Genomic DNA, 56,299 nt, shown 5'->3' with positions numbered 1-56,299 from the left:
CTCGACCTTCAAGCCGATCACCGTCGCCACCGCGATCGACACCGGCACGGTGACGCTCAACCGCAAGTTCGACGCGACGCACCCGCTCAAGGTCGGCGGCTTCACCATCCATGACGAGCGCGGCGATCCGCAGCGCTGGCTGTCGATGCCCGAAACGCTGATCTATTCGTCCAACATCGCCACCGCACGCATCGCCGACGAGATCGGGCCGCAGAAGATGCAGGCGATGTTCCGCAAACTGGGCTTCGACACCAAGCCCGACATCGAGCTGCGCGAAAAGGGGCGGCCGCTGATGCCGACCTATTGGGCGCGCACCACGACGATGACCACCGCCTACGGCCATGGCATCGCGGTGACGCCGCTGCATCTCGCCAGCGCCTATGCCGCACTGGTCAACGGCGGCATCTGGCGGCCGGCGACGCTGATGAAGGTCGCGCCGGGGCAGGCGCCGGTCGGCCGTCGCGTCATCAGCGAACAGACCAGCGCGCGGATGCGGCAGATGCTGCGGCTGATCGTGCTGCGCGGCACCGGCCGCAAGGGCGAGGCGCCGGGCTATCGCGTCGGCGGCAAGACCGGCACCGCCGAGGCGGCGGTGGCGGGCGGCTACGACCATTCGCGCAACGTCGCGACGTTCGCGGCGGCTTTCCCGATGGACGCACCGCGCTATGTGGTGCTTGCCATGCTCGATTCGCCCAAGGGTACGAAGGAAACCGGCGGCTGGAAGACCGCCGCGTGGAACGCCGCGCCCGTCGTCGGGCGGACGATCTCGCGCGTCGGCGCGATGCTCGGCGTCGTTCCCGACGAGCGGCAGGACATCGACGTGTCGGACCTGATGCCGTTGATCTGGCAGGACCCGACGCGCAAGCTGGCCAGCGGCAACTAAAGGGGGTGTAATGAGACTGGGCGCACTCACCGGCGGCGGCGAAGAGGCGATCGTCACCGGCTTCGCGATCGATCATCGCAAGGTCGCCCCCGGCACCGTCTTCGGCGCCTTTCAGGGCGCGCGCGTCAACGGCGAGGAGTATATCGCCGATGCCGTCCGCTCGGGCGCGATCGCGGTGGTGACGCGGCCCGGCGTGCCGGTCGAGGGCGCGGTGGCAATCGTCGACGACAATCCGCGCGAGCGGTTCGCGCGCGCCGCCGCGACCTTCTTCGCGCCCTTCCCGGAGGTCGCAATCGCGGTCACCGGCACCAACGGCAAGACCTCGACCGTCGAGATGACGCGGCAGCTCTGGCGGATGGCAGGCGCGCATGCCGCCTCGATCGGCACGCTCGGCGTCACCACCGCCGACGAGCGCGTGACGACCGGGTTGACCACGCCCGACGTTGTCACCTTCCTGTCCAACGTCGCCGGCCTCGCGCGCGAGGGGATCACGCACGTCGCCTTCGAGGCGTCGAGCCACGGCCTCGTCCAGTATCGCACCGAGGGGCTGAGCGTCGCCGCGGCGGCCTTCACCAATCTCAGCCGCGACCATCTCGATTATCACGGCGACATGGGCGCCTATCTGACCGCCAAGCTGCGCCTGTTTTCCGAAGTGCTGAGCCCCGAAGGCACCGCGGTGGTCTGGGCCGACGACGTGCATGCGGCGCGGGTGATCGACCTCGCGCAGGCGCGCGGCAACCGGCTGGTGACGGTTGGCGAGCGCGGATCGACGCTGCGGCTGGTCGGACGTGACCCGACCTTGCTGGGGCAGGGGCTGACGATCGAGGCGGAGGGGGAGACGCATCGCGTCACGCTGCCGCTGATCGGCGGCTATCAGGCGGCGAACGCGCTGGTCGCGGCGGGCCTCGTCATCGCGACCGGCGGCGACGTGGCGCGGACGATCGCCGATCTTGCGCGGCTGCAACCGGTACGCGGCCGGCTGGAGCGGGCGGCGATCGCGCGCAGCGGCGCGCCGGTCTATGTCGATTACGCGCATACCCCCGATGCGCTCGAAGCGGCGATCGCCGCGCTCAAGCCGCATGCCGGCGGCCGGCTGATCGTCGTGTTCGGCGCCGGCGGCGACCGCGATCCCGGCAAGCGCGAGACGATGGGGCAGGTCGCGCAGATGCAGGCCGACCTCGCCATCGTCACCGACGACAATCCGCGCACCGAGGATCCCGCGACAATCCGCGCCGCGATCCTCAAGGGTGCGACCAACGCGCGCGAGATCGGCGACCGCCGCGCGGCGATCGCCGCGGCGATCGCCGAGGCGGGGCCGCAGGATATCGTGCTGATCGCCGGCAAGGGCCACGAACAGGGCCAGATCGTCGGCGACATGGAATTGCCGTTCGACGATGTCAGCGTCGCGCGGGAGTATGCCGCGTGAGGCGGAACATCCGCCCAACCCACCCGTCACCCCGGACGTGTTCGAGGCCTCTACGAATAGCCGCATCGCGGGTAGATCAGCGTAGTGCTCCTGCGAAAGCAGGAGCCCAGAGCCAAGCAAAACAACGTCTTATGGCGTTAGCGACCCTGGGCTCCTGCTTTCGCAGGAGCACAGAAGGGCTTCTTGCAGAGGTCTTGACCTGTTCCGGGGTCCACCCGTCCGCGCGGACAGCACTCGGACAAACAACCGTTCTCCTCGCCGCAGAGTGGACCCCGGAACAAGTCCGGGGTGACGGGGCAGTGCAGCCATGACGGCGCCCCTCTGGACCGCAGCGGAAATCGCCGCCGCCACCGCAGGCACCGCCTCGACCGATTTCGCCGCCACCGGCGTCGCCTTCGACAGCCGCGAGGTCGGCCCCGGCGACCTGTTCGTCGCGCTGACCGGCGAGAGCACCGACGGCCACCGCTTCCTGCCGCAGGCGTTCGTTCAGGGCGCGGCGGGCGCGATCGTCTCGGACGCGACCGATCATCCGCACGTCCGCGTCGCCGACACCTTCGCCGCGCTCAACGACCTCGGCCGTGCCGCCCGCGCGCGCATGGCGGGAACGGTGATCGGCGTCACCGGCTCGGTCGGCAAGACCAGCGCCAAGGAGGCGCTGTTCGCCGCGCTCGACCGGTCGCTGCCCGGCGCGGTCCACCGCTCCGTGAAGAGCTACAACAATCATACCGGCGTGCCCCTGAGCCTCGCCCGCATGCCGCGCGACACGAGGATCGGCGTGTTCGAGATGGGCATGAACCATGCCGGCGAGCTCGCCGAACTGACCAAATTGGTGCGGCCGCATATCGCGATCGTCACCGCGATCGCACCGGCGCACACCGCCTTCTTTCCCGATGAAAGCGCGATCGCCGATGCCAAGGGCGAGATCTTCCGCGGGCTCGAACCCGGCGGCGTCGCGATCGTCCCCTATGACAGCCCGCATCGCGACCGCCTGATGGCCGCGGCGGCGCCTTATGCCGCGCGCACCGTCACGTTCGGCCTGACCAAGGGCGCCGACGTCCGCGCGATCGAGGCGATGCGCCTGCCGACCGGCGGCTCGTTCGTCACCGCCAAGATCGGCGAACGCGAACTGTCGTTCACTTTGTCGCAGCCGGGGATGCACTGGGTGTCGAACGCGCTTGCGGTGCTCGCCGCGGTCGATGCCGCCGGTGCCGATGTCGCCCGCGCCGGCCTCGCGCTTGCCGAGATGGGCGGCCTTGCCGGTCGTGGCGCGCGCTTCGTCGCGCCGGGCGACGTGCTGGTGATCGACGAAAGCTACAACGCCAATCCCGCCTCGATGCGCGCGACGCTCGCGGTGCTCGCCGAAGAGCCGGGCCGCCACCTCGCCGTGCTCGGCGAGATGCGCGAACTCGGCGACGCCTCCGACGCCTATCACGCCGATCTCGCCGGACCGGTGCTCGCCGCGCGGGTCGAAGCGGCCGTGCTGGTCGGCGAAGCGATGGCGCCGCTCGCCAAGGCCCTTGAGGGACGCACCCAAGTCATGCATGTGGCCGACGCCGCCGCCGCGCTCGGCCGGGTGAAGGCCCTGGCCCGCGCCGGGGATGCGGTGCTCGTCAAAGGGTCTAACGGTGTCGGGTTGTCGCGCGTGGTCGCGGGCCTGGGGGGCGGAAGGTAATGCTATATTGGATCGCCGAGCATCTGGGCTTCACCGGATTGCTGAACCTCATCCGCTACCAGTCTTTCCGGACCGGTGCGGCGGTCGCGACGGCGCTCTTCATCGGTCTCATCATCGGGCCGCGCTTCATTGGCTGGCTGCGCGTCCGCCAGGGCAAGGGGCAGCCGATCCGCGCTGACGGGCCGCAGACCCACCTCGCCAAGCGCGGGACGCCGACGATGGGCGGGCTGATGATCCTCACCGCGATGAGCCTCGCCATCCTGATCTGGATGGACCTCAGCAATCCCTATGTCTGGTCGTGCCTGTTCGTGACGCTCGGCTTCGGCGCGATCGGGTTCATGGACGATTACGACAAGGTCCGTAAGGCGAGCACCGCGGGCGTCTCGGGCCGCACGCGCCTCCTGCTCGAATTCGCCATCGCCGGCATCGCCTCGTGGATCATCATGGGGCAGAACGGCCCGCACCTCTATTTGCCGTTCACCGACCGGCTGTATCTCGACCTCGGCTATGCCTTTCCGCTCTTCGCCGCCTTCACCATCGTCGCCTTCGGCAATGCGGTGAACCTCACCGACGGGCTCGACGGGCTGGCGACGATGCCGGTCATCATCGCCAGCGTCGCCTTCATGCTGATCGTCTATCTCGCCGGCAACGTGAAGTTCGCCACCTATCTCGGCATCCCGCACGTGCCGGGGGCGGGCGAACTGGCGATCTTCTGCGGCGCGGTGATCGGCGCAGGGCTCGCCTTCCTGTGGTTCAACGCGCCCCCCGCGGCGGTGTTCATGGGCGATACCGGCAGCCTCGCACTCGGCGGCGCGCTCGGCACGATCGCCGTGGTCGCGCATCACGAGATCGTGCTCGGCATCGTCGGCGGCCTGTTCGTCGTCGAGGCGATGTCGGTGATCATCCAGGTGTTCTTCTACAAGCGCACCGGCAAGCGCGTCTTCCGCATGGCCCCGATTCACCATCATTTCGAACAGCTTGGCTGGAGCGAACCGACCGTCGTCATCCGCTTCTGGATCATCAGCCTCGTGCTGGCGCTCGCCGGCCTGTCGACGTTGAAGCTGCGGTGATTACCGCCAAGGCCTTTGCCGGGAAACGCTATGCGGTGCTCGGCCTCGCCCGCTCGGGCCTCGCGACGGTGCAGGCGCTCGCCGCCAGCGGCGGCTATGTCGTCGCCTGGGACATGAACGCCGCGGCGCGCGAACGGGTGACGCGGATCGACGGCGTCATCGTCCACGATCCGTTGCAGCTGGCGCTCGACGGCGCGGCGGGGCTGATCGTGTCGCCGGGGGTGCCGCTGAATGCGCATCCATTGGTCGATCATGCCCGCGCCGCGCAGGTGCCGGTGATCGGCGACATCGAATTGTTCGCACAGGCGCGCGGCGAGCTGCCGCCCCATCGCGTCGTCGGCATCACCGGCACCAACGGCAAATCGACCACCACCGCGCTGATCCACCATATCCTCAAGACCGCGGGCGTGCCGACGCTGATGGGCGGCAACATCGGCCTGCCGATCCTCGAACAGCAGCCGCTGCCGGCAGGCGGCGTCTATGTGCTCGAACTGTCGAGCTACCAGCTCGACCTGACGCAGAGCCTCGATTGCGACGTCGCGGTGCTGCTCAACATCACCCCCGATCATCTCGACCGTTACGACGGCTTCGAGGCCTATGCCGCCTCCAAGGCGCGGCTGTTCGCGATGCAGTCGCCGCAGCATGACGCGATCGTCGGCATCGGCGACGCCCCTTCGGCGCAGATCGCGCGCGGCCTGTCGGCGCGGGGCGAGCATCTGACCAAGATCGCGCCGGGCGTCTGTATGGACCAGTCGCGCTGGCCGGCGCTGCAAGGCCCGCACAACGCCCAGAACGCGCTCGCCGCGATCGCCGCGGTCAAGACGCTCGGCGTGTCGGAAGCGGATATCGATCGCGGCCTCGCCAGCTTCACCGGCCTGCCGCACCGGATGGAGACGGTGGCGGTCCGCGACGGCGTCACCTTCGTCGACGACAGCAAGGCGACCAATCCGGAAAGCGCCGCCCCCGCGCTCGGCGCGTTCGGCCGCATCCACTGGATCGTCGGCGGCAAGCGCAAGGGTGACGACCTCGACGCCTGCGCGCCCTATTTCGATCGCGTCGCCGCCGCCTATACCATCGGTGAGGCCGGCCCCTTGTTCGCTGACCTGCTCGCGGACCGCATCCCGTCGGTGACGCAAAGCGGCGACCTCGCCACGGCGGTCGCGCAGGCCGCCGTCGTGGCACGGCCCGGAGACACCGTGCTCTTGTCGCCGGCCTGTGCTAGCTTCGATCAGTTCCGCGATTACGAGGAGCGCGGTGCCGCGTTCCGCGCGGCGGTGGAGGCCCTCGCATGACCAGTGCCGGTATGACCGACGCCGACCGCGACACGCTGATCGCCAAGGTCAAGCGGCGCGGCGGGCGCGGCGATCGCTCGCCGCTCGGCACCTGGTTCTGGGACATCGACCGGATGCTGCTGCTGCTGACGCTGTTCCTGATCGCGATCGGCCTGATCGCGGTCGCGGCGGCGAGTCCGGCGACGGCGGTGCGCTATTCGGGCGAGCATCACAAATTCACGCCGCTCTATTATTTCTGGCGGCAGCTCATCTGGGTCGGCATCTCGCTGCCGGTGCTGTTCGGCGTGTCGATGCTGCCGGTGCCGCTCGCGCGGCGGCTGGCGCTCGGCGGCGCGGCGGTGCTCGTCGTCTGTCTCGCGCTGACCCCGTTCGTCGGCAACAGCATCAACGGCGCGCGGCGCTGGATCGGCTATGGCTTCGCGCAATTCCAGCCGTCCGAATTCCTGAAACCTTTGTTCATCGTGACGGTGGCGTGGCTGCTGTCGCTCAAGGCCAAGGACCCCGAGCTGCCGACCGTGCTCATCACCGGCGCGATGACTGGGCTGATCGCGGTGCTGCTGATGCTCCAGCCCGATTTCGGGCAGACGGTGATCTTTTGCACCGTCTGGATGGCGCTGCTGATGATCGCCGGTACGCCGATGCGCATCCTCGGCGGGATCATCGCGATGGTGCCGGTCGGGCTGGTCGCGGCGTACATGTTCTACGGCACCGCGCGCAATCGCATCGACGCCTTCCTGTTCCCGAGCGTCGAGGGCGAGGGGGCGAGCGACCATTTCCAGACCAACGCCGCACACGCCACGATCACCAGCGGCGGCTGGACCGGCACCGGTCCCGGCGGCGGCACGGTCAAGTTCGGCCTGCCCGAGGCGCACACCGATTATATCTATTCGGTGATCGGCGAGGAATTCGGCCTGATCGCCTGCGCGATCATCGCGATCGTCTTCCTCGCGATCGTCGTGCGCGTCTTCGTCAAGCTGCTCGACGAGCAGGACGAGTTCAAATTGCTTGCCGCTTCGGGGCTTGCGGTGCAATTCGGCGCACAGGCTCTGGTGTCGATGGCGGTCAACACCGGCCTCGCACCGTCGAAGGGGATGACGCTGCCGTTCATCAGCTATGGCGGTTCGTCGATGATCGCGCTGTCGATCGGCATGGGGCTGCTGCTCGCGTTCACGCGGCGCAACCCGTTCCTGACGCGCAGCCCGTATGTGGTGAGATGGGGATCGAATTGAGCAAGCATTACGTCCTCGCCGCCGGTGGTACGGGGGGGCATATGGTCCCCGCCGCGGCGCTGGCCGAGGAACTGACCCGGCGCGGCCATCGCGTCGCCCTCATCAGCGACCAGCGCGGCGTCCGCTTTCCCGGCCTCTTCGACGGCATCCAGACGCACGTCCTGCCCGCCGGCCGCTTCCAGGCGAAACGCCCGCAGGGCTGGCCCTCGGCGGTGCGCGAGATGCTGCGCGGCCGGGCGATGGCGCGCGAATTGTACCGCACGTTCAAGCCCGCCGCGGTGATCGGCTTCGGCGGCTATCCGGCGATGCCGGCGCTGCTCGCCGCCTTCGCCGACAAGATCCCGACCGCGGTGCACGAACAGAATGCGGTGCTCGGCCGCGTCAACCGGCTCGTCGCCGGTCGCGTCGATGCGATCGCCACCTCCTATGCGACGACCGAGCGGCTGGCGGTGAAGCATGAGGGCAAGGTCCATCTCGTCGGCAATCCGGTGCGCGACGCGGTATTGGCGCTGCGTACGCGGCCCTATCCGTTGCTCGAGGAGGACGGCATCTTCCGCGTCCTCGTCACCGGCGGCAGCCAGGGCGCGAGCATCCTCAGCCAGGTGGTGCCCGACGGGCTTGCCATGCTGCCGATCACCTTCCGCCGCCGGCTGCAGGTGACGCATCAGGCGCGGATCGAGGATATCGACGCGGTGCGCGCGCAATATGCCGAACATCAGATCCCGGCCGAACTTGCCACCTATCTGCCCGACATGCCCGAACAGCTCGCCTGGGCGCATCTGGTCATCGCCCGCGCCGGCGCCTCGACGATCGCCGAGCTCACCGCGGCGGGCCGCCCGGCGATCCTCGTGCCGCTGCCCGGCGCGACCGACGACCATCAGACCGCCAATGCCCGCGAGATCACCAGGGCCGGCGGTGCGCGCACCATCCCGCAGCCCGAATTCACCGCGGTGGAGCTGGCCAAGCAGATGCAGAAGCTCGGCCTCGATCCGGTCGCGCTCGAAAATGCCGCGACCCGCGCCCAGAGCGTCGGCCGCCCGCATGCGGTGCGCGACCTCGCCGATCTGGTCGAAAGCCTCGATTCCCCCGTCTCGCGCCTGCCGGTCGGCAAGGCCGCCCCGCACAAGGAGGCGTTCGCATGATCCGTGGCGTCGCGACCGATATCGGCCCGATCCATTTCGTCGGCATCGGCGGCATCGGCATGTCGGGCATCGCCGAGGTGATGAAGAACCTCGGCTATACCGTGCAGGGCTCCGACGTCGCCGAGGGCTATGTCGTGCAGGGGCTGCGCGACAAGGGCATCGCGGTGACGATCGGCCATGCCGCCGCCAACGTCGCCGACGCGGCGGTGGTGGTCACCTCGACCGCGATCACCCGCACCAATCCGGAGGTCGAGGCGGCGCTGGAACGGCGCATCCCCGTCGTCCGGCGCGCCGAGATGCTCGCCGAGCTGATGCGCCTCAAATCGACCGTCGCGGTCGCCGGCACGCACGGCAAGACGACGACGACCTCGATGGTCGCCGCGCTGCTCGACGCGGGCGGGATCGACCCGACCGTCATCAACGGCGGCATCATCAACAGCTACGGCTCGAACGCGCGTCTCGGCGCGAGCGACTGGATGGTGGTCGAGGCGGACGAGAGCGACGGCAGCTTCCTGCGCCTCGACGGCACGATCGCGGTGGTCACCAACATCGATCCCGAGCATCTCGACCATTACGGCTCGTTCGACGCGGTCAAGGACGCCTTCGTCGAGTTCGTCGAAAACGTGCCCTTCTACGGCGCGGCGCTGCTCTGCCTCGATCATCCCGAGGTGCAGAACGTGCTGCCGCGCGTCCGCGACCGCCGCGTCGTCACCTATGGCTTCTCGGCGCAGGCGGATATCCGCGGCGTCGACGTCACGCCGGTGCCGGGTGGCAACCGCTTCGACTGTGTCGTGCGCGAGCGCGACGGCACCACCCGCTCGATCGAGGGGATCGAGCTGCCGATGCCCGGTCGCCACAACGTCCAGAACGCGCTCGCCGCGATCGGCGTCGCGCTCGAACTCGGCATCCCCGATGCGACGATCCAGCAGGGGTTCTCCGCCTTCGGCGGCGTCAAGCGGCGCTTCACCAAGGTCGGCGAGGTCGCGGTCGACGGCGGCTTCGTCACGATCATCGACGATTACGGCCATCATCCGGTCGAGATCCGTGCCGTGCTCGCCGCCGCACGTGAGGGCGCGCGCGGCCGGGTGATCGCGGTCGTCCAGCCGCACCGCTATTCGCGGCTCGGCAATCTGATGGAGGATTTCCAGACCGCGTTCAACGACGCCGATCGCGTGCTCGTCACCCCGGTCTACGCCGCGGGCGAGGCGCCGGTCGAGGGCGTCGACGCGCAGGCGCTGGTCGACGGACTCAAGCGTCGCGGCCATCGCTCGGCGACGACGATCGTCGATGCCGATGCGCTGGCGGACGAACTGGTGGCGACGATCCAGCCGGACGACATGATCGTCTGCCTCGGCGCGGGCGACATCACCAAATGGGCGGCGGGGCTGGCCACGGCGATCGGAGAACGGCGATGAACGACTGGTTCGATGCGGGACTGAAGCTGCAGAAGCAGATGCTCGATGCGCAGCGCAAGTCGCTCGAGGCGGGCGGCCATGCCGTCGGTGCCGGCGAGGCGATGGTCCAGGCGCAGGAGGCGACGCGCAAGGCCGCCGAGGCCAATCTCGCCGCAATCCAGGCGTGGACGCGACTATGGGGTGTCGGCCCTTGGTGACTGCGGGGGGCATCGATCTGCCGGCCGTGCGCGGGCGCCTGACCCAGGGCGCGCCGCTGGCGCCGCTCGTCTGGTTCAAGTCGGGCGGCACCGCGCAATGGCTGTTCGAGCCCAAGGACGCCGACGATCTCGCGGATTTCCTCCGCGATCTCGACCTGGCGGTGCCGGTGATGGCGCTCGGCCTCGGCTCGAACATGATCGTCCGCGACGGCGGTGTACCCGGCGTGGTCGTGCGTCTCGGCAAGGCGTTCGCGCAGGTCGAGCGGATCGATGCGACGACCTTGCGCTGCGGCGGCGGGGCGAGCGGCATCCTCGTCTCCTCGACCGCGCGCGATGCGGGGATCGGCGGCGTCGAATTCCTCCGCTCGATTCCCGGCACGGTCGGCGGTTTCGTGCGGATGAACGGCGGCGCCTATGGCCGCGAGGTCAAGGACGTGCTGGTCGATTGCGACGTCGTGCTGCGCTCGGGCGAGCGCCGGACGCTCGCCGTCGCGGACCTCGGCTATACCTATCGCCACAGCGCGCTGCCCGCGGGCGCGGTGGTGATCGCCGCGACCTTCCGCGGCCATGCCGCCGAGCCCGCCGCGATCGGCGCGGAGATGGACCGGATCGCCGCCGAGCGCGAGGCGTCGCAGCCGCTGCGTTCGAAGACCGGCGGCTCGACCTTCAAGAATCCCGCCGGCCACAAGGCATGGGCGCTGATCGACGCCGCCGGCTGCCGCGGCCTGACCCGAGGCGATGCGCAGGTGTCGGAGAAACATTGTAATTTCCTGCTCAACCTCGGGTCGGCCACCTCGGCGGAGATCGAGGCGCTGGGCGAAGAGGTACGCGACAAGGTGAAGGCGCAGTCTGGCGTGACATTGGAATGGGAAATCCAGCGGGTCGGGGTGGCGAAGTGATGGCGTTGGTTCATGGGGCTCGGTCGGTTCCCTCGAAAGGTTCGTCACCCCGGACTCGTTCCGGGGTCCACCGGGCCACAAGCGAATGGTCTCGCCTCAAGCCCCGCTCCTCGCCGCGGAGTGGACCCCGGAACGAGTCCGGGGTGACGGTGCGTGCGGGGAAGGGCATTGCCCCATGCAAATGGTCATCGCGGGTGGCGAAGTGATGCACATCGCGGTTCTCATGGGCGGCTGGTCCGCCGAACGCCCCGTGTCGCTGCAATCCGGCAACGGCTGCGCCGACGCGCTCGAATCGCTCGGTCATCGCGTCACCCGGATCGACATGGATCACGACGTCGCCGCGCGCCTCGCGGAGGCCAGGCCCGATCTCGTCTTCAACGCGCTGCACGGCTCGCCGGGCGAGGATGGCAGCGTGCAGGGCATGCTCGACCTGATGGGCATCCCCTATACGCATTCGGGCCTCGCCACCTCGGTCATAGCGATCGACAAGGTGCTGACCAAACAGGTGCTCGTCCCCGCCGGCGTGCCGATGCCCGGCGGCCGCATCGTCAAATCCGCCGAGATCCACGAGCGCGACCCGCTCCAGCGCCCCTATGTGCTCAAGCCGATCAACGAGGGCTCGTCGGTCGGCGTCGCGATCGTCACCGACGACGGCAATTATGGCAATCCGATCGGCCGCGACGTCGAGGGACCGTGGCAGAGGTTCGAGGAACTGCTCGCCGAGCCCTATGTCCGCGGCCGCGAGCTGACCACCGCGGTGCTCGGTGAGCGCGCGCTCGGCGTCACCGAGCTGAAGCCCAAGAACGGCTGGTACGACTTCGACGCCAAATATACCGACGGGCTCACCGAACACGTCTGCCCGGCGGACATCCCCGACCAGATCGCCGACGCCTGCAAGAGCCTCGCGCTCGAGGCGCATCGCCTGCTCGGCTGCAAGGGCGCATCGCGCTCCGACTTCCGCTGGGACGACGAGCGCGGCGTCGACGGCCTGTTCCTGCTCGAGGTCAACACCCAGCCCGGCATGACGCCCTTGAGCCTCGTTCCCGAACAGGCGCGCCATATCGGCATGAGCTATGCCGAGCTGGTCCAGGCGATCGTCGACGAGGCGCTGCGCGACCCGGCGTTCAACGGCCGGCCCGCGAAGGATCACCGGGGATGAGCCGGACGATCAAGCGCGGGCCGCCGCCCAAGCGGCCGACCGGGCGGCGCCGGCAGCCGGTGCGCAAGGTGTCGCTGTTCGAGCGCGCGGTCTCCGCGGTGCCGGTCAGCGAGGAGACGATCCGCAAGGCGGCGACCTGGACGATCACCGGCGGCGGCATCGCGCTGGCGCTCGCCGCGGTGACGTGGATCGGCATCCCCGGCATGATCGGCGCCGCCATCGCCGAAGGCGCGGGGCAGGCGGGCTTCCGCGTCGAGCAGATCGAGGTGACCGGGCTCAAGCGGATGGACCGGATGAGCGTCTATGCGGTCGCGCTCGACCAGCAGAGCCGCGCGATGCCGCTCGTCGATTTGGAGGCGGTGCGCCAGAAGCTGCTCCGCTACGGCTGGATCGCCGACGCGCACGTCTCGCGCCGGCTGCCCGACACGCTGCTGGTCGATATCGTCGAGCGCAGCCCGGCGGCGGTGTGGCAGGACAATGGCCAGCTCACCCTGATCGACAAGGACGGCGTGCTGCTCGAACCCGTCCGGCCCGATGCGATCCCCGATCTGCCTTTGGTCATCGGCCCCGGCGCCGACCGTCAGGAGGCGGGCTATCAGGCGTTGCTCGCCGCCGCGCCTGCGCTGAAACCGCGCGTCAAGGCGGCGACCTGGATCGGCAACCGCCGCTGGGACCTGACCTTCGACAGCGGTGAGACGCTGGCGCTGCCCGAGGACGGTGCGCCGGCAGCGCTGCTGAAATTCGCCGAACTCGATGGCGCACGGCCGCTGCTCGGGCGCGGCTGGATCCGTTTCGACATGCGCGATCCGAGCAAATTGGTGGCGCGAAAGCCGGGGGCGAGCATGGCGCACAACGTGCCGGACCCGAGCGAGGTGGCGACACCGTCGACCGATACGACCAACATGCGAGCGGGGGCTGAGGGCTGATGGCGAAGGTTGCACCGGAAGGATTGATCACGGCGCTCGATATCGGGTCGTCGAAGGTCTCGGCGATGATCGCGCAGAAGGGCGACGGCGGCGAGCTGATCGTGCTCGGCACCGGCCAGCGCGAGAGCCGCGGCGTCAAGCGCGGCTATATCGCCGACATGGCCGCGACCGAGGCGGCGGTGCGCGAGGCGGTCGAACAGGCGGAGCGGATCGCCGGCATCAACATCGAGAACGTCTGGGTCGGCTTCTCCGCCGGCGGGCTGGTCAGCGACGTCGCCGAGGTCGAATTCGAGCTCGGCGGCCACCGCGTCGAACAGCAGGATATCGACGCCCTGCTCGCCGCCGGGCGCAATTCGATCGACCCGCAGGGGCGGATGGTGCTCCACGCCCAGCCCGCGCTCTACACGCTCGACGGGCTGACCGGCGTCAAGAAGCCGCTCGGGCTGCATGCCGACCGGCTCGGCGTGCACATCCACGTCGTCGCCGCCGATGGCTCGCCGGTGCGCAACCTCGATCTGTGCGTCCGCTCGGCGCACCTCGAGGTCAAGTCGATCATCGCCGCGCCGGTCGCGACCGGGCTCGCCTGCCTGTCCGACGAGGAGCGCGAACTGGGTGTCGCGCTGGTCGAGCTGGGGGCGGGGATCACCAACGTCTCGCTGTTCGCGGGCGGCATGCTCGTCGGCCTGTGCTCGATCCCGATGGGCGGGCAGGATATTACCGACGATATCGCCAGCGCCTTCGGCACCCGCCGCGCGCAGGCGGAGCGGATGAAATGCTTCCACGGCTCGGCCAATGCCTCCCCGCGCGACAATCACGAGATGATCCCGGTGATGCCGATCGCCGCCGAGGACGACGTCCATGGCGGGATGCAGATCACCAAGGCGCAGCTCATCGGCATCGTCCGCCAGCGGCTCGAGCATCAGATGGACGAGATCCGCAAGTCGCTCGCCCAGCTGAAGTTCGAAGGTCCGGTCGGGCGGCAGGTGGTGCTCACCGGCGGCGGCGCGGAATTGAAGGGCATCGCCGATTACGCGCAGCAGGCGCTCGGCCGCTCGGTGCGCATCGGCCGGCCGCGCGGCCTGACCGCTCTGCCGGAGGCGCATGGCGGGCCGGCGTTCGCGACGCTGGCGGGCCTCGCTTTCTACGCCGCAGCCGATCCGATCGACCTGCGCGGGGTGGCGCCGCAGCAAACCACGGTTCATCGGCAGCGTGGCATGGGCATGATGCGCAAGCTGATCCAGGCCGCGCGCGCGAATTATTGAGGGCCGATGACGACGGTTGCGCGTTTTCTGTGGCACCGCATGAGTCGTTGAGGCAAAAGGTTAAATCAGTGTCCCGGCGCGTTTACCCGGATGGGGCGGAGAAAGTTACGTCATGAGCATCGAATTCATCACTCCCGAGGTCGACGAACTGACCCCCCGTATCGCCGTGATCGGTGTCGGTGGCGCCGGCGGCAACGCCATCGCCAACATGATGCGCGCCGACGTGCAGGGCGTCGACTTCCTCGTCGCCAATACCGATGCGCAGGCGCTCAAGTCGTCGATCGCGCCGCATCGCATCCAGCTCGGTGCCAAGATCACCCAGGGCCTCGGCGCCGGTTCGCGTCCCGAGATCGGCCGCGCCGCGGCGGAAGAGACGATCGACGATCTCGCCAAGCGGCTCGAGGGCGCGCACATGTGCTTCATCGCTGCCGGCATGGGCGGCGGCACCGGCACGGGGGCCGCGCCGGTGATCGCCAAGGCGGCGCGCGACATGGGGATCCTCACCGTCGGCGTGGTGACCAAGCCGTTCAGCTTCGAGGGCAACCGTCGCGCCAAGAGCGCCGACGGCGGCATCGAGGAGCTGCAAAAGTATGTCGATACGCTGATCGTCATCCCCAACCAGAATCTGTTCCTGATCGCCAACGCCAATACGACGTTCAAGGAAGCGTTCGAGATGGCGGACGAGGTCCTGCAGCAGGGCGTCCGCGGCATCACCGACCTGATGGTCATGCCCGGCCTCATCAACCTCGACTTCGCCGACGTCCGTTCGGTGATGCAGGAGATGGGCAAGGCGATGATGGGCACCGGCGAAGCGTCGGGCGACAATCGCGCGCTCGAGGCGGCGCAGAAGGCGATCGCCAACCCGCTGCTCGACGGCGTCAGCATGCAGGGCGCCAAGGGCGTCATCATCTCGATCACCGGCGGCGACGACATGCGCCTGCTCGAAGTCGACGAGGCCGCGAATCATATCCGCGATCTGGTCGATCCCGATGCCAACATCATCTGGGGCTCGGCGTTCAATCCCGAGCTGGAAGGCCGCATCCGCGTGTCGGTGGTCGCCACCGGCATCGATTCGGACGCCAAGCCCGGCGCCGCCGCACCTGCGCCCGAGGCCGCCAAGTCGTTCAGCTTCGGCATGGGCCGCAAGACCGACGACAGCACCTCGTTCCGCCCGACCGGCGCGACGACGTCCGAGCCCACGCCTGCGCCGGCCGCAGCGCCTGCACCCGCCGCGCCGGCCGCACCGCTCGATCTCCAGCCCACCGATGCGGTGAAGCCGGACGCGCGCGCCGCCGCGAGCGACGACGAACTGGTGCTCGGCGCCGAGACGATCGTTCCCGCCGCGCCGCAGCCGCAGCCGCAGCCGCAGCCACGCGCATATGGCGAGGAATCCTATGCCGCACCGGCGCGCACGCCGGCGCCGGATGCCGCGGCCGGTCGCCGCCCGTGGATCGCACCGGGCAGCGAGGCCGCCGCGCCCGACGCCGCACCGCAGCCGCGCGTCAAGCTCGGTGGCACGTTGTTCGAGCGCATGTCCAACGCCGCGCGCGGCCCGGCGCGCGACGAGGCGCCCGAAGACGGCAAGGACCCGATCGACATCCCGCGCTTCCTCCACCGCCAGAACAACCAGTAACGCTAAATTCCTCCCTCGCGGAGCGGGGGAGGGGGACCGCCCGGCGCAGCCGGGTGGTGGAGGGGTCGTGCCCGCATACGACGCGGCTCGCCGTATCCTCCCCCTCCGTCAGTGCTTCGCACTGCCACCTCCCCCTGGCGGGGGAGGAATATAGTTTTCTCCCATCCGAGCTTCCCCCACCGATGTTCGTCGCCGTTCAGCCTCCGTTCGCCGCGCGTCGCGTCATCGGACATTGCCGGTTCAGGAGCGCTCGGCTCTAGTCGCCGCGATCTCATGCGATTTTCGTTATCCCCCTTTCTGGCGCCCGCCGCGCTCCTGTTGGCGACCGCGCCTGCCGCTTTGTTCGCGCAGGAGGTGGTGCAGGCGCTGCCCGGCACCACCGACGCCGACCGGCTCGCCGAACAGATGCGCGCGCTCGCGTCCAATCCGCGCGATCTCAACGCGCTGATCGCCGCCGCCGACCTGTCGCTGTCGCTCGGCGATCTCAGCGGTGCCGCCTCGCTCTACGCGCGTGCCGAGAAGGTGTCGGCGGGCGATCCGCGCATCAAGGCGGGCGAGGGCGCCATTCTGGTCCGCTCCGAGCGCCCCGGCGAGGCATTGCGCTATTTTTCGCAGGCCGAGGCCGCCGGCGCCGACGTGCGTCGCTTCGCCGGCGATCGCGGGCTCGCCTATGACCTGATCGGCCAGCAGGAGCGCGCCCAGCGCGACTATCGCCTCGCGCTCAAGACCGATCCCGACGACGAGATCGTCCGCCGCTACGCGCTGTCGCTCGGCATCTCGGGCAAGCGCGAACAGGCGCTCGAACAGCTCGACCCGCTGCTTCGCAAGACCGATCGCAGCGCCTGGCGCATCCGTGCCTTCATCCTCGCGATGGGGGGCGATCAGGCCGGCGCCGAGAAGATCGCGACCACCATGCTGCCGCCCGGCATGGCGCAGGGCCTGATTCCGTTCTTCCGCCGGTTGCCGGCGCTGCCCGCCGCCGACCGGGCGTTCGCGGTGCATTTCGGCGAGGTCCACACCACGCCGGAACGGCTCGCCGATTCGCGCCTCGCGCCGATCCTGCCGCAACTCGCGCCCGAGCCGGCACCCGTCGCGCTCGCCGCAGTGCAGCCCGTCGAACAGCCCGGCAAGAAGGACCGCCGCCGGCGCGGCAATCGCGATGGCGTCGCGCTCGCGTCGACCACGCGAACCGTGGCGGCACAGCCGTCCACCGCCACCCGGACGCCGACGCCCGCGCCGACCTATCAGCAGGCGACCGCGGCGCTCGCCCGCGTCCAGCCGCTGCCGTCGCAGCCGCAGGGCGCGCCGGTGACGCTGGCCAGCACGCCGACGTCGGTGCCCACGCCGACACCAACCCCGGCGCCGACACCCGCCCCGGTGACCGCATCCGCAGTGCCGCCGGTCCGGACGACTACCCCGACGGTGACGCAAGCCGCGCCCGTACAACTCGCATCCGTGCAGCCGCGCCCGTCGTTACCCGCCACGAGCGTCCCGACGCCAACGCCGGCGCCAACGCCAACGCCCACGTTCGGCGCGACGGGATCGACGCGGCCTGCCGCGACCCCGGCGCCCGCACCCGGCTTCACCGCCGCACCGGCGCAACCCGTCGCGGCGGCGCCCGCCACCGCTGCGCCGACGCCCGGCTTCACCGCCGTCGCGCCGTCGCCGGTCAATCCGCCCGCCACGGTGACGCCGAGCCAGCCCGCGGTCACCGCGACCGCCACCCCGCCGGCCAGTTACAGCGCGCCGCCGTCGCGCGCCGAGGCGGACAGCGTGCTCGCACGCATCGTCGCCGGCCTGTCGATCCCGGCGTCCGAACTGGGCGTGGCCGAGCCGGTCAAACCCGCGCCGCTCGCCGCGATTCCGCCCGCCGACACCGCCGCGCGAGTCATCGCCGAGGCGAAGGCCAAGGAAGCGCGCGACGCCGCGGCCGAGAAGGCGCTGGCGATTCAGGCCGCCGCCGAGAAGCGCGCCGCCGACCGCAAGGCCGCAACCGACAAGAAGGCGCTCGCCGCCAAGAAGCTCGCCGATGCGAAGAAGCTCGCCGACGCCAAGGAGGCCGCCGAAGAGAAGAAGGCCGCCGCCGAGGAAAAGCGCCTCGCCCGCGCCAATCCGGAACGGATCTGGGTGCAGGTCGCCGGCGGCGCGAACGAGAACGATCTGCCCAAGGCCTATGCCGCGGTAAAGGCGAAGGCGCCGACGGTGTTCGGCAGCCGCAGCGCGTGGTCGACGCCGCTGCGCGCCACCAACCGCGTGCTCGTCGGCCCGTTCAAGACCGACGCCGAGGCGCGCAGCTTCGTCAACCAGCTCAAGAAGGAAGGCGTGTCGACCTTCACCTTCACCAGCGACGCCGGCCAGGCGGTCACCAGGCTGTCGGCCGGCAAAAGCAAGTGAGCGCACGCGCGCCCTGGGCATCCGACCCGGCACGCAGCAAAGGTCGCCGTTACGAGGAACAGACCGGGACCACGCGCGGCCCGCGCGACGATTTCCAGCGCGACCGCGACCGTATCATTCATTCGATCAGCTTCCGCCGCCTGCGCCACAAGACACAGGTGTTCATGGCGCCCGATGGCGACCATTTCCGCGTCCGCCTGACCCACAGCCTCGAAGTCGCGCAGATCGGCCGCACCATCGCGCGCGTGCTCGGCCTCAACGAGGATCTTACCGAGGCGCTGTGCCTCGCGCACGACATCGGCCATCCGCCGTTCGGCCACGCCGGCGAGGATGCGCTCAAGATCGCGCTCGCCGATGCCGGCGGCTTCGATCACAACGGCCATACGTTGCGCGCGCTGACGCTGATCGAGCGGCCCTATCCGCGCTGGAACGGGCTCAACCTGACCTGGGAGACGCTGGAGGGGCTCGCCAAGCACAACGGCCCGGTCCGCCACCCCGGCTGGGCGCTGCGCGAGGCGGATGCGCAATTCCCGCTCGATCTGACCAGCCATGCCAGCCTCGAAGCGCAGGTCGCGGCGATCGCCGACGACATCGCCTATGACAACCACGATATCGACGACGGCCTGCGTGCCGGGCTGCTGACGCTCGACCAGTTGCTCGCGGTGCCGATCGTCGCGCGCGGCTGGCAGGGGGCCTGCGCGCGCTTCCCCGACGTCGCGCCCAAGCGGCTGGCGAGCGAATTGGTGCGCAGCCAGATCGGCACGATGGTCAACGACCTGATCGAGGAGACGCGCCGTCGCATCGCCGCGTCGGGCGTGACCTGCGCCGACGACGTGCGCGCGGCGGGGGAGGCGCTCTGCGGCTTCTCGCCGGCGATGCGCGAGGAGGAGCGCGACCTCAAGCGCTTCATGTACGCCAATCTCTACCACCATCCGCGCCAGCTCGAAGCGGCCGACACCGCGCACGGCATCGTCACCGGCCTGTTCGCGGCCTATCGCGCCGACCCCGCCGCGATGACCGCCGAATGGGCCGAGGACGTGCCGCACGACGAACCCGGCCGCAGCCGCCACATCGCCGATTTCATCGCCGGCATGACCGACCGCTATGCCATCGCCCGCTATCGCGAACTGGTCGGCGCCATCGAGCTGCCCGAGGGGTTTTAGGGAAGGGCGCGCCGAACGGGATGGGGGCTGAAGATCGCGCGCTCACAACATCCCGTGGCCCACCGGGTCACGGAAATGCAGTCCCTCCCGGAACAAGTCGACACCTCTGTAACGCTCCACCAGTGCTCCTGCGGACGCAGGAGTCCAGGGTTCCGAACGCCGTCAGCCGTTGCTCTGCTTGGCCCTGGGTTCCTGCGTTCGCAGGAACACTGCGCGGGTTGCTTGGCGCAACGAACCTTCGCGAAGGTTGTGCAGCGATCCGGGGTTGCCGGCAGGGCAACCCCGACAAGACCTCACCGCGACGCCAGCCGCGTCGGGTTCACCGCGCCGCGCGCATCGGCGGTGCGGAACGACACCGGCACGCCGTTGGCGGCGCCGGTCACGCGGCTGCCGTGCACGACGAAGCGGAAGCTGTCGCCGCCCGGAAAGCGGCGGCCGCGGATGACGTGGCGGTCCGCCGACGCGTCGGTCGTCGTATAGACGTAAGTCGATCCCTCATGCTGGAACGTCCGTTCGCCGTCGCGCGCCATCGCGCCGGTCGGGATGAGGGCGGCCGCCGTGACGGCCAGAATAGCAACAGTCTTGCGCATGATCGCCTCCCGCAAAGTGCATCGAGCCCGATCAGGTCCCCTCCCGCCTGTGTCGCCGTTTTTATATTGCGATGCAGCATCATTGCCGAATGCAAATCCATATCGAACCGATTGTCATGCGTGCAATCGCGCCGATGCAGCCGGCATAGTTCTGCGACATTTCGGACCTATCCTGCGCGTCCGGGAGCGAGGAGCGTCGGATGTCGGAAGCTGCCATCGCATTGAACAGGTTCGGTTTAGGGGCTCGTGCGGACGAGTCGCCGCCGGCCGATCCGCGCAACTGGCTGACGGCGCAGCTCGCCGCCTACCAAGCGAACCCGGCCCCGATCGCCGCCGCGCCGACCAGCGCCAAGGTCGCTGCCGACCTTGCCGCCTATCAGGCGGTGCAACGCCAGATCCGCCAGATGCCGGCGCCGACTCCGGCCCTCGCGCCGCCCCCGCCGCCGATCGTGCCGCCCGCCGCGCCACCCGCCCCGCAACGCGACGCCAAGCAACAGGCACGCGACACCGCCCAGCGCGCCGCGCAGCAGGATTACGTCGACCTCGTCGGCGCGCGCACCGCGGTCGCGATCGCCACGCCGACCCCCTTCGCCGAGCGGCTCGTCTGGTTCTGGTCGAATCACTTCGCCGTCTCCGCCGACAAGCTCGAACTCACCGGCCTGTCGGGCACGCTGGAGATGGAGGCGATCCGCCCGCATGTGATGGGCCGCTTCGCCGACATGCTGTTCGCGGTCGAACGCCATCCGGCGATGCTGCTGTATCTCGATCAGGCGGTGTCGGTCGGCCCAGACAGTCCGGTCGGCGCCAAAGCCGCCGCGCGCGGCCAGCGCCGGATTGGGCTCAACGAGAATCTGGCGCGCGAGATCATGGAGCTGCACACGCTCGGCGTCCGCACCGGCTATACCCAGACGGACGTCACCGAATTCGCCCGCGCGATGACCGGCTGGACGGTCGGTGTGATCGGCGGCGGCCCGGCCGCGCGTTTCGTCGCCGACCGGCCGCCGGGCAGCTTCGCCTTCGTCCCCGACATCCATCAGCCCGGCGCGCGCACGATCCTCGGCAAGACCTATCCGCCGGGCGAGGAGGATCAGGCGCGCGCCGCGCTCGCCGATTTCGCCGTCCACCCCGCAACCGCGCGTCATGTCGCCACCAAGCTCGCCCGCCATTTCGCCGACGACGCGCCGCCGCCGGCGATGGTCGCGCGGCTGGAGACGGCGTTCCGCCGCTCGAACGGCGACCTGCCCACCGTCTATCGCGCGTTGATCGCCTCGCCCGAGGCGTGGCGGCCGGCGCCGGCCAAGTTCAAGACGCCGTGGGAATGGACCGTCTCCACCTATCGCGCGCTCGGCCTCGCCGACGTCAAGCCGCAGGCGGTGCAGGGCCTGCTCAACCAATTGGGCCAGCCGCTGTGGAAGCCCGGCCAGCCCATCGGTTACGACGACACCGCGCCGAGCTGGGCCGGTCCCGATGCGGTGATGCGCCGCGTCGAGGCGGCGGAGCGCTTCGCCGCCCGCTCGGGCGCGACGATCGACGCGCGCGCACTCGCGCCGCGGCTGTTCCCCGACGCGGTCTCGCCCGCCACCACGCAGGCGCTCGCCCGCGCCGAAAGCCCCGGGCAGGCGCTCGCGCTGCTGCTCGTCTCCCCCGAAATGATGCGGAGGTAAGATCATGGATCGTCGCTCCTTCCTCGCCGCCGGCGGCCTCGGCCTGCTCGGCAGCTTCGCGCCGCGCATGGCCTTCGCCAGGGCGGCGACCGCCAAGCGCTTCGTCTTCATCATCCAGCGTGGCGCCGCCGACGGGCTCGGCACGATCGGCGCGACCGGCGATCCCGCCTTCGTCGGCGCGCGCGGCGACCTCGCCGCCGATCTCACCGCCGGGACCAAGCTCGATGCGATGTTCGCGCTCCACCCGGCGATGGCCAACGCCGCCGCGATCTACGGCAAGGGACAGGCGCTGTTCGCGCATGCGATCGCCTCGCCCTATCGCGACCGCTCGCATTTCGACGGCCAGAACGTGCTAGAGACCGGCGGCACGGGCGCCTATCAGCTCAAGGACGGCTGGATGAACCGCCTGCTCGGCGTCGTCCCCACCGACGACGCCAAGGCTATCGCGATCGCCGCCACCGTGCCGATGGCGTTGCGCGGCCGCCGCGAGGTGGCGAGCTACGCGCCCTCGTCGCTGCCCGACGCCTCGGACGACCTGCTCGCTCGGGTAACGCAGCTTTATCAAGGCGATGCGCAACTGCACGGCCTGTGGAACGAGGCGATGGAGACGCGCCAGCTGACCGGCGACCTCACCCGCGACAACGGCCGCAACGCCGCCGCGACCGGTGCGCTGGCGGCGCGGCTGCTCGCGCCGGCGAACGGCGCGCGGATCGCGACGATCGAGACCGGCGGCTGGGACACCCACGCCGGCCAGCGCGGCCGCCTCGCGACGCAGCTCAAGGGGCTCGACGCGATGCTCGGCGCGCTTCAGACGGGGCTAGGCCCGGTATGGGATGATACGTTGGTGCTCGTCGCCACCGAGTTCGGCCGCACCGTCGCGATCAACGGCACCGGCGGCACCGACCACGGCACCGGCACCGCGGCGATGCTGTTCGGCGGCGCGGTCCGCGGCGGCCGCGTCCTCGCCGACTGGCCCGGCCTTGCCTCCGCCAGCCTCTACGAGGCACGCGACCTCAAGCCGACGACGCCGCTCGACGCCTTCATCGGCGGCGCGGTCGCCGACCATTTCGCGGTCGAGCCGCCCCGCGCGATGGCCGCGCTCTTCCCGGCGAGCGCGAAGACGGCGGCGATCGAGGGACTGCTTCGGGTGTGAGGGGCCTGCTGTCCTACAGACACCTCCTCTGCTAGACCCGTCATCGAACGTGGCGCGCTGATCGATCAGAGCAGAAACGGAAACGATCACCCCAGATCGTTTCCATTAAGGTGTCCATCTTGTCCATGTCGTCCAACACGCCATGGTGCAGTGCAGCTATTTGAACCCACCCCGCTTGTGAGCTAGAGCAGGGGACTTTCGCCGAACGGACGCTCATGACGCTTTACACCCGCTTCGCCGCGCATGTCGCCGCGGCTCTCGATACCCTCGTCGCCGCCGGCACGTTGCCGGCCGATCTCGATCGCAAGAACGTGACGGTCGAGCCGCCGCGCGACGCCAGTCACGGCGACCTCGCCACCAATGCCGCGATGGTTCTCGCCAAGCCGGCCAAGCTCAACCCGCGCGCGCTCGGCGAGGCGCTCGCCGCCGAACTGGCGAAGCTGGACGAGGTCGCCGAGGCGAGCGTCGCCGGCCCCGGCTTCATCAACCTGCGCCTTACCGACGCCGCATGGCGCGACGAACTCGCGCAGATCCAGGCGGCCGGCGCCGATTACGGCCGTTCGACGCAGGGGCAGGGGATCAGCGTCAACGTCGAATACGTTTCCGCCAATCCGACCGGTCCGATGCATATGGGCCATTGCCGCGGCGCGGTGGTCGGCGATGCGCTCGCCGCCTTGCTCGAATTCGCCGGCCACAAGGTCATCCGCGAATATTACGTCAACGATGCGGGTGGTCAGGTCGACGTGCTCGCCCGCTCGGCGCACCTGCGCTACCGCGAGGCGCTCGGCGAGACGATCGCGATCCCCGAGGGCTTGTACCCGGGCGATTATCTCGTCCCCGTCGGCAAGGACCTCGCCGCGGAATTCGGTGACCGCTACGTCGGCGCGCCGGAAGGCGAATGGCTGGCGCTGTTCCGCACCCGTGCGGTCGCGGCGATGCTGGTGATGATCCGCGCGGATCTGGCGCTGCTCGGCATCCATCACGACCTGTTTTCGTCGGAAGCCGAGTTGCAGGCCGCGGGCAAGCCCGAGGCGGCCGAGGCGGAGCTGCGGTCGCGTGGCCTCGTCTACGACGGCGTGCTCGAAGCCCCGAAGGGCGAAACGCCCGAGGATTGGGAGCCGGTCGAGCTGCCGCTGTTCCGCTCGACGCAGTTCGGCGACGATCAGGACCGGCCGATCAAAAAGTCGAATGGCCAATGGACCTATTTCGGCGCCGACCTCGCCTACCACTTCCAAAAGAGCCAGTCGGCCGACCAGCTCATCGACATCTGGGGCGCCGACCATGCCGGCACCGTCAAGCGCATCCAGGCCGCGGTCGCCGCGCTGACCGGCGGCAAGACGCGCTTCGACGTCAAGCTCGTCCAGATGGTTCGGCTGCTGCGCGGCGGCGAGCCGGTCAAGATGTCGAAGCGCGCCGGCAATTTCGTCACGCTCGCCGACGTGGTGCGCGAGGTCGGCAAGGACGTCGTCCGCTTCACGATGCTGACCCGCCGCTCCGACGCGCAGATGGATTTCGACTTCGCCAAGGTGGTCGAGGCGTCGAAGGACAATCCGGTCTTCTACGTCCAATACGCCCACGCCCGCGTCGCCTCGCTGCACCGCCGCGCCGAGGAAGCGGGGATCGCGGCCCGCGCCGCCGATCTGTCCCGGCTTGATACGGAAGAGCTGGCGCTGGTGAAGCTCGCCGCGCAATTCCCGCGCATCGTCGAGACCGCTGCGACGGCGCGTGAACCGCATAGAATTGCGTTCTATCTGTATGACTTAGCTGCCGCCTTTCACGCTCTGTGGAATGTCGGCAACGACCGGCCCGACCGCCGCTTCCTGGTGGTCGACGATCATGATGCCACCGCGGCGCGTCTGTTCTTGGCGACGGCGGTCGCACAGATTATCCGTAACGGGCTGAGCATCATGGGTGTGGTCGCGGTTTCGGAGATGAAGTGATGGGGGACGGACTGGATCTGCGCGACGAGGACCGCCTGCCGTGGCTCGAAACCGTCGAGCCCGATGAGGAACAGGGCGCGCCGATCGGCAAGACGATCGCGCTGGTCGTCGTCGGCCTCGCTGTGCTCGCGCTGATCATCTTCGGCATCTACAAGCTGCAGACCCGCGCGACCGCCGATGGACAACTCATCGCTGCGCAGGACGGCGACTATAAGGTCAAGCCCGACGAGCCCGGCGGCCTCAAGGTCAAGGGCGAGGGCGATGCCGCGATCGCGACCAGCGCGGGCAAGGCGGGCAATGGCTCGATCGATCTCAACGCGGTGCCGGAAAAGCCGATCGACGGTCATCGCGTCGCGCCGGCCGCAAAGGCCGCCGGCCCCGGCGGCAGCAACGCCGTCGCGCAGGTGCCGGCATCGAGCGGCAAGCTCGTCGCCGCGCAGCCGGTCAGCGTCCAGCGCAAACCCGCCGCGACCGGCGCCAGCGGCTCGCTGGTCCAGCTCGGCGCCTATCCCAGCGAGGCGCTGGCGAACAGCGCATGGGACGGTTTCTCCAAGCGATTCAGCTATTTGGCGCCGCTCGGCAAGTCGGTACAATCGGTCGCCACCGGCGGCCGCACGCTCTACCGCCTGCGCGTCAACGCCGGCAGCGCCAATCAGGCCGCCGACATCTGCGGCCGCCTGCGCGTCGCCGGCGAAAGCTGCTTCGTCGCGAGCTGAGGGGGGGGAGCACTCTTCGCCCATCCACGCCGTCACCCCGGACTGGTTCCGGGGTCCACTCCGCGGCGAGGGGAACGGCTCGGGGCGGAAGCGATACCCCTGCGGCCCGGTGGACCCCGGAACAAGTCCGGGGTGACGAATCTGTCGGGCGAACCGAAGGAACCTCATCACGGCCCCCTTCGACAACGGTCTTGCGCCGCCGGGGAGGACTTAGGTGGCCAACCCTCGCATCTTGCGCGCACCCGCGCTAACCGTGCCGCATGAAGCCCGTCATCTTCGGCATCGCCGGCCTCGCCCTCACCCCCGACGAACGTGCCTTCTTCGCCGAGGCTGACCCCGCCGGCTACATCCTCTTCAAGCGCAACATCCGCGATCGGGAACAGGTCCGCGCGCTCACCGACGCGCTCCGCGACCTCTCCGGCCGCGCCGACCTGCCGATCCTGATCGACCAGGAGGGCGGCCGCGTTGCCCGCATGGGGCCGCCCGAATGGCCCGCCTTTCCCGCCGGCCCGGCCTTCGCCGCACTCTACGAGACCGCGCCGATGTCGGCGATCCAGGCGATGCGCGCCAACGGCCAAGCCCTCGGCCTGATGCTCGCCGAGGTCGGCATCACCGTCGATTGCGCCCCGATCATCGACGTCGCGCAGCCCGACACCACCGAGGCGATCAGCTGCCGCACCTATGGTGCCGAGCCGATGCAGGTTGCCGCGCTCGGCCGCGCGATGCTGGAGGGGCTGGCGGCCGGCGGCGTCGTCGGCGTCGTCAAGCATATGCCCGGCCACGGCCGCGCGCAGGTCGACAGCCATCATCTCCTCCCCACCGTCACCGCCGACGCCGCGGCGCTGGAAGTCGATCTCGAACCCTTCCGCACGCTGGCGCAGGCGCCGATGGGGATGACCTCGCACATCGTCTTCGAGGCCTGGGATCGCGAGCGCCCCGCGACCCTCTCCCCGATCGTGATCAAACAGGTGATCCGCGGCGCGATCGGTTTCGACGGGCTGCTGATGACCGACGACATCGACATGAAGGCGCTGTCCGGCACCGCGGGCGAGAAGGCCGCAGGCGCGATCGCCGCGGGCTGCGACCTCGTCCTCGATTGCTGGGCGCGGATAGACGAGATGGTCGAGATCGCCGGCAGGCTCGGTCCGATCGGCGATGCCGCGCGCGCACGCCTCGACCGCGCGATGGCGAGCGTCGGCGCACCGACGGGCGATTTCGACGCGCTGATCGCGCAACGCGACGCGTTTCTCGCTTTGGTCTGATGGCCGAACCCGAACAGCTCACGCTCGATCTGGAAGGGTGGGAGGGGCCGCTCGACCTGCTGCTGACGCTGGCGCGCGCGCAGAAGGTCGACCTGCGCAAACTGTCGATCCTCGCGCTCGTCGAGCAATATCTGCGCTACATCCAGCAACGCCAGACGCTGCAACTGGAGGTCGCTGCCGATTATCTCGTGATGGCGGCGTGGCTCGCCTATCTGAAGTCGGCGCTGCTGCTGCCGCGCGACCCGGAGCAGGAGCCCGACCCCGAGGAACTCGCGCTGCGCCTGCAATTGCGGCTCGAACGGCTCGCCGCGGTGCGCGAGGCGGGTGCGCGGCTGATGGCGCGCGACCGGCTGGGCCGCGACGTCTTCCTGCGGCGCGCGCCGGAGGGGCTGCGGACGATCCGCCATGCCCGCTGGCAGGCGGAGATCTACGACCTCATCGCGGCCTATGGCCGGGTCAGCGCACGCACCCGCCCGGTGATGCACGTCGTCGCCGATCGCGAGGTGATGACACTGGAAGCGGCGCTGGAGCGCGTGTCGCGTCTGATCGGCGTGCACCTCGACTGGACGACGCTGGAGAGCTTCCTGCCCGACGGATCGGGGCGGTTGCGCAAGTCGGCGCTCGCCTCGTCCTTCCTCGCCGCACTCGAACTCGCCAAACAGGGCAGGGTGGAATTGCGCCAGTCGGCGCCGTTCGCGCCGCTGTATCTCAGGGCGCTGCAATGACGCCCCCCGACGACGCGATGCGCGCGGTGGAGGCGCTGCTGTTCGCCGCGGCCGAGCCGCTCGGCGTCGATTCGATCCGCGCCTATGTCGGCAACGTCGATGTGCGCGCGGTGCTCGCCCGGCTCGAACGCGATTATGCCGGCCGCGGCATCGCTCTGGTCCGCCGCGGCGAGCGCTGGCATTTCGAGACCGCGCCCGATCTTGCGCATCTGCTCCGTCGCGATCGCGAGGAGGTGCGCCGTCTTAGCCGCGCCGGCATCGAGACGCTGGCGATCATCGCCTATCACGAACCCGTCACCCGCGCCGAGATCGAGGCGATCCGCGGCGTCGCCACCGCCAAGGGGACGCTGGACGTGCTGATGGAGGCCGGGTGGGTGCGCCCGGCGGGGCGGCGCGAGCTGCCGGGCCGACCGCTGCTCTATGCGACGACGCCGGGCTTTCTCGATCATTTCGGCCTCGAAAGCCGTCGCGACCTGCCGGGGATCGACGACCTGCGCGCCGCCGGCCTGCTCGATCCCGTCGACCTTGCGCTCGAGGAAGCTTTGGAGGTGGCAAAGGACTCCGATAGCGATTAGATAAGAAGACATTCTAGGAGATACGCCATGGGCAGCTTCAGCCCGATCCATCTGCTCGTTCTTGCCGTCGTCGCGATTCTGCTGCTCGGCGGCGGCCGATTCTCCAACCTGATGGGCGACGTCGCCAAGGGTGTGAAGAATTTCAAGAAGGGCATGGCCGAACACGACGACGACGTCCCCGCCAAGCCGGCACCGCGGATCGAAGCACAAAAGGCCGCCGAGCCCGCGTTCGATCGCGACGGCGAGCGCGTCCGCGACGACCGTTAAGCCGCCCTCGATCCGCTGACAGCGTTACATGTTCGATATCGCGCCGTCCGAATTCCTGCTGGTCGCCTTCGTGGCGCTGGTGGTGATCGGACCCAAGGACCTGCCGAAGGCGATGCGGGTCGTCGGCTATTGGGTCGGCAAGGCGCGCGGTGTCGCGCGCTCCTTCCGCCAGGGTTTCGACAATATGGTCCGCGAGGCGGAGCTGGAAGAAATGGAGAAGCGGTGGGCCGCGGAGAATGCGCGGATCATGGCCGAGCATCCGGTGTCGTCGGAGGCGGAATCGGTTGCCGCCGCCGAACCGGTCGCGGCGGCCGATCCGGCGGGGCAGGCCGAGCCTGATGCGCCGGTGATGGTCGAAAAGCCGGTCGTCATGCCGGCACCCGAGCACAAGCCGGCGCCGCATCCGGATACCACGCCATCATGAGCGGCATGGATATCGAGGACGAGGTCGACGCCAGCCGCGCGCCGCTGCTCGACCATCTCATCGAATTGCGCCGGCGCCTGCTCTATTGCATCGCCGCGCTCGTCGTCGCGTTCGGCCTGAGCTATTGGTTCGCGGAGGATATCTTCGCCTTCCTCGTCCAGCCGCTGCTGTCGGCCGGGCAGAAGACGGTGATCTACACGCAGATCTTCGAGGCGTTCTTCGTCAAGGTGAAGGTCGCCTTCTTCGCCGCGATGATGATCGCCTTTCCGGTGATCGCCAACCAGCTCTGGCAGTTCGTCGCGCCCGGCCTGTACCGCAAGGAGAAGCGCGCGCTGCTGCCCTTCATCCTCGCGACCCCGATCCTGTTCATCAGCGGCGCCGCACTCGCTTATTATATGGCGATCCCGATGGCGCTGCATTTCCTGCTGAGCTTCCAGGGCAACGTCGGCGGCGTCCATCAGGAAGCGTTGCCGGCGATCGGTAACTATCTGTCCTTCGTGATGCAGTTCCTCTTCGCGTTCGGCATCGCGTTCCTGCTGCCGGTGTTGCTGATGCTGCTCGAACGGGCCGGCATCATCACGCGCAAGCAGCTGATCGGCGCACGGCGCTATGCGATCGTCGGCGCGACGGCGATCGCCGCGGTGCTGACCCCGCCAGACCTGATGAGCCAGGTGCTGCTCGCCGTGCCGTTGATCCTGCTGTACGAGGTCGCGATCATCGGCATCTGGTTCACCGAACGCAAGCGGTTGAAGGTCGCGGGCACCGACATCGTCGAGGCGTAACCCGCTTCCCCATCGGGGAGGCAGACAAACACCTCACACAAAAAAGCCTCCGCTCGCAGGAGCGGAGGCTTTTCCGACCACGTGAGGTGGAAGCTTACTTGGCGTCGTCGGCGGTCTTGGCGACCGTGCTGCCGGCCGACTTCACGTCCTTGCCGACGCCTTCGACCGTGTTGCATGCGCTGACCATGAGCGCACCCGCGACGACGACCAATCCGAGAACCTTACGCATAGAACCTCCTGGGCTTGAATAGCGCTAGGGGAATGATCGGGCGGCGTATTCGTTCCGGACCCGGAACTCTCGACCTGCCATGATACGGTAAGATTGAATCGATAAGGCCCGGAAACATTCACCGGGGGGGGGAGGGTGAGTGTTTCCGGGCCTATGTCGTGGACCGCGAGAGCGGGGGGGCATAAGGTCGCGATCCGTATTGCATAACCCGGCCTCGGATCGTTGGTTCCGTGCAAAAGCGACCGGGTTTGAAATTATTTTCGTTCAGTCGCGGCCCAGCACGGCGATGGCGATTTCATAGGCGCCGGTCATCGGATCGTGGTGCAGCGGCGCCCGCAATTGGCGCGACAGACCCTCGATCACCCGGCCGTAGCGGGTCGACAGCAGGGTCTCCAGCGTCTCGCTCGCGACGAAGGCGCGCGAGACGACGCGGAGCTTCGCCTTGGCATCGTCGTCGCCGGGCTTCACCGCGACGCGGATCTGCGCGGCACGGTCGCAATTCATCGCCAGCTCGATCGTCTCGGTCACGAGAAAGGCGACCGCCACCGCGACGTCCTGATTGACGAGATAGGGGTCGACGTCGAGCGCGATCGACAGGCTGGTCGCGCCTTCGGGTGCGGTGGCGCGGATGTTCGATGCCAGTTCGCCGATCACCGCACGCAGGTTGAGCCCGCGATTGTCCTCCATCTCGGCGAAATGGTTGCGGTGGACGACGGCGAGCGCGTCGACGCGACGCTGGATCGAGGCATAGGCCGCGGTCGCATCGGGGCTCGGCGCGCCGCGCGCATGAAAATTGATCAGGCTGGAGATGACCTGGAGGTTGTTCTTGACGCGATGGTGGACCTCGCGCGTCAATTTGGTCTGCCGCACCACCGCCTCGGCAAGGCCGGCCTCGTGCAGCGCGACGGTACGGCTGATCGCGCGGAAGGTGTCGCCGAGCTCGCGGATCTCCTGCGCCGGCAACGGTCCGAGCTGGCCCGGATCGATCACTTCGCCCGGCGTGTAGGAGGCGACGCTGGCGCGCAGCAGGCGCAGCGGGCGGATCAGCAGCCGGTCGACGATGAACCATGCCAATCCCGCCGCCGCCGCCCACATCAACAGCGGCAGCATCAGCGCGACGAGGAAGGACGAGGTGATCGGCGCGCTGCGCGTGCTCGTCCGCAGCGTCAGGCCGCCGAGGCCGAGGTCGGTCTCGACGGTCTCGACGCGATCGAGCGGGCCGAGGTCGGGAATGCTGGCGAGGTCGAGCGACGTGTCGTCGTGCACCAGCGCGCTGGCGAGCGGCACGGCGCGGCTGGTCGGCGTGGCGAGCCGGGCAAGGAAGGGACGGGGAAAGAACACGCGCGCGCTCGGCCCACGGCGCGGGCCGGCAACCGACAGGATCAGGCCCTTGTCGGGAACGATCGCCGCGCCGACCGCGGTGCTGGTGTCGATCGAGACGTTGCTGTCGAGCGGTTCGCCGCACAACAGCCGGCCGTTGCGATCGACGATCGAGAAGCGCGTGCCCGTCGTCGCCTGTTGCGCGAACACACCCTGCGCCCGCGCACAACTCGGCGCATCGCCGGCATCGGCCTGGAGCGCATTCACCGCGACGCGCAACGCGGTCATGTCGCCGATGAGCTCGATGGCGATGCTGCGCGCACTCTCGTTGGCGGCGATACGCAGCCGCGCCCGCGCCTCGGCATCCGCGGTCCGTCCGGTCTGCAGCGTCGCCCCGATCGCGATCAGCGCCAGCAACAGCAATGCTATGCTGAGCGTGATGAACAGCTTGGCGCCCGTCGGCAAACGCGAAAGCGCCGACACCGGGGCCATTGCCGCGCGTCGGGTGGAGGATGCCGCGGCGAAGGGTGTGGCCATGCCCTCTGCTAGGCGAGCTTGTTCAGCAGGTCGAGCATTTCGTCGGGAACGCTTTCATCAATCGTCCGCTGGTACGCGGAGCGAAGTGCCGCGCCCATGTCGCGATCCTTGCTCTGAACCTTGGCAGGAGACTTTTTGGAAGACGTTTTCGTGTCCTTGTCGCTGGGCAGTTCCAACATGTCCCCCTGGGTGGCCCGGTCCTACCGGGCAATCGACGCACAATGAATGATAGCCGCAAATCAGGAGCGGCTGACCCATTCGATCGGCGATGAAACCAAATTAGCCTTCGATGGTTCCATCGTCGCGCGAAATTTCCGCGGGCCCACGGGTCGGTCGGGTTCTTCGACAAACATCGTTGCAAAGCGGCGGGCGCCCGCACAGATCAGGCACCCGTTCGATATTTCAGATCCCGGACATCCGGGCAGTTCTTCAGGGAGTGATCACCACCCATGTCGCTTGGACAGCAACTCGCACCGCATCTTCCCTTCCTGCGGCGCTACGGCCGGGCCCTGACCGGCAGCCAGCAGCAGGGCGACAAATACGTCCGCGCCACGCTGGAGGCGATCGTCGCGGCGCCGGATCAATTCCCGCGCGACGTCGATCCGCGCCTCGGCCTGTATCGTATGTTCCAGGGCATCTGGGCCTCGGCCAATGCCGATGGCGAGGAGCAGACCTCGCAGAGCGACGCCGAGGGGACCGAGGCGGTCGCCCGTGCCCGTCTCGCCCGCATGACGCCGCTGTCGCGTCAGGCGCTGTTGCTGACCGCGATGGAGGGTTTCACCCCCGAGGACGCCGCCTATCTGATCGAGGTCGACACCAGCGAGGTCGAGACCCTGGTCGCCGAGGCGCTGGCCGAGATCGAGAAGCAGACCCGCGCGCGCGTGCTGATCATCGAGGACGAGCCGATCATCGCGATGGACATCGAGACGATCGTCCGCGACCTCGGTCATGAGGTGACCGGCGTCGCCGTGACCCGCGACGAGGCGGTCGCGCTGGCGATGGAGGATCGCCCCGGTCTGGTGCTCGCCGACATCCAGCTCGCCGACGACAGCTCGGGCATCGATGCGGTGAAGGACATCCTCGCGGAGTTCGAAGTGCCGGTGATCTTCATCACCGCCTTCCCGGAGCGTCTGCTCACCGGCGAGCGTCCCGAGCCGACCTTCCTGATCACCAAGCCGTTCCAGCGTTCGACGGTAAAGGCCGCGATCAGCCAGGCGCTGTTCTTCGATCAGGCGACGATCCCCAACGCGCTCGCGTGACGGCACGCCGACGCGTCGTTTCGATCCGGAACGGCGCGTCGGCATCGCCAGATCATCGCCGGACTGCGGTAAAGTCGAATAAAGTTACGGACCCAAAACGGATGTCGTGTGTTTGACGTCCATGGCTGATCCGAACGAACCCGTCCATGTCACCACCACCGAGGCGCGGGCGGGCGCGACCCCGGGCGTCACCCGATACGTTCTGGGTGTCTCGCTCGTGCTGGTCATCGCGATCTTCGCCTTTCTGATCCTGCGATAATTCGACCGAGCCCGTCTCACTGGCATTTGCCGGCGCGGACCCTTATCTTGCTGCCCGAGGCGGCAATGATGTCCCCGGCTTTGAACGGAATTGCATGACCCAGCCTGCTACGCGTGACGACGATTACGAAGACGACGACGCTCCCGTAGCGCCGGTCGAGCACGTTGCTCTGTCCGACCCCGAATTCAAGAAACAGCTGGCGCAGGTCATCCCGCATCTGCGTGCCTTCGGTCGCTCGCTGTCCGGCAGCCGCGACCTCGCCGACGACCTCGTCCAGGAAACGTTGCTCAAGGCATGGGCAGCGCGCCAGCGTTTCCAGGCCGGCACCAACATGCGTGCCTGGACCTTCATCATCCTGCGCAACCTCTATCTGTCGCAGATGCGCCGCGCGCGGTTCAAGGGCGAGTGGGACGATCTCGTCGCCGATCGTATCCTCGCCGCACCCGCGAGCCAGGACCGCCACGTCGAACTGGGCGACATGCAGCGCGCGCTGCTGCATCTGCCGCAGCCGCAGCGCGAGGCGCTGATCCTCGTCGGCGCCGGCGGCTTCGCTTATGAAGAGGCGGCGGAAATCTGTCAGGTGGCGGTCGGTACGATCAAGAGCCGCGTCGCGCGCGGCCGCGTCGCGCTGGAGACGATCCTGACCGAAGGATCGCTGCCGTCGCGTCGCGAGCACGAGACGGACGTCAACAAGACCGCGCTCGACACGATCATGGGCGAGGTCGACGAACTCAGCCGGGGGCATTGAGCTTCCGCGGGTCGCTGCCCGCTTTCGTTCTATCGCATTGTACGGCCTCGCGTTTCACGCGGGGCCGTTTGTCATTGATCTGCAACCGGATAGTCACCGGCGTGACGCGTAAAGCGACCACCGCGCCCTAAGGCCAACGAGCCAAAGGGAAATTCCATGACACTCCGTTCGATGTTGCTGACCGGCGCGACCGCGCTCGCTTTGTGTGCCGGGCACGCGGCCGCCGCGCAGACCGTGACCCCCGCGGCGGCGCTCCCCGGCGAAGACGGCGGCAGTGCCGCGCCGGCGCAGACGGCTGCCACCGACGATGCGTCCGACGGCGAGATCGTCGTCCGCGGTACCGCGACGCGATCGGTGACGCAGATCTCCGGCAACGAAATCCAGAAGATCCTGCCCGGTCTCAGCCCGCTGAAGGCGTTGCAGACTCTACCCGGCGTCACCTTCTTGACCGCCGACCCCTGGGGCAACAACGAGCAGAACATCTCGCTGTTCATCCACGGCTTCAACGCGCAGCAACTTGGCTATACGCTGGACGGCGTGCCGCTCGGCGATCAGCAATACGGCAATTACAACGGCTTGAGCCCGCAACGCGCGATCATCTCCGAAGATGTCGGGCGGGTCGTGCTCGCCTCGGGCGCGGGCGATCTCGGCACCGCCTCGACCAGCAACCTCGGCGGCGCGATCGACACCTTCTCCAGCGATCCGCGCGACCGCTTCGGCGTCACGCTGCAACAGGTGGTCGGCAGCTACGACACCTCGCGCACTTATGGTCGGATCGACAGCGGCGATCTCGGCGACGGCACGCGCCTCTACGTCTCGGGCGTGCGTCACGATGCACGCGCCTGGGACTTCAACGGCAAGCAGGGCGGCTATCAGGCCAACGGCAAGATCGTCCACGACGACGCGACCGGCAAACTGACCGCCTTCTTCTCCTATTCGGACAAGACCGAGCCGAACGAGGATGCGACATCGATCGTCGTCCGCCCGGCGACCGCGACCACCGCCGCCGTCGATAACCGCGGTGTCGCGCCTTATACCCGGCCGTTCTTCTACCCGAATTTCGCCGCCGCCCGCGCCTATTACGGCTCGGCCGAATATGCCGCGGTCAACGCCGCGCCGGGGTCCAACTATCGCAATTACTACAGCGATGCGCAGCGCACCGATTATCTCGGCTACGTCAAATACGACTGGCACGCCGCCCCCGGCCTGACCTGGTCGAACCAGGGCTATTTCCACCATAACGACGGCGTCGGCGTCGTCGCCGGGCCGATCACCGCGGCGGGGCTGCCGCTGCTCTTCTCCTATTATTATCCCGGTGCAGCGGGCAGCAGCCCGAATTCGGCGACCAATCTGGCGCGACTCAGCACCATCTTCGGCGGTTCGGGGCTGGCGACGCGGACCACCGAATATCGCATCGACCGCGTTGGCGCGATCTCGACTCTGGTCGGCGAGATCGGCAACCACCGGATCGAGATCGGCGGCTGGTACGAGCATCAGAGCTCGTCCGCCTATCGCCGCTGGTATGCGCTCGACGTTAACAACCCGTCCTCGCCGTACACGCGCCCGCTCGATCAGGCACAGCCGCTGATCACCCAATATGGCAGCGAGATCCGCGTCGAAGAGATCCAGACGCACATCCAGGATGCGTGGCAGATCGTGCCGAGCGTCACCCTGCAGGCGGGGTTCAAGAGCACCTTCCAGAAAGCGCGTCAGACGATGCCGGTCCAGCCGATTCCCGGCTCCTTCACCGGTTCGCGCGAATTTCCGGTCGGCAGGCTCAACACCAACAAGGTCTTCCTGCCGCAGGTCGGCGGCCTGTGGGACGTCACCGGCCACGAACAATTGTTCTTCAACATCCAGCAGAACATCCGCCAGTTCCAGACCAGCGCCGCCGCCGGCCTGTCGCCGTTCGCGCTCGGCAGCCAGACGCTGTTCGAATTCTTCAAGGACAACACCAAGCCCGAGACGAGCTGGACCTACGAAGCGGGCGCCCGCACCCGCCGCACGCTCGACGCCGGTCCGCTGACCGGCTTCGAGGGGCAGATCAGCTACTATCACGTCGATTTCAGCAATCGCCTGCTCGCGGTGAGCCCGACCGCGACGATCACCGCGATCCAGAGCGGCGCGCCGATCATCAACAACGTCGGCAGCGTCAAGACCGACGGCGTCGACATCGCCGGCACGTTCCGCTTCGGCGACGTCTTCTCGCTGTACGATGCGCTGTCGTACAACAATTCGCGCTACAGCGACGATTATCTGACCGGCGCCGGGGCCGCGCAGGCGACCGTCGCGACCGCGGGCAAGAAGGTGCCGGGTTCGCCCGACTGGCTCAACAAGACGGTGGCGACGCTGCGCACCGATGGCGTCGAGGTGCAATTGATCGGTGACTATATCGGCCGCCGTTACGCCACCTATACCAACGATCTCAGCGTGAAGGGTTATCTGCAGCTCTCGGGTCGGATCGGCTTCGACATGCCGCTCAGCGGGCAGGGGATCGCCAAGAAGCTGGGGGTCAGCCTCAACGTCACCAACCTGACCAACAAGCGCGCGGAATCGACGCTCAGCATCGGCGCGGCCTCGGGCACCTACAATTTCTTCCCGGTCGCACCGCGACAGGTATTCGCGACGATCAGCGCCGGATTCTGATCGGCGGCGGTGTTGACCCGGCACCACGCCGACAGGTAAAGAGGGAATGGGCGGTCCGTGCAGGGCCGCCCTTTCTCGTTTCGAGATGAGGAGATGCCCCGTGACCATTACCGCCCTGATGCCCGTCTATCCGCGGTGCGGGGTGCGTCCGGTCCGAGGCGAGGGCTGTTATCTCTTCAGTGAGGACGGCAGCCGCTATCTCGACATGGCAGCGGGCATCGCGGTCAATGCGCTCGGCCACGGCCATCCGCATCTCGTCAAGACGATCGCCGAACAGGCGGCGACGCTGATGCACGTCAGCAACCTCTACGGTTCGCCGCAAGGCGAGGCGCTGGCCGAGCGGATCGTCGCCAACAGCTTCGCCGACACGGTGTTCTTCACCAACTCGGGCACCGAGGCGGTGGAATGCGCGATCAAGACCGCGCGCCGCTTCCATTATGCCGCCGGCAATCCCGAGCGCAGCAAGATCATCACCTTCAACAACGCCTTCCACGGGCGGACGATGGGGGCGATCTCGGCGACCAACCAGCCCAAGATGCGCGACGGCTTCGAGCCCCTGCTGCCCGGTTTCGCTTATGCGCCGTTCAACGATCTCGACGCCGCGCTGGCGCTGATCGACGACACCACCGCGGGCTTCATGGTCGAGACGATCCAGGGCGAGGGCGGCGTGTCGGTCGGCACACCCGAATTCATCACCGGCCTGCGCAAGGCGTGTGACGAGCACGGCCTGTTGCTGATCCTCGACGAGGTCCAGTGCGGCTATGGCCGGACCGGCAAAATGTGGGCGTATGAGCATTACGGCATCGAGCCCGATATCATGGCGGTCGCCAAGGGGATCGGCGCGGGCTTCCCGCTCGGTGCCTGCCTCGCCACCGAGCGCGCGGCGAGCGGCATGGTGATCGGCACGCACGGTTCGACCTATGGCGGCAATCCGCTGGCGATGGCGGCGGGGCAGGCGGTGCTCGACGTAATGCTGGAGGAGGGTTTCCTCGCCAATGTCGAGGCGATGGGCGAGCGGCTGCGCAGCGCGCTCGAACAGCTCATCCCCAACCACGATCACGTCTTCGAGAGCGTGCGCGGCAAGGGGCTGATGCTCGGCCTCAAGCTGAAGGCCGGAGTCGAGCCGCGCGAGTTCGTCGCGCATGCCCGCGACAATCACGGGCTGCTGCTGGTCGCGGCGGGCGAGAACGTCGTCCGCATCCTGCCGCCGCTGGTGATCGAGGACGCCCATGTCGCCGAATGTATCGACAAGCTGAGCGCCGCTGCGCGGGTCTTCGTACCGGCCAGCGACGATTGATCTAGTCCTCCCCCGCTAGGGGGAGGGGACCGGCGCAGCCGGTGGAGGGGGAGGACGGCGGGCGGCTCGTTGGGGAAGCGCCCCCTCCACCACGGCCCGACGGCCGCGGTCCCGCTCTCCGCTGCGCGAGGGAGGACTATAATGCGTCATTTTCTGAACCTGTCCGATGCCGGCGCCGATGGCGTCGCCGCGATGCTCGCCGATGCGATCGACCGCAAGGCGGCGCGTGCCGGTTTCCCCAAGGGCCGCGCCGACGCCGACGCGCCGCTCGCCGGCCATGTGCTGGCGATGATCTTCGAGAAGAATTCGACGCGTACCCGCGTCAGCTTCGACATGGCGATCCGGCAACTGGGCGGGACCTCGATCGTCATGGATGCAGGCTCGATGCAGCTCGGTCGCGGCGAGAGCATCGCCGACACCGCGCGCGTGCTGTCGGGCTATGTCGACGCGATCATGATCCGCACCGACGATCACGCCAAGGTCGAGGACATGGCCCGCTACGCCAGCGTGCCCGTCATCAACGGCCTGACCGACCAGTCGCATCCCTGCCAGATCATGGCCGATCTCCAGACGATCCTCGAGGACGGCAAGGCGTTGCCCGGTCTCAAGCTGGCGTGGCTCGGCGACGGCAACAACGTGCTCGCCTCGCTGATCGAGGCAGCCGGGCTGATGCAGTTCGACGTCACCGCCGCCTGTCCGCAGGGCTTCATGCCGGCCGAGGCCGATGTCGTGCGCGGGCAGGGCCGCGCCCGCGTCGTCGCCTCGCCGCAGGAAGCGGTGGAGGGTGCCGACGTCATCGTCACCGACACGTGGATCTCGATGGGCCAGGCGCATGCCGAGACCAAGCTTGCCGCGATGATGCCCTATCAGGTCGACGAGGCCCTGATGGCGCGCGCCAAGCCCGATGCGCGCTTCCTCCACTGCCTGCCTGCGCATCGTGGCGAAGAGGTGGTCGATGCGGTGATCGACGGGCCGCAGTCGCTGATCTGGCAGGAAGCGGAGAACCGCCTCCACGCCCAGAAAGCGGTGCTGCGCTGGGTCTTCGGCCAGATCGGCTGATCCGGGGGCGTGGCGAACGGGGGGGGGGGCGGTGGGTAACTTGACCCATCCACCGCGCCATCCCATTTCCTGCCGATGCAACAATCCCCCATCGATATCGATCGCGCGCTCGGGTTCGCGATTCCCTCCCGCTCGGCGCGCGGACGGGTCGTAAGGCTCGGTCCCGCGCTCGACGCCGTCCTCGCATCACATGCCTATCCCCCCGCAATCGAAGCCCTCCTCGCCGAGGCGCTGACCCTGGCGGCGTTGATCGGCTCGACGCTCAAGGACCCGACTGCGCAGCTCACCATGCAGACGCGGACCGAGAATGGCGTCGTCCAGCTGCTCGTCTGCGACTATCGGGGCGGGGAAGTGCGCGGGTATATCGATTTCGACTCCGAGAAGCTCGCCGCGTCGCCGGAGCAGCCGACGCTGTTCGCGCTGTTCGGTCAGGGCTATCTCGCGATCACCTTCGACCTCGCGGCGACCGGCGAGCGCTATCAGGGCATCGTCCCGCTCGACGGCGAGACGCTGGCCGAGGCGGCGCAGAGCTATTTCGTCCAGTCCGAGCAGATCCCCAGCCTCGTCCGGGTCGGCATCGCCCGCGACGGCGAGCGCACGGTTGCCGGTGGCCTGTTCCTCCAGCATCTGCCCGAAGGCGAGGTCGGTCGCGAGCGGCTGCACACCCAGCTCGACCATCCCGAATGGGAGCATGTCGAGGCGCTCGGCCAGACGATGGGCGTCGACGAACTCGCCGATCCCGCATTGTCGCTGGAGACTTTGGTCTGGCGGCTGTTCAACGAGGAGCCCGACGTGCGCGTGCTCGCCTCGACGCCGCTGTCGCGCGGCTGCCGCTGCACCGGTGATTATATCGCGAGCGTGCTGGCCAAATTCTCGCTGGAGGAACGGCGCGAGATGGCGGACGAACGCGGGTTCATCCAGGTCGATTGCGCCTTCTGCGCGACCAAATTCCCGGTCCCGGCCGAGGCCGATCCGGTCGCCTGAGCTAAAGGGCGGGAGGGATATCCGCCGGGCATCTTAATCTCCTTTTAATACCGGTCGCTTAGCCATGCGGTGTGCCTGTTCATGACCGGCACGCTTTTCTCCCAGAGGAGCGATCGCTTCTCTCTCCTTCAAGGGCCGCCTTACCCGCGGCCCTTTTCTTTTGCGCCGCTTTGGCCTAGCGCCGGGGGGATCATGACCATGCAAAACGTAGGGCCTCTCGCCGTCGTGCTCGTCTCCGGCGGGCTCGATTCGATGATCTCCGCCGCCAGCGCACGCGAAGCGGGCTATCGCCTGCTCGCGCTGTCGATCGACTATAACCAGCGCCATCGCGTCGAGCTGGCCGCGGCACGGCGCGTCGCGACGACGCTGGGGGCGGAGCGGCATATCGTGTTGCCGCTCGACCTGTCGGCGTTCGGCGGCTCGGCGCTCACCGCCGACGTCGACGTGCCCAAGGACGGCGTCGGCGAGGGGATTCCGGTCACCTATGTGCCGGCGCGCAACACGATCTTCCTCAGCCTCGCGCTCGGCTGGGCGGAAGCGGCGGGATCGCGCGACCTGTTCATCGGCGTCAACGCGCTCGATTATTCGGGCTATCCCGATTGCCGCCCCGAATTCATCCACGCCTTCGAAGGACTGGCGGAGATCGCCACCAAGGCGGGCGTCGAGGGCGAACCATTCAAGATCCACGCGCCGCTGCAGCATATGACCAAGGCCGACATCGTCCGCGAGGGCCAGCGGCTGGGCGTCGACATGGGGATCAGCTGGTCGTGCTACGATCCGGCACCGGGCGGGGTCCATTGCGGTACCTGCGACAGCTGCCGGCTGCGCTCCAAGGGATTCGAGGAAGCGGGCATAGCCGATCCGACGGTCTACGCCGTTCGGCCCTGATCGCATGAGCTATGCCGTCAAGGAGATGTTCCTGACCCTGCAGGGTGAGGGGGTGAATGCGGGGCGGCGGGCGGTATTCGTGCGCTTCGCCGGGTGCAATCTGTGGAGCGGGCGCGAGCAGGATCGGGCCACGGCGGTCTGCCGGTTCTGCGACACCGATTTCGTCGGGGTCGACGGGCTGGGCGGCGGCAAGTTCGCCGACGCTGCGAACCTGGTCGCGGCGGTCGCGGGCTTCTGGGGTGCGGGGCAGAGCGACCGCTTCGTCGTCCTCACCGGGGGCGAGCCGATGTTGCAGATCGACGATGCGCTGGTCGAGGCGCTGCACGACGCCGGTTTCCGTATCGCGATCGAGACCAACGGTACGCTGCCGGTGCATCCGGGGATCGACTGGGTGTGCGTCAGTCCCAAGGCGGGCAGCGTCGTGGTGCAACGCTCGGGCGACGAGCTGAAGCTGGTCTGGCCGCAGGCGGGGACCGATATCGCCGAGGTCGAGAGCTGGGATTTCGCCAACCGCCTGTTGCAGCCGATGGACGATGCCCGTGGTGTTGCGAACATCGAGGAGGCGATCGCGGTGGTGATGGAGCGCCCGCAATGGCGGCTGTCGTTGCAGACGCACAAGCTGCTGGGGCTGCGCTAGGAACTTCCAAAAGCATCAAATCCCCCCGGAGCGGATCCGGGGGGATGTGCCGTCAGCGCTGCGCGGTTTCCGCGGCTGCCGTCACGGTGGGCGCCGTCGCGGCCGTCGTGGCGGCAGGCACCGCTGCCGTTCCCGTCGGGCTCGCCGGCGGCCAAGCGAAGACGCCGCACTTCTTGGCTACCCATTCGCCCTTCTTGTTCCAGCAGATCGTGTCGAGACGCGGCTGCGAAGCATAGTCGCGGCCGAGATAGCGCTGGAAATGCTGTTCGCCATAGGGCGTCAGGCTGTTGCGCAGCTCACGGACGCGATCCATCGCGAACGATCCGAACCCGCCGCGCGGCACGAAGGTCGCGTCGCGGCCGATGCCGCTCGCCGTCTGGCAGAAGCCGAACTGCGCCGCGACGGTCGCATAGCCCGAATAGGTCCGCGTGCCGAACTGGTCGAGCGCCGCCTGGCCCGCCTTGGGCGCCTTGTTGACGCGCATGAAATATTTGGTGAGCGTGTCGAACGAATTCTTCAGCTCGGCCTCATGGTCCTTCAGCACCGCATTGTAATTGGGCACGGTGAGCAGGGTCGGTTCGAACTGGCATTGCAGCGCGGCGACGTTGAGCGCAGCGCGGACGCTCCACGCCATCGCCGCGCGCAGCTCCGCCTCGGTCGCGCCGGGCAGCGGCTGGCCGAGGCCGTCCTCATGCCCCTTGACCGCCTCGCCGCGGAAATCGTGCGAGCGCAGGTAGAATTGTGCCGAAGCCGGCGCTGCCGCCGCCAGGCCGATCGCGGCGCCGCCAAGCGCCAGCGCGATACGCAACACGGTCATCTTTCGTCATCCCCACGGAAAGCTATTATCGGGCGATTCTAGACGGTTTCGCGGGCCGACCCAATCCCCGATCGCGCCAATCCACGATAAAATCGGATGAAATGCGCCAGAACGTGGGAACCAAAAGAAAAGGCCGCCCGGTTGCCCGGACGGCCGTTTCACCACCGTAATATCCCTGACGGGAGATTACATTGCGTTGGTGGTCATCGTGTCGTTCGACATCATGGTGTCGTTCGACATCATCGTGTCGTTCGCCATCATGCCACCGTTCGACGCGCCGTCGACGGCGGTCATGTTGTCGCTCATGGTGCCCATGTCGTCGGTGGTGTTCATGTCGGTGACCATCGTGTTGTCGGTGGTCGTTTCGGTCTTCGGGCCACAGGCCGAAACCGCAAGAGCGGCGCCGGCGATCAGCGAGCCGGTCAGGACCTTGGAGATGAGTGCACGCATTGGAAGCTCCCTAGAATAGGATTTGGACGGCTTGCTGGCCCTTTAATACCCAAATCGCAGTGGACATTAATCGCATAACGCCCAGCCCTCAAGCCTCGAATTCTGTCCGGCGCGTTTATGCCGGACAAGACAGGGACCGGAGGAATGCCGGAGCGCTCAACGCAAGAGCATCGTCGAAGGTTGCCAGACGATCGTCACGGCCCAGATCGGCGAGGCTGGTCACGGCGAAATCGGGCAGTCCACACGGTACGATGCCGTTGAAATGGCTGAGGTCGGGTGCGACGTTGACCGCGAGGCCATGCAGCGTGATCCAGCGCCGCACGCGAACGCCGATCGCGCCGATTTTCGCCTCCGCGCCACCGTCGCGCGTCCAGATGCCGACCCGCCCCTCGGCGCGGAAGGCGGTGACGCCGAGTTCGGCGAGCGCCGCGATCACCCAGCCCTCGACGCCATGGACGAAGCAGCGCACGTCGCGGCCGCGCTTGCCGAGATCGAGCACCAGATAGACGATCCGCTGGCCCGGGCCGTGATAGGTGTATTTGCCGCCGCGTCCGGTCGCGACCACCGGAAAGCGCGCATCGATCAGATCACCGGGCGAGGCGCTGGTGCCGGCGGTGTAGATCGGCGGATGTTCGAGCAGCCAGATCAGCTCGCGCGCCTCGCCCGCCAGCACCGCCTCGGCGCGCGCCTCCATCGCCGCCAGTGCCTCGTCATAAGGCGTCAGGCCCGGCGATACCCGCCATTCGATACCATCGATCTCGGTCATGCCGGTGCATGTGTGCCAGAGACCGGGCGCTTGCAAGTTGGCGAGTGGCCAAGCCGGGGCGCTTGGGCTAACCGATCGCAAACGCGGGCGAAGGGGTGCCGGATGGTCAAGATGGGCAATGTGTGGGACCGCAGCGTCGAGGTGCTGAACGGACGCGGCGGCATGCTCGCCGGCATCGCGGCGCTCACCCTGTTCCTGCCGGCGGTGATCAACGCGGCGTGGACCGGCTTCGCCACTCCCTCGACCGCCACCGCAGTGATCGGCATGCTGCTCGTTATCGTTACGGCGATCGTCGCAGTGTGGGGGCAGCTCGCGATGATCGCCGCCTCGACCGATCCCGCGACCGACCGGACGGCGGCGATGCGACAGGCCAGTGCGCGCCTGCCTGCCGCATTGCTCGTCGCTTTGGTGTTGGCGGTGGTGATGATCGTGGCGTTCCTGCCGTCGATCGCTTTGCTGCTGCGCGCCGGCTTCGACTATCGGTCGCTTGCCGCGGGCACCGCGACGGCGCCGACCGATCCGGGCGCCGCGGGGCTTGCCGGCCTCTATGCACTGGCGATTGGGCTGGCGTTGCTGTTCGTCGGCGCGCGGCTGCTGCCGCTCTATGCAGTGGTGCTGGAGGAGCGGCTGGCCGTCGCCGCGATCGCCCGATGCTGGCGGCTGACCCGTCGCCACACCTGGCGGCTGGTCGGCACGGTGCTGTTGTTCGTCGTCGTGCTGATGATCGCCACTTGGGCGGCGCAATCGGTCAGCGGGCTGATCTTTCGCCTGATTCTCGGCGGCAACGCGCAGGCGACGGTCGCGCTGCTCGCCGCCGCGGTGGCGCAGGCAGTGTCGGCGGCGCTGACGCTGGTGGCGATCGTCTTCTCCGCGCAACTCTACGTGGCGCTGGTCGCCCGCGAGCGGATGCTGCGCGACAAGGCCGCGCGCGGCGAGGTCCAGGCGTGAGGCTGACGCTCGCCGCCTTGCTGAGCGATGCCTGGGCGATGTTTCGCCGCGACGCCGACCTGCTGTTGCGGATCGCCGGCCTGTTCTTCTTCGTGCCGACTTATGCATTGCTGCTGCTCACCGCGCCGCTGCCGATGCCCGACGACACGATCGTCGATACGCAGGCGCGGGCACAGGCGTGGATGACCGCGCTCGACGGCTGGGTCGGCGATTACGGGCTCGGTTCGGTCGGCGCCTATGCTATCACCTATCTGGGCCTCGCGGTCCTCTTCTGCCTGTTCCTCGATGCCGAGCGGCCGACGCTCGGCGTGGCGATCCAGCGCGCGGCGCGGCGCTTCCCGCGCTTCATCCTCGCGATGGTGGTGGTGTCGATTCCGGCGGGGGCGGGGATGTACGTGCTGCTGCTGCCCGGCCTGTGGCTGATGAGCCGCTTCATGCTGGCCGGCCCGGTGCTGTTCGCCGAGCCGCAGACCGGCGCGATGCAGGCGGTCGGCGCGTCGTGGCGGATGACGCGGCGCGGGCAATTGGGGCTGCTCGGCGCGATCGTCACCATCTATCTCGCCGCGATCCTGGCGGGGCAGCCGTTCATGCTGCTGTCGCATTATCTGGGCGGCGAGGGCGGCGGCAATCCGCTCGGCATCGCGATCGCAGATGCCTGTGCCGCCGGCGTCGCGATGCTGACGCAGCTCGCCGGCGGACTGGTGGCGATCGTCGCCTATCGCCGGCTGTCGGCGATATCCGCGGCGTAGGCAGCTAAGACCGACATTCCGTAACTCCTCCCCCGCAGGGGCAGGGCTATCGCATATCACTGCGGTGACGAGGCTCGATCGGTTTCCTTATCAGATTCGTCACCCCGGACTTGTTCCGGGGTCCACCGGGCCGCGAGGGAACGGTGTCGAATCAAGCCTTTCTCCTCGCCGCAGGGTGGACCCCGGAACAAGTCCGGGGTGACGGGGTGGGTTAGGAAGGCGACAGGGTCGCACAAGCGTCCATATGCGATAGCCCTGCCCTGGCAGGGGAGGAATGCTCAACACCCTAAACGTCGATCCGCGCTACGCCAGATACGGTATGTGCGCGCCGGCATCGATCGGCAGCAGACCGAGCGCGCGCGGGTCGGGGAAGGTCTCGATCGTCCGCCGTACCGCGACGAAGCCTTGCGCCCGGTAGAAGTTGAGCGCCGAGGGGTGGTCGAGCGTGCAGGTATGCACCCAGACCCGGGTGACGCCCGGGGCCCAGGCGCGTGCCATCGCCTCGGCCATCAGCCAGCGGCCATGGCCCTTGCCGGCGAGTTCGGGCACCAGCCCGAAATACGATAGTTCGCAGGCGCCGGCATGGCGGACATCGAGTTCGACGAAGCCGATCTCGACCCCCGCCGGATCGACCGCGGCATAGACCTGCACTTGCGGATCGTGGACGATCGCGGTCAGCGCCGCATCGTCCATCGCGAGCCGCGAATACCACAGCCACGGCCCGCCGACGCGGCGGAACAGCAGCCGGTATTTGTCGGGCTCCGGCCGCTCCCAGCGCACCAGCCGCAGGGGCGAGGCGGGCAGCGGACGCAGCGGCGGCCGGCGCGTCATCTCCAGCGTGGTGACGATCGTCGCCAGCTCGCCGGGCGCGACCGGCGTCAGTCCCATGTCGCCACCGGCGGCAGGCTCATCAGGATCGCGTCGATATTGCCGCCGGTCTTGAGGCCGAACAGCGTGCCGCGGTCGTAGACGAGGTTGAACTCGGCATAGCGGCCGCGCCACGCGCGCTGCTGCGCCAGCTCCGCCGCGCCGAACGGCTCGGCCATCCGCCGCCGGACGAGGCGCGGGTAGACGTCGAGGAACGCCTCGCCCACCGCCTGGGTGAAGGCGAGTTTGGCGGCGAAATCGCCTTCGAGGTGGTCGTAGAAGATGCCGCCGACGCCGCGGTGGACCTGCCGGTGCGGGATGTAGAAATAGTCGTCCGCCCATGCCTTGAAGCGCGGGTAATAGGCCGGGTCGTGCGCGTCGCAGGCGGCGCGGAACGTCGCGTGGAAGTCTTCGGTGTCCTGCGCGACCGGCAGCGGCGGGTTGAGGTCCGCACCGCCGCCGAACCAGCGTTTGGTGGTGACGAGGAAGCGCGTGTTCATATGCACCGCGGGCACGTGCGGATTGGCCATGTGCGCGACGAGGCTGATCCCGGTGGCGAAGAAGCGCGGATCGTCGCCGGCGCCGTGGATCGACTTGCCGAACTCGCCGTCGAGCAGTCCGCCGACGGTCGAGACGTTGACGCCGACCTTCTCGAACACCTTGCCCTTCATGACGCCGCGCACGCCGCCGCCGCCGGGCGCGCCGGAGGGATCGGTGCGGTCCCACGCGATATAGTCGAACGCCGCATCCGAGCCAGCCTCGCGCTCGATCGCCTCGAAGGCGGTGCAGATGCGGGTGCGCAAGGATTCGAACCAGGTGCGGGCGGCGGTCTGTTCGGCGTCGAGGGTCAGCATGGCGGGCTTGTGGCAAGCGCCGGTCGCGAAGTCGAGCGCTGGTCATCGCGGCCTATCGCTGGCAAGCCGCTGCCATGAACCGATCGACGCGCAAATCCTTGTTTCGCGGGCTGCGCGTGACCGCGGTCAGCTCCGCCTTCGTCTGCGCGTTCGTCTGGGCGGCGGGTTACTTCGATCGCGATCCGGTCCACGTCTATCCGGCGGTGCCGCCGGCGGCGCGGATCGCGGTGGTCAACGTCTCGGGGGACATGGGGCTGCGCTTCCTGCTCGGCGCCTCGACCTCGCGCGGGCTGACCGAACATCATGTCCCGGTGGTCGGCATCTCCACCCCTGCGGTGTTCCGCCGGCGCCGTACCCGCGCCGAGGTCGACGCGTTCATGGCCGACGTCGTCCGTACCGCGCTCGCCCGTACCGGCGTCGCGCGGGTGGTGGTGATGGGGCAATCCTATGGCGCCGACATCGTCCAGACCGGGCTTTCCCGTTTGCCGGCCGATCTGCGCCCGAAGGTGGCGGCGATCGTCCTCGTCCTGCCGGGCGATTCGGTCTATTTCCGCGCCGACCCCACCGGCTGGTCGTACGGCGATTCGCCCGACAGCGTCGGCGTGACCACCGCCAACACGCTGACCTGGGCGCCGCTCACCTGCATCTATGGCGTCGAGGAAGACGACAGCCTCTGCCCGCTGCTGCGCGTGCCGGGGGCGCGGGTGATCGGCATGCCGGGCGGGCACAACATCCATCACGACGAGGCCGGGCTGCTGCGCCACGTGCTGGGGGCGGTGAGGGCGGTGAGGGCGGTGACGCCCTGAATTTGATTCACGCGAAGACGCGAAGACGCGACGAGAAGAAGAATGGGTTCGCGCAGAGACGCAGAGACGCAGAGACGCAGAGATGGCCCGTGCGGCGCAGCCTTTTACCCCCGACGACACGGACGATTGGACCTCGTGTGCCGTGACGTCACCCCGACCGCCACCTCTCTGCGCCTCTGCGCCTCTGCCCGAACCAACCTTCTTCTTATCTTCGCGTCTTCGCGTGGATCAAACCGAAGGAAAGCCACCCGTCTGCCGCAGCGCTTCAGCAGCGACGATCCCCGCCGATACCGACAGATTGAGCGAGCGCAGCGGCGGCGCCATCGGGATGACGACCCGCGCGTCGGCCCGTGCGTGCACGTCCTCCGGCACGCCTGCGCTCTCGCGGCCGAACAGCAATACGTCGCCGGCCGCGAAGGCGAAGGCGGGCAGGGGCGTCGCGCCGCGCGTCGTCGACAGGACCAGCCGGCCGCCGAGCTGCGCGAGGAACGCCGTCCAGTCGGCGTGGCGGGTGATCGAGACGTGGTCGATATAGTCCATCGCCGCGCGTGCGACGCGCTTGTCGTCCCATTGGAAGCCCATCGGTTCGATCAGGTCGAGGCCGATGCCGAAGCAGGCGCAGGTGCGCATCACCGCGCCGACATTGCCGGCGATGTCGGGCTGATACAAAGCGATGCGCAGGCCGGTCGTCATGGCCCGGCGTCTTAGCGGCGCACGCGGCTGCGGTAAAATGCTGTTGGCAAAGCGTCGGCCCGCCGTCTATCAGTTCCCCGGCTCGCCGTGGGGACGGTAGGGTTCGGTGGCGCGGCACGACCGGTTCCTCCGCAATAATGATGGACGAGGGCAGAGACGAATGGCGACTGACAGCATGGTACCACCCGGTGAATCGCCGGAACCGTTCCACGAGGAAGTCCACGATCCCCGCCGTCGCGATTTCATCAATATCGCCGCCGTTTCGTTCGCTGGGGTCGGCGCGCTGGCGATCGTGCTGCCGCTGATCAACCAGATGAACCCCTCGGCCGACGTGCTCGCCCAGTCGACCACCGAGGTCGATCTGTCGAAGATCGCGCCGGGACAGGCGATCAAGTCGCAGTTCCGCAAGCAGCCTCTGTTTGTCCGCAACCTCACCCCCGCCGAAATCGCCGAGGCCAACAAGGTCGACGTCGCGAGCCTGCGCGATCCGCAGACGCTCGCCGAGCGGACCAAGCCCGGCAAGGAAAACTGGCTCATCACGCTGGGCGTCTGCACCCATCTCGGCTGCGTGCCGCTCGGGGCGGGCGAGGGCGAGAACAAGGGGCCGTTCGGCGGCTATTTCTGCCCGTGTCACGGCTCGGCCTATGACACCGCGGCGCGTATCAGACAGGGACCGGCACCCAAGAACCTCGCCGTCCCCGACTATACGTTCAATTCCGATACCGCCGTAACGGTCGGCTGAGGGAGATCCGGATCATGAGCTTTCCCTGGGCCAAACATTACGAACCGAAGCAGCCGCTGATGCGCTGGCTGGACGAGAAGCTGCCGCTGCCGCGCCTCGTCTACAATGCCGTCGGTGCGGGCTATCCGGTGCCGCGCAACCTCAATTACTTCTGGAACTTCGGCGTGCTCGCTGGCGCCGCATTGGCGATCCAGATCATCACCGGCGTCGTGCTGGCGATGCATTATGCCGCCAATGCCGGCGTCGCCTTCGGCTCGGTCGAGAGCATCATGCGCGACGTCAACGCCGGCTGGTTCCTGCGCTATGCGCATGCCAACGGCGCGTCGATGTTCCTGCTCGTCGTCTACATCCATATCGGCCGCGGCCTCTATTATGGCTCGTACAAGGCGCCGCGCGAGATGGTGTGGCTGCTCGGCGTCGTCATCTTCCTGCTGATGATGGCGACCGCGTTCATGGGCTATGTGCTCCCCTGGGGGCAGATGAGCTTCTGGGGCGCGCAGGTCATCACCGGTTTCTTCTCGGCGATACCGTTGGTCGGCGAGACGATCCGCATCTGGCTGCTCGGCGGCTTCGCGCCGGACAATGCCGCGCTCAACCGCTTCTTCTCGCTCCACTATCTGCTGCCGTTCGTCACCGCGGGCGTCATCATCCTGCACATTTGGGCGCTCCACATTCCGGGATCGAACAACCCGACCGGCGTCGAAGTGAAGGGCGAGCAGGATACCGTGCCGTTCCATCCCTATTACACCGCCAAGGATGCGGTTGGGCTCGGCGTGTTCCTGCTGATCTTCGCGGCGCTGATCTTCTTCAGCCCCAACATGCTCGGCCATCCGGACAATTACATCGAGGCGAACCCGCTCTCGACGCCCGCGCATATCGTGCCGGAATGGTATTTCCTGCCCTTCTACGCGATCCTCAAGAGCTTCACCGCGGACTTCATCCTGCCGGCCAAGCTGTGGGGCGTGCTGGCGATGTTCGGCTCGATCCTACTGCTGTTCTTCCTGCCGTGGCTGGACAGTTCGCCGGTGCGCTCGGCCAATTACCGGCCGAAGTATCGCGCCTTCCTCGCCATCCTCCTCGTCGACGTGCTGGTGCTCGGCTATGTCGGCGGCGCGGAGGCCAATGCGCGCAACGTCATCCTCGGCCAGCTCGCCTCGGCCTATTATTTCGCGCACTTCCTGATCATCCTGCCGTGGGTCGCGCGCTCCGAGCGTCCGCGCCCGCTGCCGAACTCGATCACCGAGGCGGTGCTGGCGAAGCAGGGCGGCACCAGCCCGGTCAAAACCGCGGCGCACGCCTGAACCGACTGGGGGACAACAGAACATCATGCCTCGCATCATCGCCTCGCTGGTCGGCGCCGCCTTCGTCTTCGTGCTCGCGATCGCGCTCTTCGGCACCGCCAAGACCGCGATCCAGGACCCGGCGCCGGAAAGCGCCGAGCACGTCTTCCACCTCCATCCGGAGAACATCCACCTGCCGTCGAACGGCTTCTTCGGGAAGTTCGACAACCAGCAGCTCCAGCGCGGCTTCCAGGTCTACAAGGAGGTCTGCTCGGCCTGCCACAGCCTGAAGTATGTCGCCTTCCGCGACCTGACCAAGATCGGCTATTCCGAGCCCGAGGTGAAGGCGATCGCCAACCAATGGGTGATCGAGCAGCCGAACATCAACCCGGAGACGGGCGAGCCGGCGACGCGCAAGAACGTGCCGTCGGACCATTTCCCGTCGCCCTTCGCCAATGAGATCGCGGCGCGCGCGGCGAACAACAATGCGCTGCCGCCCGATCTGTCGCTGATGACCAAGGCGCGTGAGGACGGCTCCAACTACATCCATGCGCTGCTCACCGGCTATCGCGCGCAGCCGGCGGCGCTGGTCAAGGAGTTCCCGGGGTCGAAGACGCCGCAGGGGCTGCACTACAATCCGTATTTCGCGAACCTCAACATCGCGATGCCGCCGCCGCTGACCTCGGACGGTCAGGTGACCTATTCGGACGGCACCAAGGCGACCAAGGACCAGATGGCGCGCGACGTCGCCGCCTTCCTGACCTGGACCGCGGAGCCCAACCTCAATGCGCGCCATGCGGCGGGTGTGGCCGCGGGGATCTTCCTGCTGATCTTCTGCTTCCTCGCCTGGGGCGCGTATCAGAACGTCTGGCGCGACGTGAAGCATTGATCCGGCCCGCCACGGCGAGGTTGGAAAGGGGAGTGCCGCGAGGCGCTCCCCTTTTGTTTTACGGGTCCTCGCTCGCATCCGTCGGTGTGCCGGGAAGGAATGATAGCCGCGCATTGACCCCGCCGATGCATCCCCGCACAGCACGTGGATGAACGACGACCTCAAGGCCCTGATCCGCACCATCCCGGACTTTCCCAAGCCCGGCATCCAGTTCCGCGACATCACCACGCTTCTGCTCGACCCCGCCGGCTTCGCGACGACGATCGAGCGGATGGTCGCGGCGACGGTTGGGCCGGTCGATCTCGTCGCGGGAATTGAGGCGCGCGGCTTCCTGTTCGCGGCGGCGCTGGCAATGCCGCTCAACGCCGGCGTGTTGCTGATCCGCAAGGACGGCAAATTGCCGGGTGCGACGATCGCCGAGGATTATGCGCTGGAATATGGCGAGGATCGGATCGTCATGCACGAGGATGCGCTGGTGCCCGGCCAGCGCGTGCTGCTCGTCGACGATCTCATCGCCACCGGCGGCACCGCGCGCGCCGCCGTGCGGCTGCTGCGCAAGGCGGGGGCGCAGCTGACGCAGGCGCAGTTCGTCGTCGACCTGCCCGATCTCGGTGGCGCCGACGCGCTGCGCGCGGAGAATATCCAAGTAGATTCGCTGGTTACGTTCGCCGGTCATTAACCGTTCAGCCGGAACCTGCGATGACCTGCCCTCGTTGAGCGACGAGTCGGCGCGTCTTTGCCCCATGCTCGCGCCCGTTTTTTGGGAGAGCAGCATGTTGCTCAAGCGTTTGGCCCTGATCGGCCTCCTCTTCGGTGCCGGGGTCGCGACCTCTGCTTGTACGGATGGCTACGGCTATAGCGGCGTCAACGTCGGCTATGGCAGCGGCGGCTATTACGACGGCGGCTATGGTGGATACGGCGGATATGGCGGTGGCTATGGCTACGGCGGCTATCCGAGCTACTTCGGCTGGTACGGCGACTATTATTATCCGGGCACCGGCATCTACGTCTACGATCAGTATCGCCGGCCGTATCGCTGGAACGACGGCCAGCGCCGCTATTGGGAGCAGCGCCGCAACGGCTGGCGCGGCGATCGCAACTTCCGCAACGACTGGAACGGCTTCGATCGCAATCGTGGGGACGGCTTCCGCGGTGATCGCGGTCCGGGCTTCCGTGGCGACCGCGGTCCAGGCTTCCGTGGCGACCGGACGCCCGGCGTTCGCGGCGACGGCATCCGCGGGGACGGCTTCCGCGGCGACCGTGGCAATTGGCGCGGCAATCGTCCGAATGTCTCCGGCACGCCGCAAGCTGCGGTACCACAGGCGGTCGCACCGGCCGCCGGTGGCCAACCGCGTGGCTGGGGCGGCGGCAATCGCGGCGGCGGCCCGCGCGGCGGTGGTCCGCGTGGCGGCGGCGGCTGGCGCGGGCGGCGGTGATCCCGGCAATGGCGGTCGCTCCGGCGACCGTCAGCGTGCGCGCGTCTCGATCAACCCGTTCGACACGAAGGTCATGACCACCACGTCGTCCTGATTGAGAACCGTCATCCGGCTCTTGTAGATGCCCATCTCCGGCCGGCTCGCCGAGCGGCGCTTCTCCAGCACCTCGGTCTCGCAGCGTAGGCGGTCGCCGGGATAGACCGGCGTCCGCCAGCGCAATTCGTCGATCCCCGGCGAGCCCAGCCCGGCCTGCTCGTTCGCCTTGAGATGCGCGACCAGCATCGCCATCGTCATCGCGCAGGTATGCCAGCCGCTCGCCGACAATCGACCGAAGTGCGTTGCGGCGGCGGCCTCGTCGGAGAGGTGGAAGGGCTGCGGATCATATTTCTCGGCGAAGGCGATGACCTCCTCGCGCGTTACCGGATAATCGCCGAAGCGCGCCGTCGCGCCGACCTCGATATCCTCGAAATATTGCACCGCATCCTCCTATCGTTTGAGCACCGGTCTAAACGGTGCGTCGTCGCCGTCCAGACCCACGCCGGCAGGCAGGCCGATCAGGTCGCGCAGCAGCGGGGCGACGTCGGTATTGTCGAAGCTCGCCAGACGCTTGCCGCCGACGAACGCCGGACCGTTAGCGAGGAACAGCGCCGCCATGTCGGGCGCGCGATTGTCATAGCCGTGCGCGCCGCCGCGGAAGGCGGTGGCCGGCGCGGACTTGAGGATCAGCCAGCCCGTCTCGGCGAGGCAGACGTAAGGCGGGATGCGCGGATTGGTGCCGTAGCGAAAGCGCGCCGGCACCGCGCCTTTGCGCCAGCAGGTCATATGCGGATGCGGCTTGAGCAGCGCCGCTTCCAGCGCCGCCTCGCGGCCGGGGACGGGATAGAAGGTCGCATAGGGGCCGCTTTCGGACAGCAGGCGATAGTCCGCGGGATCGGCGATGCGGTCGAGCGCGATGGTGCGCGCGCTGTCGGTCGCCGCCATGCCGTGATCGGCGACGATGACGAGATTGGCGGGCTGTCGCAGGTCGCGCAGCCCCTGGACCAGCCGGCCGATCTGGACGTCGACGTCGGCGACCGCCTGCGTCGTCGCCGCGGCCTGCGGACCGTTGGCGTGGCCGGCGCTGTCGACGGTGTCGAAATAGAGCGTGAGGAAGCGCGGCCGCGTCGCGGCGGGCCGGCGCAGCCAGTCGATCACCGCGTCGACGCGCTGTGCGCCGGTCACCGCCTGGTTGAACTGCTGCCAGTCCTCGGGGCGGGTGGCGTTGGCGACCGCGCCATGGCTGTTGGGGACGATCGTGCCGCCCCAGCCGACGTTGGCGCCCGGCCAGAACATCGTCGCGGTTCGCACCCCCGCCTTTTCGGCGGTGACCCAGATCGGCTCGGCGGCGTTCCACCAGAAGGGATCGTCGCTCGCCATGGTGAAGGTCTCACCGGGACGCGCCGGGTCCTCCATCCGGTTGCCGACGATGCCGTGGTGATCGGGGACCTTACCCGTCACCAACGTCCAGTGGTTGGGGAAGGTGACCGACGGGAAGGACGGCCGCATCGATGCGCTGATGCCGCCCGCCGCCAACGCCGACAGATTGGGCGTCACCCCGCGGTTGAGATAATCGGGGCGGAAGCCGTCGATCGAGACGAGGATCGTCACCGGCGCGGTCTGCATCCGCGGCAGCGGCGCGGGCGACAGGCTGGCGGATGCTGGCGACGGCGCCGGCTGCGTCACGGGCGACAAAGCGGGGGGCGGGTAGGGCAAGGCGCAGCCGGCAAGCGACAGCGTGGCGGCGGCGAGGGGAATCAGTCTCACAGGCGGATCGTCCCGGACGTGGAGGGCGCGCGTCCTCTACGCGGGACAGGGGTGCTGCCACAACCGAAACTGCGGAGGGATGTCGCCTATAAGCGTTCGTATGGAGGGGGCGTGTTCTGAGGCCCGCCCCGTCACCCCGGCCTTGCGCCGGGGTCCCGCTTCTTCGGGCGGCTGGCAGAAGCGGGATGCCGGATCAGGTCCGGCATGACGGGAATGGGGGGCGTTATGCCAGCTCAATCTTGTCCTGCCCGTCGGCGCGGATCGGGGTCAGACGTTGAAGCGGAACAGCAGTACGTCGCCGTCGTGGACGACATATTCCTTGCCTTCCTGGCGCAGCTTGCCGGTGTCGCGGGCGCCGGCCTCGCCCTTGCAGGCGATGTAGTCGGCGAAGGCGATCGTCTCGGCGCGGATGAAGCCGCGTTCGAAATCGGTGTGAATCTCGCCCGCCGCCTGTGGTGCCTTGGCGCCGGCATGGACGGTCCAGGCGCGTGCTTCCTTCGGTCCGACGGTGAAGAAGGTCAGCAGATTGAGGAGCTTGTAGCCGGCGGTGATGACGCGGGCGAGTCCGGTCTCCTGCAAGCCCAGCTCGGCGAGGAATTCGGCGCGATCCTCGACCGGCATCGTCGCGATCTCGGCCTCGATCGCGGCGGAGACGACCACCGCCTCGGCGCCCTCGGCCTTGGCCTTCTCGAACACCTTGGCCGACAGATCGTTGCCGTTTGCCGCGTCGCCTTCGTCGACGTTGCAGACGTAGAGCACCGGCTTGGCGGTGATGAGCTGCGCCTGCGCGAAGACGCGCGCTTCCTCGGCATCCTTGGGCTGGGTCAGCCGCGCCGGCTTGCCTTCGCGCAGCAACTCGAGCGCCTGGCCGAGCACCGCGGCGCCGATCTTGGCCTCCTTGTCGCCCTGCTGGCCCTTCTTGACGAGGTTGGGCACGCGCTTTTCGAGGCTTTCGAGGTCGGAGAGCATCAGCTCGGTCTCGACCGTCTCGGCGTCGGCGATCGGATCGACCTTGCCCTCGACGTGGGTGACGTCGCCGTCTGTGAAGCAGCGCAGCACGTGGACGATCGCGTCGACCTCGCGGATGTTGCCGAGGAACTGGTTGCCGAGCCCTTCGCCTTTCGACGCGCCGCGGACCAGCCCGGCGATGTCGACGAAGGCGAGCTGCGTCTCGATGATCTTGGCCGAGCCGGCGATCTTGGCGAGCTGGTCGAGCCGCGGATCGGGGACGGCGACGTTGCCGACGTTCGGCTCGATCGTGCAGAACGGATAATTGGCCGCCTGCGCCGCTGCCGTTTCGGTCAAAGCGTTGAAGAGGGTGGACTTGCCGACGTTGGGCAGGCCGACGATGCCGCAGCGGAAACCCATGATGCGCTCTATTCTGATGGGGGGAAAGCGCGCGCCTTACCGTCCGCCGCCCGGTTTGACCAGATGGCGGGTAGCCGCGGCAGTTCGTCGCTGGCTTCGGCGCGCGTT

General features: G+C 68.3%; 56 protein-coding genes (1 of these 56 running past the window's edge). 43 read left to right on the top strand and 13 right to left on the bottom strand.

The genetic code is table 11. The features are described from left to right. From AC07UH_RS15270 to AC07UH_RS15195, 16 genes are all read left to right on the top strand, one after another. A protein-coding gene (locus tag AC07UH_RS15270; protein WP_038662181.1) for a peptidoglycan D,D-transpeptidase FtsI family protein crosses the window boundary here: on the top strand, window positions 1-883 show its 3' portion. It extends 830 nt beyond the left edge of the window; the window shows 883 of its 1,713 coding nt (coding positions 831-1,713); the start codon falls outside the window, past its left edge; it ends in the stop codon at window positions 881-883. A 10-nt stretch (window positions 884-893) separates the two neighbouring features. Beyond that, a complete protein-coding gene (locus AC07UH_RS15265; RefSeq protein WP_495180916.1) occupies window positions 894-2,309 on the top strand; it encodes a UDP-N-acetylmuramoyl-L-alanyl-D-glutamate--2,6-diaminopimelate ligase in 1,416 nt (471 codons plus the stop codon). A 307-nt stretch (window positions 2,310-2,616) separates the two neighbouring features. Next, on the top strand, window positions 2,617-3,981 hold the full coding sequence (locus tag AC07UH_RS15260) for a UDP-N-acetylmuramoyl-tripeptide--D-alanyl-D-alanine ligase (protein WP_495180915.1): 1,365 nt from the start codon (window positions 2,617-2,619) through the stop codon (window positions 3,979-3,981). Beyond that, the gene (mraY, locus tag AC07UH_RS15255; RefSeq protein WP_038662171.1) at window positions 3,981-5,051 is read left to right on the top strand and encodes a phospho-N-acetylmuramoyl-pentapeptide-transferase; all 1,071 of its coding nucleotides are present in this window, start codon (window positions 3,981-3,983) and stop codon (window positions 5,049-5,051) included. The genes AC07UH_RS15260 and mraY overlap by 1 nt, the downstream gene beginning before the upstream one ends. Further along, on the top strand, window positions 5,048-6,343 hold the full coding sequence (gene murD / locus AC07UH_RS15250; RefSeq protein ID WP_495180914.1) for a UDP-N-acetylmuramoyl-L-alanine--D-glutamate ligase: 1,296 nt from the start codon (window positions 5,048-5,050) through the stop codon (window positions 6,341-6,343). The genes mraY and murD overlap by 4 nt, the downstream gene beginning before the upstream one ends. Then, on the top strand, window positions 6,340-7,572 hold the full coding sequence (locus tag AC07UH_RS15245; RefSeq protein ID WP_245640690.1) for an FtsW/RodA/SpoVE family cell cycle protein: 1,233 nt from the start codon (window positions 6,340-6,342) through the stop codon (window positions 7,570-7,572). The genes murD and AC07UH_RS15245 overlap by 4 nt, the downstream gene beginning before the upstream one ends. Next, window positions 7,557-8,714 (top strand): undecaprenyldiphospho-muramoylpentapeptide beta-N-acetylglucosaminyltransferase, encoded by a 1,158-nt coding sequence (murG, locus tag AC07UH_RS15240; RefSeq protein ID WP_495180913.1) that lies wholly within the window; start codon window positions 7,557-7,559, stop codon window positions 8,712-8,714. The genes AC07UH_RS15245 and murG overlap by 16 nt, the downstream gene beginning before the upstream one ends. Next, window positions 8,714-10,129, top strand: a complete 1,416-nt coding sequence (gene murC, locus AC07UH_RS15235) for a UDP-N-acetylmuramate--L-alanine ligase (protein WP_495180941.1) — start codon at window positions 8,714-8,716, stop codon at window positions 10,127-10,129. Before murG ends, murC begins: the two co-directional genes overlap by 1 nt. Further along, window positions 10,126-10,326 carry a hypothetical protein gene (locus tag AC07UH_RS15230; protein WP_038662156.1) on the top strand — a complete coding sequence of 67 codons (201 nt, stop codon included), beginning with the start codon at window positions 10,126-10,128 and terminating at the stop codon, window positions 10,324-10,326. Before murC ends, AC07UH_RS15230 begins: the two co-directional genes overlap by 4 nt. Continuing rightward, window positions 10,320-11,225 (top strand): UDP-N-acetylmuramate dehydrogenase, encoded by a 906-nt coding sequence (murB, locus tag AC07UH_RS15225; protein ID WP_495189873.1) that lies wholly within the window; start codon window positions 10,320-10,322, stop codon window positions 11,223-11,225. Before AC07UH_RS15230 ends, murB begins: the two co-directional genes overlap by 7 nt. Before the next feature lie 205 nt (window positions 11,226-11,430). Continuing rightward, window positions 11,431-12,384 carry a D-alanine--D-alanine ligase gene (locus AC07UH_RS15220; RefSeq protein WP_495180940.1) on the top strand — a complete coding sequence of 318 codons (954 nt, stop codon included), beginning with the start codon at window positions 11,431-11,433 and terminating at the stop codon, window positions 12,382-12,384. After that, window positions 12,381-13,310, top strand: a complete 930-nt coding sequence (locus tag AC07UH_RS15215; RefSeq protein ID WP_137899177.1) for a cell division protein FtsQ/DivIB — start codon at window positions 12,381-12,383, stop codon at window positions 13,308-13,310. Before AC07UH_RS15220 ends, AC07UH_RS15215 begins: the two co-directional genes overlap by 4 nt. Further along, window positions 13,310-14,572 carry a cell division protein FtsA gene (ftsA, locus tag AC07UH_RS15210; protein WP_038662151.1) on the top strand — a complete coding sequence of 421 codons (1,263 nt, stop codon included), beginning with the start codon at window positions 13,310-13,312 and terminating at the stop codon, window positions 14,570-14,572. The genes AC07UH_RS15215 and ftsA overlap by 1 nt, the downstream gene beginning before the upstream one ends. A gap of 112 nt (window positions 14,573-14,684) precedes the next feature. Further along, window positions 14,685-16,205: a cell division protein FtsZ gene (gene ftsZ, locus AC07UH_RS15205; RefSeq protein WP_495180911.1), complete on the top strand. Its 1,521-nt coding sequence runs from the start codon at window positions 14,685-14,687 to the stop codon at window positions 16,203-16,205. 318 nt (window positions 16,206-16,523) lie between these two features. After that, window positions 16,524-18,599, top strand: coding sequence for a tetratricopeptide repeat protein (locus AC07UH_RS15200; RefSeq protein WP_495180910.1), 2,076 nt, complete (start codon window positions 16,524-16,526; stop codon window positions 18,597-18,599). Continuing rightward, window positions 18,596-19,762 carry a deoxyguanosinetriphosphate triphosphohydrolase gene (locus tag AC07UH_RS15195; RefSeq protein WP_495180909.1) on the top strand — a complete coding sequence of 389 codons (1,167 nt, stop codon included), beginning with the start codon at window positions 18,596-18,598 and terminating at the stop codon, window positions 19,760-19,762. The genes AC07UH_RS15200 and AC07UH_RS15195 overlap by 4 nt, the downstream gene beginning before the upstream one ends. A 293-nt stretch (window positions 19,763-20,055) precedes the next feature. On the opposite strand, the gene AC07UH_RS15190 is transcribed toward AC07UH_RS15195, so the two are convergent. Next, window positions 20,056-20,352: a hypothetical protein gene (locus tag AC07UH_RS15190; protein WP_495180908.1), complete on the bottom strand. Its 297-nt coding sequence runs from the start codon at window positions 20,350-20,352 to the stop codon at window positions 20,056-20,058. A 200-nt stretch (window positions 20,353-20,552) separates the two neighbouring features. Between AC07UH_RS15190 and AC07UH_RS15185 the strand changes: the two genes are divergently transcribed. The 10 genes from AC07UH_RS15185 (at window position 20,553) to tatC (ending at window position 29,860) form a co-directional block, all read left to right on the top strand. Beyond that, entirely contained in the window at window positions 20,553-22,016 is a 1,464-nt protein-coding gene (locus tag AC07UH_RS15185; RefSeq protein WP_495180907.1) for a DUF1800 domain-containing protein, read from the top strand. A 4-nt stretch (window positions 22,017-22,020) separates the two neighbouring features. Then, window positions 22,021-23,169 (top strand): DUF1501 domain-containing protein, encoded by a 1,149-nt coding sequence (locus tag AC07UH_RS15180; protein ID WP_495180906.1) that lies wholly within the window; start codon window positions 22,021-22,023, stop codon window positions 23,167-23,169. Window positions 23,170-23,384: 215 nt separating this feature from the next. Further along, window positions 23,385-25,109 (top strand): arginine--tRNA ligase, encoded by a 1,725-nt coding sequence (gene argS, locus AC07UH_RS15175; RefSeq protein WP_137899867.1) that lies wholly within the window; start codon window positions 23,385-23,387, stop codon window positions 25,107-25,109. Beyond that, complete coding sequence (locus AC07UH_RS15170) at window positions 25,109-25,825, top strand: SPOR domain-containing protein (RefSeq protein WP_495180905.1); 717 nt, start codon at window positions 25,109-25,111, stop codon at window positions 25,823-25,825. The genes argS and AC07UH_RS15170 overlap by 1 nt, the downstream gene beginning before the upstream one ends. Window positions 25,826-26,085: 260 nt before the next feature. Beyond that, complete coding sequence (locus AC07UH_RS15165) at window positions 26,086-27,087, top strand: glycoside hydrolase family 3 N-terminal domain-containing protein (RefSeq protein WP_495180904.1); 1,002 nt, start codon at window positions 26,086-26,088, stop codon at window positions 27,085-27,087. Beyond that, the gene (locus tag AC07UH_RS15160) at window positions 27,087-27,812 is read left to right on the top strand and encodes a segregation and condensation protein A (RefSeq protein ID WP_495180903.1); all 726 of its coding nucleotides are present in this window, start codon (window positions 27,087-27,089) and stop codon (window positions 27,810-27,812) included. The genes AC07UH_RS15165 and AC07UH_RS15160 overlap by 1 nt, the downstream gene beginning before the upstream one ends. Further along, a complete protein-coding gene (scpB, locus tag AC07UH_RS15155; RefSeq protein WP_495180902.1) occupies window positions 27,809-28,387 on the top strand; it encodes an SMC-Scp complex subunit ScpB in 579 nt (192 codons plus the stop codon). The genes AC07UH_RS15160 and scpB overlap by 4 nt, the downstream gene beginning before the upstream one ends. Before the next feature lie 27 nt (window positions 28,388-28,414). Then, on the top strand, window positions 28,415-28,654 hold the full coding sequence (locus AC07UH_RS15150) for a twin-arginine translocase TatA/TatE family subunit (RefSeq protein WP_038662123.1): 240 nt from the start codon (window positions 28,415-28,417) through the stop codon (window positions 28,652-28,654). A 28-nt stretch (window positions 28,655-28,682) separates the two neighbouring features. Further along, window positions 28,683-29,078, top strand: a complete 396-nt coding sequence (gene tatB / locus AC07UH_RS15145) for a Sec-independent protein translocase protein TatB (protein ID WP_495180901.1) — start codon at window positions 28,683-28,685, stop codon at window positions 29,076-29,078. Between the two features lie 5 nt (window positions 29,079-29,083). Next, window positions 29,084-29,860, top strand: a complete 777-nt coding sequence (gene tatC / locus AC07UH_RS15140) for a twin-arginine translocase subunit TatC (protein ID WP_495180939.1) — start codon at window positions 29,084-29,086, stop codon at window positions 29,858-29,860. 94 nt (window positions 29,861-29,954) lie between these two features. Here tatC and AC07UH_RS15135 read toward each other — a convergent pair whose 3' ends face one another. From AC07UH_RS15135 to AC07UH_RS15125, 3 genes are all read right to left on the bottom strand, one after another. Continuing rightward, complete coding sequence (locus AC07UH_RS15135; protein WP_038662115.1) at window positions 29,955-30,089, bottom strand: entericidin A/B family lipoprotein; 135 nt, start codon at window positions 30,087-30,089, stop codon at window positions 29,955-29,957. A 264-nt stretch (window positions 30,090-30,353) separates the two neighbouring features. After that, window positions 30,354-31,946, bottom strand: coding sequence for a sensor histidine kinase (locus AC07UH_RS15130; protein WP_425423967.1), 1,593 nt, complete (start codon window positions 31,944-31,946; stop codon window positions 30,354-30,356). Window positions 31,947-31,954: 8 nt separating this feature from the next. Further along, on the bottom strand, window positions 31,955-32,122 hold the full coding sequence (locus AC07UH_RS15125) for a NepR family anti-sigma factor (protein ID WP_495189874.1): 168 nt from the start codon (window positions 32,120-32,122) through the stop codon (window positions 31,955-31,957). Between the two features lie 273 nt (window positions 32,123-32,395). On the opposite strand from AC07UH_RS15125, the gene AC07UH_RS15120 reads away from it, so the two are divergent. From AC07UH_RS15120 to queE, 9 genes are all read left to right on the top strand, one after another. Continuing rightward, window positions 32,396-33,205: a response regulator gene (locus tag AC07UH_RS15120; protein WP_038662110.1), complete on the top strand. Its 810-nt coding sequence runs from the start codon at window positions 32,396-32,398 to the stop codon at window positions 33,203-33,205. A 121-nt stretch (window positions 33,206-33,326) separates the two neighbouring features. Further along, a complete protein-coding gene (locus AC07UH_RS15115; RefSeq protein WP_038662107.1) occupies window positions 33,327-33,464 on the top strand; it encodes a hypothetical protein in 138 nt (45 codons plus the stop codon). Window positions 33,465-33,558: 94 nt separating this feature from the next. Further along, a complete protein-coding gene (locus AC07UH_RS15110) occupies window positions 33,559-34,212 on the top strand; it encodes a sigma-70 family RNA polymerase sigma factor (RefSeq protein WP_038662104.1) in 654 nt (217 codons plus the stop codon). Window positions 34,213-34,368: 156 nt separating this feature from the next. Then, entirely contained in the window at window positions 34,369-36,858 is a 2,490-nt protein-coding gene (locus AC07UH_RS15105) for a TonB-dependent receptor (protein WP_495180900.1), read from the top strand. 100 nt (window positions 36,859-36,958) lie between these two features. Continuing rightward, window positions 36,959-38,155 (top strand): aspartate aminotransferase family protein, encoded by a 1,197-nt coding sequence (locus tag AC07UH_RS15100; RefSeq protein WP_495180899.1) that lies wholly within the window; start codon window positions 36,959-36,961, stop codon window positions 38,153-38,155. A gap of 141 nt (window positions 38,156-38,296) precedes the next feature. Then, entirely contained in the window at window positions 38,297-39,214 is a 918-nt protein-coding gene (gene argF / locus AC07UH_RS15095) for an ornithine carbamoyltransferase (protein WP_495180898.1), read from the top strand. Between the two features lie 75 nt (window positions 39,215-39,289). Beyond that, the gene (gene hslO, locus AC07UH_RS15090; RefSeq protein ID WP_495180897.1) at window positions 39,290-40,198 is read left to right on the top strand and encodes an Hsp33 family molecular chaperone HslO; all 909 of its coding nucleotides are present in this window, start codon (window positions 39,290-39,292) and stop codon (window positions 40,196-40,198) included. Between the two features lie 198 nt (window positions 40,199-40,396). Next, window positions 40,397-41,086 (top strand): 7-cyano-7-deazaguanine synthase QueC, encoded by a 690-nt coding sequence (gene queC / locus AC07UH_RS15085; protein ID WP_495189875.1) that lies wholly within the window; start codon window positions 40,397-40,399, stop codon window positions 41,084-41,086. Window positions 41,087-41,090: 4 nt separating this feature from the next. Further along, window positions 41,091-41,723 (top strand): 7-carboxy-7-deazaguanine synthase, encoded by a 633-nt coding sequence (gene queE, locus AC07UH_RS15080; RefSeq protein ID WP_495180895.1) that lies wholly within the window; start codon window positions 41,091-41,093, stop codon window positions 41,721-41,723. 52 nt (window positions 41,724-41,775) lie between these two features. Here the strand turns inward: queE and AC07UH_RS15075 are convergent, their stop codons facing one another. The 3 genes from AC07UH_RS15075 to lipB all read right to left on the bottom strand — a co-directional run bounded on the left by AC07UH_RS15075 (window position 41,776) and on the right by lipB (window position 43,756). Further along, window positions 41,776-42,540, bottom strand: a complete 765-nt coding sequence (locus tag AC07UH_RS15075; protein WP_495180894.1) for a hypothetical protein — start codon at window positions 42,538-42,540, stop codon at window positions 41,776-41,778. A gap of 186 nt (window positions 42,541-42,726) precedes the next feature. Then, a complete protein-coding gene (locus AC07UH_RS15070) occupies window positions 42,727-42,990 on the bottom strand; it encodes a hypothetical protein (protein ID WP_037532936.1) in 264 nt (87 codons plus the stop codon). Between the two features lie 115 nt (window positions 42,991-43,105). After that, a complete protein-coding gene (gene lipB / locus AC07UH_RS15065) occupies window positions 43,106-43,756 on the bottom strand; it encodes a lipoyl(octanoyl) transferase LipB (RefSeq protein WP_495180893.1) in 651 nt (216 codons plus the stop codon). 102 nt (window positions 43,757-43,858) lie between these two features. Between lipB and AC07UH_RS15060 the strand changes: the two genes are divergently transcribed. Beyond that, entirely contained in the window at window positions 43,859-44,704 is an 846-nt protein-coding gene (locus tag AC07UH_RS15060; protein WP_495180892.1) for a DUF7847 domain-containing protein, read from the top strand. After that, window positions 44,701-45,453, top strand: coding sequence for a hypothetical protein (locus AC07UH_RS15055; RefSeq protein WP_495180891.1), 753 nt, complete (start codon window positions 44,701-44,703; stop codon window positions 45,451-45,453). Before AC07UH_RS15060 ends, AC07UH_RS15055 begins: the two co-directional genes overlap by 4 nt. A gap of 303 nt (window positions 45,454-45,756) precedes the next feature. On the opposite strand, the gene AC07UH_RS15050 is transcribed toward AC07UH_RS15055, so the two are convergent. Then, window positions 45,757-46,341 carry a GNAT family N-acetyltransferase gene (locus AC07UH_RS15050; RefSeq protein WP_495180890.1) on the bottom strand — a complete coding sequence of 195 codons (585 nt, stop codon included), beginning with the start codon at window positions 46,339-46,341 and terminating at the stop codon, window positions 45,757-45,759. Then, on the bottom strand, window positions 46,332-47,174 hold the full coding sequence (hemF, locus tag AC07UH_RS15045; protein WP_495180889.1) for an oxygen-dependent coproporphyrinogen oxidase: 843 nt from the start codon (window positions 47,172-47,174) through the stop codon (window positions 46,332-46,334). The genes AC07UH_RS15050 and hemF overlap by 10 nt, the downstream gene beginning before the upstream one ends. A 74-nt stretch (window positions 47,175-47,248) precedes the next feature. Here hemF and AC07UH_RS15040 point away from each other — a divergent pair, with 74 nt between their 5' ends. After that, complete coding sequence (locus tag AC07UH_RS15040; RefSeq protein ID WP_495180888.1) at window positions 47,249-47,980, top strand: AcvB/VirJ family lysyl-phosphatidylglycerol hydrolase; 732 nt, start codon at window positions 47,249-47,251, stop codon at window positions 47,978-47,980. 228 nt (window positions 47,981-48,208) lie between these two features. On the opposite strand, the gene AC07UH_RS15035 is transcribed toward AC07UH_RS15040, so the two are convergent. Next, window positions 48,209-48,673, bottom strand: a complete 465-nt coding sequence (locus tag AC07UH_RS15035; protein WP_495180887.1) for a tRNA (cytidine(34)-2'-O)-methyltransferase — start codon at window positions 48,671-48,673, stop codon at window positions 48,209-48,211. Between the two features lie 175 nt (window positions 48,674-48,848). Here AC07UH_RS15035 and petA point away from each other — a divergent pair, with 175 nt between their 5' ends. From petA to AC07UH_RS15010, 5 genes are all read left to right on the top strand, one after another. Continuing rightward, the gene (gene petA / locus AC07UH_RS15030) at window positions 48,849-49,415 is read left to right on the top strand and encodes a ubiquinol-cytochrome c reductase iron-sulfur subunit (RefSeq protein WP_052075804.1); all 567 of its coding nucleotides are present in this window, start codon (window positions 48,849-48,851) and stop codon (window positions 49,413-49,415) included. 14 nt (window positions 49,416-49,429) lie between these two features. Then, window positions 49,430-50,716, top strand: a complete 1,287-nt coding sequence (locus tag AC07UH_RS15025) for a cytochrome b (protein WP_038662063.1) — start codon at window positions 49,430-49,432, stop codon at window positions 50,714-50,716. Between the two features lie 25 nt (window positions 50,717-50,741). After that, window positions 50,742-51,584, top strand: a complete 843-nt coding sequence (locus tag AC07UH_RS15020; RefSeq protein WP_038662060.1) for a cytochrome c1 — start codon at window positions 50,742-50,744, stop codon at window positions 51,582-51,584. 148 nt (window positions 51,585-51,732) lie between these two features. Beyond that, window positions 51,733-52,263: an adenine phosphoribosyltransferase gene (locus tag AC07UH_RS15015; protein WP_038662057.1), complete on the top strand. Its 531-nt coding sequence runs from the start codon at window positions 51,733-51,735 to the stop codon at window positions 52,261-52,263. Window positions 52,264-52,357: 94 nt separating this feature from the next. Continuing rightward, window positions 52,358-53,020: a hypothetical protein gene (locus AC07UH_RS15010; RefSeq protein ID WP_495180886.1), complete on the top strand. Its 663-nt coding sequence runs from the start codon at window positions 52,358-52,360 to the stop codon at window positions 53,018-53,020. Window positions 53,021-53,050: 30 nt separating this feature from the next. On the opposite strand, the gene AC07UH_RS15005 is transcribed toward AC07UH_RS15010, so the two are convergent. The 3 genes from AC07UH_RS15005 to ychF all read right to left on the bottom strand — a co-directional run bounded on the left by AC07UH_RS15005 (window position 53,051) and on the right by ychF (window position 56,191). Continuing rightward, the gene (locus AC07UH_RS15005) at window positions 53,051-53,497 is read right to left on the bottom strand and encodes a MaoC family dehydratase (protein ID WP_038662051.1); all 447 of its coding nucleotides are present in this window, start codon (window positions 53,495-53,497) and stop codon (window positions 53,051-53,053) included. 9 nt (window positions 53,498-53,506) lie between these two features. After that, window positions 53,507-54,823 carry an alkaline phosphatase family protein gene (locus AC07UH_RS15000; protein WP_495180885.1) on the bottom strand — a complete coding sequence of 439 codons (1,317 nt, stop codon included), beginning with the start codon at window positions 54,821-54,823 and terminating at the stop codon, window positions 53,507-53,509. Between the two features lie 267 nt (window positions 54,824-55,090). Continuing rightward, the gene (gene ychF, locus AC07UH_RS14995) at window positions 55,091-56,191 is read right to left on the bottom strand and encodes a redox-regulated ATPase YchF (protein WP_495180884.1); all 1,101 of its coding nucleotides are present in this window, start codon (window positions 56,189-56,191) and stop codon (window positions 55,091-55,093) included. Between the last annotated feature and the right edge of the window lie 108 nt (window positions 56,192-56,299).

Source organism: Sphingomonas sp. GW821-FHT04B01 (genome assembly GCF_059420425.1).
This window is presented reverse-complemented; position numbering and strand designations above follow the sequence as displayed.

Coding starts and splice junctions, on each gene's coding strand:
- AC07UH_RS15025 (WP_038662063.1), top strand. CDS start 49,430: ATGAGCTTTCCCTGGGCCAAACATTACGAACCGAAGCAGCCGCTGATG.
- hemF (WP_495180889.1), bottom strand. CDS start 47,174: ATGCTGACCCTCGACGCCGAACAGACCGCCGCCCGCACCTGGTTCGAA.
- AC07UH_RS15265 (WP_495180916.1), top strand. CDS start 894: ATGAGACTGGGCGCACTCACCGGCGGCGGCGAAGAGGCGATCGTCACC.
- AC07UH_RS15245 (WP_245640690.1), top strand. CDS start 6,340: ATGACCAGTGCCGGTATGACCGACGCCGACCGCGACACGCTGATCGCC.
- AC07UH_RS15185 (WP_495180907.1), top strand. CDS start 20,553: ATGTCGGAAGCTGCCATCGCATTGAACAGGTTCGGTTTAGGGGCTCGT.
- AC07UH_RS15160 (WP_495180903.1), top strand. CDS start 27,087: ATGGCCGAACCCGAACAGCTCACGCTCGATCTGGAAGGGTGGGAGGGG.
- AC07UH_RS15170 (WP_495180905.1), top strand. CDS start 25,109: ATGGGGGACGGACTGGATCTGCGCGACGAGGACCGCCTGCCGTGGCTC.
- argS (WP_137899867.1), top strand. CDS start 23,385: ATGACGCTTTACACCCGCTTCGCCGCGCATGTCGCCGCGGCTCTCGAT.
- ftsZ (WP_495180911.1), top strand. CDS start 14,685: ATGAGCATCGAATTCATCACTCCCGAGGTCGACGAACTGACCCCCCGT.
- AC07UH_RS15015 (WP_038662057.1), top strand. CDS start 51,733: ATGAACGACGACCTCAAGGCCCTGATCCGCACCATCCCGGACTTTCCC.
- murG (WP_495180913.1), top strand. CDS start 7,557: ATGGGGATCGAATTGAGCAAGCATTACGTCCTCGCCGCCGGTGGTACG.
- lipB (WP_495180893.1), bottom strand. CDS start 43,756: ATGACCGAGATCGATGGTATCGAATGGCGGGTATCGCCGGGCCTGACG.
- AC07UH_RS15110 (WP_038662104.1), top strand. CDS start 33,559: ATGACCCAGCCTGCTACGCGTGACGACGATTACGAAGACGACGACGCT.
- AC07UH_RS15060 (WP_495180892.1), top strand. CDS start 43,859: ATGGTCAAGATGGGCAATGTGTGGGACCGCAGCGTCGAGGTGCTGAAC.
- argF (WP_495180898.1), top strand. CDS start 38,297: ATGCGTCATTTTCTGAACCTGTCCGATGCCGGCGCCGATGGCGTCGCC.
- AC07UH_RS15150 (WP_038662123.1), top strand. CDS start 28,415: ATGGGCAGCTTCAGCCCGATCCATCTGCTCGTTCTTGCCGTCGTCGCG.
- scpB (WP_495180902.1), top strand. CDS start 27,809: ATGACGCCCCCCGACGACGCGATGCGCGCGGTGGAGGCGCTGCTGTTC.
- AC07UH_RS15050 (WP_495180890.1), bottom strand. CDS start 46,341: ATGGGACTGACGCCGGTCGCGCCCGGCGAGCTGGCGACGATCGTCACC.
- AC07UH_RS15180 (WP_495180906.1), top strand. CDS start 22,021: ATGGATCGTCGCTCCTTCCTCGCCGCCGGCGGCCTCGGCCTGCTCGGC.
- AC07UH_RS15165 (WP_495180904.1), top strand. CDS start 26,086: ATGAAGCCCGTCATCTTCGGCATCGCCGGCCTCGCCCTCACCCCCGAC.
- AC07UH_RS15220 (WP_495180940.1), top strand. CDS start 11,431: ATGCACATCGCGGTTCTCATGGGCGGCTGGTCCGCCGAACGCCCCGTG.
- AC07UH_RS15020 (WP_038662060.1), top strand. CDS start 50,742: ATGCCTCGCATCATCGCCTCGCTGGTCGGCGCCGCCTTCGTCTTCGTG.
- AC07UH_RS15190 (WP_495180908.1), bottom strand. CDS start 20,352: ATGCGCAAGACTGTTGCTATTCTGGCCGTCACGGCGGCCGCCCTCATC.
- ychF (WP_495180884.1), bottom strand. CDS start 56,191: ATGGGTTTCCGCTGCGGCATCGTCGGCCTGCCCAACGTCGGCAAGTCC.
- ftsA (WP_038662151.1), top strand. CDS start 13,310: ATGGCGAAGGTTGCACCGGAAGGATTGATCACGGCGCTCGATATCGGG.
- tatC (WP_495180939.1), top strand. CDS start 29,084: ATGGATATCGAGGACGAGGTCGACGCCAGCCGCGCGCCGCTGCTCGAC.
- tatB (WP_495180901.1), top strand. CDS start 28,683: ATGTTCGATATCGCGCCGTCCGAATTCCTGCTGGTCGCCTTCGTGGCG.
- petA (WP_052075804.1), top strand. CDS start 48,849: ATGGTACCACCCGGTGAATCGCCGGAACCGTTCCACGAGGAAGTCCAC.
- queC (WP_495189875.1), top strand. CDS start 40,397: ATGCAAAACGTAGGGCCTCTCGCCGTCGTGCTCGTCTCCGGCGGGCTC.
- AC07UH_RS15070 (WP_037532936.1), bottom strand. CDS start 42,990: ATGCGTGCACTCATCTCCAAGGTCCTGACCGGCTCGCTGATCGCCGGC.
- AC07UH_RS15120 (WP_038662110.1), top strand. CDS start 32,396: ATGTCGCTTGGACAGCAACTCGCACCGCATCTTCCCTTCCTGCGGCGC.
- AC07UH_RS15215 (WP_137899177.1), top strand. CDS start 12,381: ATGAGCCGGACGATCAAGCGCGGGCCGCCGCCCAAGCGGCCGACCGGG.
- mraY (WP_038662171.1), top strand. CDS start 3,981: ATGCTATATTGGATCGCCGAGCATCTGGGCTTCACCGGATTGCTGAAC.
- AC07UH_RS15040 (WP_495180888.1), top strand. CDS start 47,249: ATGAACCGATCGACGCGCAAATCCTTGTTTCGCGGGCTGCGCGTGACC.
- AC07UH_RS15260 (WP_495180915.1), top strand. CDS start 2,617: ATGACGGCGCCCCTCTGGACCGCAGCGGAAATCGCCGCCGCCACCGCA.
- AC07UH_RS15135 (WP_038662115.1), bottom strand. CDS start 30,089: ATGCGTAAGGTTCTCGGATTGGTCGTCGTCGCGGGTGCGCTCATGGTC.
- AC07UH_RS15010 (WP_495180886.1), top strand. CDS start 52,358: ATGTTGCTCAAGCGTTTGGCCCTGATCGGCCTCCTCTTCGGTGCCGGG.
- AC07UH_RS15105 (WP_495180900.1), top strand. CDS start 34,369: ATGACACTCCGTTCGATGTTGCTGACCGGCGCGACCGCGCTCGCTTTG.
- AC07UH_RS15115 (WP_038662107.1), top strand. CDS start 33,327: ATGGCTGATCCGAACGAACCCGTCCATGTCACCACCACCGAGGCGCGG.
- hslO (WP_495180897.1), top strand. CDS start 39,290: ATGCAACAATCCCCCATCGATATCGATCGCGCGCTCGGGTTCGCGATT.
- AC07UH_RS15130 (WP_425423967.1), bottom strand. CDS start 31,946: ATGGCCACACCCTTCGCCGCGGCATCCTCCACCCGACGCGCGGCAATG.
- queE (WP_495180895.1), top strand. CDS start 41,091: ATGAGCTATGCCGTCAAGGAGATGTTCCTGACCCTGCAGGGTGAGGGG.
- AC07UH_RS15075 (WP_495180894.1), bottom strand. CDS start 42,540: ATGACCGTGTTGCGTATCGCGCTGGCGCTTGGCGGCGCCGCGATCGGC.
- AC07UH_RS15035 (WP_495180887.1), bottom strand. CDS start 48,673: ATGACGACCGGCCTGCGCATCGCTTTGTATCAGCCCGACATCGCCGGC.
- AC07UH_RS15230 (WP_038662156.1), top strand. CDS start 10,126: ATGAACGACTGGTTCGATGCGGGACTGAAGCTGCAGAAGCAGATGCTC.